This window comes from Pseudosporangium ferrugineum (assembly GCF_003002065.1).
Lineage (GTDB): Bacteria > Actinomycetota > Actinomycetes > Mycobacteriales > Micromonosporaceae > Actinoplanes > Actinoplanes ferrugineus_A.
In genome coordinates this window covers 339412-396559 of sequence record NZ_PVZG01000003.1, presented here as the reverse complement: position 1 = coordinate 396559, position 57148 = coordinate 339412, and the positions used below count along the sequence as shown (strand labels likewise).

Here is a 57148-nt window from a genome sequence, read left to right as displayed (position 1 = left end):
GGACCGGCCGGTCGGGCACCACCGGGTCGGCGGCGCGGGCCGACTCCCGGCGCAGCCAGCGGACCCAGCCCATGGCCCGGGCGTTGCGCTGGAGCTGCCCGGCGACGGCCACGGCCCCGGCCGCCTGGGCGTTGGTCTGCACGGCCAGGGTGATCACGAGGACCACGTCGCCGACCGTACGCTGACCCGCGATCGCCGACCGCACCACGACGACCACCGCCGCGACGTAGCCGACGGCGAAGATGAGCTGGCCGGCCAGCCGCAGGCCCAGCCCGATCAGCTCGGCCCGGCGCAGCGGCACCTCCTCGGCGCGGCGCGCGGCGGTCTGGCGCTCGCGCAGCACCCGACGCAGCCCGAAGAGCCGGATCTCCTTGGCGGCGGCGGGGCTGACGGCGAGCTCCAGCAGATGCCAGCTCAACCGGCGGGCTTCCGCCGTGGCCAGCTCAGCGCGTTCGTGGCGGGCCTCCGCGAGCCGGCCCGCGATCAACGGGGGTACGGCGAAGAGCGGCAGCACCAGCAGCCACGGCTCGAGCCGGGCCAGCAGCACGCCGGTGAGCGCGATCTGCACCGACAGGGTGATGGCGGTGAGCACGGTCTGCACTCCCGCGCCCAGCTCCCACGTCTCCTTGCGGAGCAGCTCCATCCGGTCGGCGTAGTCCTGCCGCTCGTGCTGTTCGAGGCCGGCGGTGCCCTGGGCGAGGTCGCCCAGTTCCCGCTCGGCGCGCAGGTGGTGCAGGTCGGCCAGCTCGAAGAAGAAGATGTGCGCGAAGTGCTCCATGGTCAGGCTGAGCAGCGCGACCACGGCCACGGCGACGGCGGCCTGGACGGCGGTGGCGGTGTCCCGGCGCAGCGCGGCGTCGGTGGTGACGGCCAGGAAGACGGCGATCAGCGGGGTGCTCACGTTGCCGAGCAGCATGAGCAGGGCGGAGACCAGCAGTCGGCCGCGGCCGACCCGCCAGGAGGACGCCAGCACGCCGCTGATGCCATGCCACAGATCACGCATCGGCGACCGCCTCCTCGGGCAGCTCGTCCGACAGGCCGGCGGGACGATCGGACGGCCCGGCGGAGTGCTGGGCCGGGCCGGCGGACGCGGCGGGGATGCCGGGTGGGACGGCGGAGGCGGCAGGGACGCCGGGTGGGGCGGCGGAAGTGGCGGGGGCACTGGGTGCGGTGAGGGCCCCGGGTGGGGCGGCCGAGGTGGCGGGGGCACGGGGTGCGGTGGGGGCGCCGGGTGGAGCGGCGGAGGCGGTGGGGGCGTCAGGTGGGTCGGTGGGCACGGTGAGGGCGCCGGGTGGGTCGGTGGGCCCAGTGGGGGCGGGCTGGTCGAGGGGGTCGGGGGAGGGGTGGGAGCCGGTGAAGCGGGCTGCCTGGAGGGTGAAGAGTTCGGCGTAGCGGCCGCCGAGGGTGAGGAGGTCGGCGTGGGTGCCGGACTCGACGACGCGGCCGGATTCGAGGACGGCGATGCGGTCGGCGCGGCGGACCGTGGAGAAGCGGTGGGAGATGACCAGGCTGGTCACGCCCCGGGTGAGGTCGAGGAAGCGGTCGAAGAAGGCGACCTCGGCGCGGGCGTCCAGGGCCGCGGTCGGCTCGTCCAGCACCAGGACGCGGGCGCCGCCGTGGACGGCCATCAGGGCGCGGGCGATGGCGATGCGTTGCCACTGGCCGCCGGAGAGGTCCGCGCCGTCCTCGTACTGTCGGGAGAGCGGGGTGTCGAGGCCCGCCGGCAGGGCGGTGACGAAGTCGAGCGCCCCGGCGCGGCGCAGGGCGTCCTCGACGGCGGCGTCGTCGTGGTCGCCGGCCGCGCCGAAGCCGACGTTGTCGCGGACCGGCAGTTCGAAGTGCACGAAGTCCTGGAAGATGGCGGCCACCCGGCGCTGCCAGGCGGCGCCGTCAAAGGTGCGGATGTCCACCCCGTCGGCGGTGATCCGGCCCGACTCGGGTTCGTAGAGCCGGGCGAGCAGCTTGACGAGGGTGGTCTTGCCCGCGCCGTTGAGCCCGACGATCGCGAGCGAGGCCCCGGCCGGGATGGTGAGGTCGAGCCCGTCGAGGACCGGCGGGGAGTCCGGCGTGTAGCGGAAGGTGACCTGCTCGAAGCGGATCTCCCGCACCGGCGCGTCCGGCGGCACCGGCTCGCCGCCCCGCTCGCCGTCGGCGGCCGCGGTCGTCAGCTCGCCGAAGCGACGGAGGGCGGTCTCGGCGTTCATGCCGTACTCGGTCTGCACATCGGACTCGGCGATGAACGCGCCGATCCGGATCGAGGTGAGCGCGGCCTGCATGACGATCATGAAGGCTCCGATGGTCAGCACGCCGGTGGCGGTCGCTCGGGCGGCGCCGGCCAGGGCGGCGCTGAGCAGCACGAACGCCGTCAGGGTGTAGAGCACGTACGGTCCGTAGAAGATCCGCCGGCGTTGCCGCCACACCGGCAGGGCGCCCTGCATGAACGCCTCGGCGTAGCGCGACCCGACCCAGTCGAGCAGGCCGAAGATGCGGATCTCCTTGGCGGGCCCGGAGGTCAGGAGCAGGTCGCGGAAGTAGAACCGCCGGCGGCGCACCCGCTGATGCCGCCTGTAGATGCGGCCGAAAACGGACAGCCCGACGCGGTAGCCGAAGCGGATGGTCAGGCCGGCGACGAGGACCGCGAGGCCGGCCTGCCACGCGTACGCGAAAGAGATGACAGCCGCGGCGGCGACGGTCTGCAGATAGCGGGAGAGCAGCGCGATGAAGCCGGCGCAGGCCGCCCCGGGTGACCAGTGGCCCATGCGCAGCATGGTGAGGCCGTCGGCGGCCTGGTCGAGCAGCTCGGGATCCTCGAGGACGGCGATGCCGGTGCCCCGGAAGGAGTCGGCCATCAGCCGGTCCCGGATCCCGCCGTCGATCCGGCGCCTGAGCAGCTCGCCGAGGAAGGCCTGGACCGGCAGCAGGAGCTGGATGGCGAAGAACAGCGCCGCGGCGGTGATCAGGTGGTCGCGCAGCTCGCGCCATGCCTCGGAGTCGACCCCGCCGGCGACCGCGGCGGGGACGCCGGCGATCACCTCGGCGGTGGCCAGCACGAAGCCGATCGGCAGCAGGCCCGCGACGACCTGGAGGGCCACCGCGGTGCCGACCACCGCCGGGCCGCCGCGGGGCAGCAGCCGCAGCATGGCGCGCCGCTGCTGCCACCGCCCGCGCATGCCGACGGTGAACTCCGCCCAGACGGACCTGTCCGTGGCTTCCCGCTCGTCCATCGCCGCCCCCGTAGACATCGATCAGCGTGCTGAACCTAGCGGGGGCGTACGACAAATTCAGCGCATATAACTGCCCGGGTCGCCCAGGAAGCGCCGCCAGTGCCCGACGACCTCGAGCTCGTCCCAGGCCGTACGCCGGATGCCGTGCTCGCCGAGCTCCAGGATGGTCGCGCCGGGCAGGGCGGTGAGCAGGGGCGAATGGGTGGCGACCACGATCTGGGCGCCGTCGGCCCGGAGCGCGTCGAGGCGGGCCAGCAGCCCGAGCGTCGACGTGAACGACAGCGGCGCCTCGGGCTCGTCCATGAGGTAGAAGCCGTACCCCCGGAACTTGCGGGCGAGCAGTTCGAGGAAGCCCTCGCCGTGGCTCCGGTCGTGCAGGTCGTGGTCCGGGGACCCCGGCAGGCTCTCCAGGTACGTGTAGAGCCCGTGCATCGTCTCGGCGCGCAGGAAATACGCGTTCGCCCGGCGCCCCGGGGTGCGGATCACCTTCAGCGCCTCACCCAGCGGCGATTCGGTGACCCGGCTGCTGTGCCGGGCATCGCGCGAGCCGCCCTCGGGGTTCAGCCCGTGGGCGGCGGCGAGCGCCTCGATCAGTGTGGACTTGCCGGACCCGTTCTCGCCGACGAGGAACGTGACGCCGGCCGGGATGTTCAGCCCGTGGTCGAGCAGCGCCGCCACCGCCGGGATCGCCGCCCACCACGCCGTACGGTCGACCTCGGCCAGCGGGTCCCGCTCGATCCGGCGGATCGGCCGGCCCTCGCCGCTACTCCTCATCGTCCTCGTCGTCACGGGCCAGCCACGTCGCGAAGCGCTCGATCGGCGTCTCGAACTCCGGGTTGACGTCCACGAACGTCCGCAGCTGCTCGGCCACCCACTCCAGCGTCACGGTCTCCCCGCCGCGCCGCTCGACCAGCTCTTCGATGCCTCGATCGGTGAAGTACATGCCTCGGATCCTATGCAGCAGCGCCCCGCCGCGGACGACGGGGCGCTGCGGGAACGGGTCGCGTCAGGGGCGGGGCAGGGCCGCCTCGATCAGCGCGGACTGCTCCGCCTCGTGCATCTTCGCCGAGCCGACCGCGGGGGCGGCCGCCGCCGGGCGGGAGATGCGCCGCAGGCGGACGCCCTCGAGGTGCTCGAGGAGGTTCAGCGCCACGAACGACCAGGCGCCCTGGTTGGCCGGCTCCTCCTGGACCCACGCGAAGTCCTCCGCGTCGGGGAACTGGTGGAGGACGGCCTTGAGCTCCTCGACCGGCAGCGGGTAGATCTGCTCCATCCGGATGATCGCCGTGTCGGTGATGCCGCGCTCGGCGCGGGCCTGGAACAGGTCGTAGTAGACCTTGCCCGAGCAGAGCAGCACCCGCTTGACCGCCGAGGCGTCCAGCGGCTTGCCGTTGATGCCCGCGTCGCCGAGCACCGGCTGGAACGAGCCGGTGGTGAAGTCGGCGACCGACGACACCGCGAGCTTGTGGCGCAGCAGGGACTTGGGCGAGAAGACGATCAGCGGCTTGCGCTTGGTCGACAGCGCCTGGCGGCGCAGCAGGTGGAAGTAGTTGGCCGGGGTGGTCGGGTTGGCCACCCGCATGTTGTCCTGCGCGCAGAGCTGCAGGAACCGCTCCGGCCGGCCGGACGAGTGGTCCGGGCCCTGGCCCTCCTGGCCGTGCGGGAGGAGCAGCACCAGCGACGACTGCTGGCCCCACTTCACCTCGCCGGAGGAGATGAACTCGTCGACGATGGACTGGGCGCCGTTGACGAAGTCGCCGAACTGGGCCTCCCACAGCACCAGCGCGTCCGGGTTCTCGACCGAGTAGCCGTACTCGAAGCCCATCGCCGCGTACTCGCTGAGCAGGGAGTCGTGGACGAAGAAGCGGGCGTTGCCGGTGGCGAGCGTGGACAGCGGCAGGAAGTCGTCGCCGGTCTTGGCGTCGACGATGGAGGCGTGCCGCGAGGTGAACGTGCCGCGGCGGGAGTCCTGGCCGGCGAGGCGTACGGTCACGCCCTGGGCGAGCAGGGATCCGAACGCGACGAGCTCGCCGAAGCCCCAGTCGATGCCGCCCTCGACCGACATCCGGGCGCGCCGCTCGAGCAGCTGCTGGACCCGCTTGTGCGGGGTGAAGCCCTCGGGCAGGTCGACGTGCGCCTGGCCGACGGACTTGACCACGGCCGCGTCGACCGCGCTCTCCACCGTGGGCTCGGGCTCGTCGCCCGGGGTGGGCCGCACCCGCGGCGGCGAGCCGGCGGAGTCGCGGGTCGCCTTGAACACCTTCTCGAGCTGCGACTGGTAGTCGCGGAGCTGCTCCTGCGCGCCGTCGATGGTGATGTCGCCGCGGCCGATGAGCTCCTCGGTGTACAGCTTGCGGACCGAGCGCTTGGTGTCGATGATCTGGTACATCCGCGGGTTGGTCATCGACGGGTCGTCGCCCTCGTTGTGACCGCGGCGGCGGTAGCAGACCATGTCGATCACGACGTCCTTGTTGAACGCCTGGCGGTATTCGAAGGCGAGCTTCGCGACCCGTACGACGGCCTCGGGGTCGTCGCCGTTCACGTGGAAGATCGGCGCCTGGATCATGCGCGCGACGTCGGTCGAGTAGAGCGACGAGCGGCTGTACTCCGGGGCGGTGGTGAAGCCGACCTGGTTGTTGACCACGACGTGCACCGTGCCGCCGGTGCGGTAGCCGCGCAGCTGGGAGAGGTTGAGCGTCTCGGCCACCACGCCCTGCCCGGCGAACGCGGCGTCGCCGTGCACCAGCACCGGCAGCACCGTGTAGCCGTGCAGGCCCAGGTCGAGGCGGTCCTGCTTGGCGCGGACGATGCCCTCGAGGACCGGGTCGACGGCCTCCAGGTGGGACGGGTTGGCGACCACGCTGACGGTGGTGGAATTCTCGCCGTCGGGCGTCGTGTACTTGCCCGTCTGCCCGAGGTGGTACTTCACGTCGCCGGAGCCGTGGGCCGACTTCGGGTCCATCTGGCCCTCGAACTCGTTGAAGATCTTTTCGTACGGCTTGCCGACGATGTTCGCGAGCACGTTGAGCCGGCCGCGGTGGGCCATGCCGATGACCATCTCGTCGAGCCCGGCCTCGGCCGAGGACTCCAGGACGGCGTCGAGCAGCGGGATCAGGGACTCGCCGCCCTCCAGCGAGAACCGCTTCTGACCGACGAACTTGGTCTGCAGGAAGGTCTCGAACGCCTCGGCCGCGTTGAGCCGGTTGAGGATGTGCTTCTGCTCCTCCTGGTCCGGCTTCGTGTACTTGATCTCGATCCGGTCCTGGATCCAGCGCCGCTCCTCGGGGCCCTGGATGTGCATGTACTCGATGCCGACCCGGCGGCAGTAGGTGTCGCGCAGCACGCCGAGCACGTCGCGCAGCTTCATCTTCTGCTTGCCGGCGAAACCGCCGACCGGGAACGTCCGGTCGAGGTCCCACAGGGTCAGCCCGTGCTGGAGCACGTCCAGGTCGGGGTGCCGGCGGATCTCGAACTCGAGCGGGTCGGTGTCGGCCATGAGGTGACCGCGCACCCGGTACGCGTGGATCAGCTCGACCACCCGGGCGGCCTTGTCGATCTGCCCCTCGGAGGTCCGGGCGACGTCGCGCACCCAGCGGACCGGCTCGTACGGGATCCGCAGCGAGGTGAAGATGTCGTCGTAGAACGAGTGCTCGCCGAGCAGGAACTCGTGCATCGCCTTGAGGAACTCGCCGGACTGCGCACCCTGGATGACGCGGTGGTCGTAGGTGCTGGTCAGCGTGGTGACCTTGCTGACGCCGTGCTCGGTGAGGGTCTCGTCGGACATGCCGGAGTAGGGCGCGGGGTACTCCATCGCCCCGACGCCGATGATCGCGCTCTGGCCGCTCATCAGGCGCGGGATGGAGTGCACCGTGCCGATGCCGCCGGGGTTGGTCAGCGAGATGGTGGTGCCGGCGTAGTCGTCCATGGTCAGCTCGTTGCGGCGGGCGCGCCGGACCACGTCCTCGTACGCCTGCCAGAACTGCCGGAAGTCCATCTGCTCGCAGTTCTTGATGGAGGGCACGACGAGGGTCCGCGTGCCGTCCTTCTTGGCGAGGTCGATGGCGATGCCGAGGTTGATGTGCTCGGGCTGCACGACGGCCGGCTTGCCGTCCACCTCGGCGAAGGAGTTGTTCATCTCCGGGTGCGCCTTGACCGAGCGGACCAGCGCCCAGCCGATGAGGTGGGTGAAGCTGACCTTGCCGCCGCGCCCGCGGGCGAGGTGATTGTTGATCACGATGCGGTTGTCGACCAGCAGCTTGGCCGGGATGGCCCGCACCGACGTGGCGGTCGGCACCTCGAGCGAGGCATCCATGTTCTGCACGATGCGGGCGGCGACGCCGCGCAGCGTGGTCACCTTGGCGCCGGCCGGGGCACTGCCGTTGGCGGAGGCCTTGGCCGGTGCCGGGGACGCCTTCGGCGTGGCGGCCGGGGCGGGGGCCGCGGCGGCGGGCTTGGCGGCCGGCGCGGGTGCGGCCGGAACGGTCGGCTTGACCGGCGCCACGGTGGAGGCGGCGGGCGCGTCCGTGCCGGCCTTCTCGGCGGTGGCCTTCGCGTTGGCGGCCTTGGCCTCGTCGGGCGTCGCGATCGAGCCCGCGGCCGTGGCCGGCTTGTAATCGGCGAAGAAGTCGTGCCAGGCGGGGTCGACGCTGGTGGGGTCGGCCAGATAGCGCTGGTACATCTCGTCGACGATCCACTCGTTGGGACCGAAGTCCGCGAGTGGATTCTCATGCGAAGTCTGCTGGGTCGACACTTCCGTGTTCGCCTCTTTCACCATGTTGTCAGCACGCGACCTTTGTCACAGGGGACGAAGGATTTCGGCGTCAAGGCTACGCCGTGAGATTGGCGTAGCCATGCGCACGTCCGGACTGTGACCAACGGATGAGGCTCAAGAGAGATGTGTCACCTGGTGGATACGTCAGGTGATGTCCCGTTTCTTCGTGATCCAGGTGCCGAGTCCGCCCGCGAGCAGGGCGTACCCGATCAGCACGACCGCGCCCACCCAGCGGGGCGGGTTACCGGGGAGTTCGGTGCCGGCGATCATGAGCTGCGAGGCGAGCGGCGGCACGAGCACCTGAAGGTTGCCGAACCAGTCGCCGATCCGCGGGGTCAGCAGGGCGAAGACCGTCGCGGCGCCGAGGAAGCCGATCACGTACACCGTGCTGAGGGTGATCGTGGCGCCGATCTGGCTGCGGATCAGCACGCCGGCGCCGACGCCGAGGACCGCCCACAGCGCGTACGCCAGCGCGTTGAGCCCGATGGCCCGCCACACCGCCGGCTCTCCCAGCTGCACCCCGACGTCGAGCGCGTTCAGGATCAGCGGCACGAGCGCCAGGTTGAGCAGCGTGGTGACCAGCCAGAAGATCAGGCCGAGCACCACCGAGGCGGCGAGCTTGGCCAGCACGACCGCCTCGCGGCGCGGGGTGACCAGGAACGTCGTGGTCGCGGTCTGGTGGAAGAACTCGTTGGTCACCACGATCGCGGCGAGCAGCAGCACCACGAGCACGCCGAAGAACTGGCCGCTGGTGTAGAGGTTGGTGGCGACGTTCACGGCCTCGGCGGCCACCCGGGTCTGCTCGGCCTGGTCGGCGTCCAGCCCGGGCTCGTTCGGGTCCATGCCCAGCAGGGCGCTGCTGCTGGCCCAGTTGACCAGCAGGGTGAGCGCCCACAGCGGCAGGGCGATGAGCCCGAAGATCCACCAGGTGTTGGTGGTACGGATCTTGAGCAGCTCGGCTCGCACCAGGTTCATCGGATGCCCGCCTTTCCGGCCGTCAGCTGCAGGAAGACCTGTTCGAGGTCGGCGCGTTCGCCGGTGAGCTCGTGCAGCTCGACCCCGGCCTTGAAGGCGGCGTGGCCCACCTGGGCCGCGTCCAGGCCGGTGACCGTCAGCGCCCCGTCGGGCAGCGCGGCGACCGTGGCCTGCTGCTCCGAGAGGGCGGCGGCCAGCTCGGCGGGCTGGGGGGTGCGGACCCGGACCTGGCTCAGGCCGGTCATCGAGCCGAGCACCTCGTCCACCGGGCCCTGCCGGATCAGCTGCCCGGCCGCGATGATCACGACGTCGTCCGCCAGCTGCTGCATCTCGCCGAGCAGGTGGCTGGAGACGAGCACCGTGCGCCCCTCGGCCGCCAGGGCCTTGAGCAGGTCGCGCATCCACCGGATGCCCTCGGGGTCGAGGCCGTTGGCGGGCTCGTCGAGGATCAGCACGCGCGGGTCGCCCAGCAGCGCGGCGGCGATGCCCAGCCGCTGCTTCATGCCGAGCGAGTAGCCCTTGAACTTGCGCTTCGCCGCCGGGGTCAGCCCCACCCGGGCCAGCGCCTCGTCGGCGGCCTGCCGCGGCAGCCCGGCCGCCGAGCAGATCACCCGCAGGTGGTTGATGCCGCTGCGGCCCTTGTGCGCGCTGGACGCCTCGAGCACCGCGCCGACGTGCCGGATCGGCCTGTCGAGGTCGGCGTAGCGGACGCCGCCGAAGGTGGCGGTGCCCGCGGTCGGCTGAACCAGGCCCAGCATCATCCGCAGCGTGGTGGTCTTGCCGGCGCCGTTGGGGCCGAGGAAGCCGGTGACCCGGCCGGAGTGCACGGTGAACGAGAGGTTGTCGACCGCGCGTAGTTTCTTGTAATGCTTGGTGAGGTGGGAGACCACGATCTCCTCGGACCCGGCCGTCAACGCTCGCTCCTGTCCGTCGGCTGATGGATCAACCTACCGGTTCAGCGCCACCCACGTTGCCCTTGCCCGGGCGAGCGGCGTGCCGTTCGCGCCGTAGACCGCCGTGTCGACCAGCGCCTTGCGTCCCTCGGCGGCGACCGGCGCGGCCACCACCACGCAGCGCTCACCGGGGGCGGGCAGCGCGTCGACGGCCGCCGCGATCCGGCCGAGCAGGAACACCCGGCGGCTCTGGAGGGCAGACCATCCGCCGGGGCAGTCCAGCGCGGCCCACACCGTCTCGACCGAGACGTCCGCCGGGACGGTCCAGGCCGCGGCCAGCCGGCCGTCGGGCAGCGGGCCCGGGAAGATCCGCAGGCCGTCGGGATGCCCGGGGCCGCACACGTAGCAGGTCGGGAACGGGTGCTCGGCGAGCCCCGGATACGGCTGCGCGTCCGCCGGGTCCGCGATCGGCACCCCGGGGCCGGCGTCGGCGTCCGGCTCGACCTCCGCGACCAGCGTGCCGGCCGGGTCGAGCACCCTGCCCGCCGCCACGATGAGCGGTGTGTCGAGGGGCGGCGGCACGCGCAGGGTGACCTGGAAGGCCCGGCCGTCGGCGCCGGCCCCGCACGCGACGGCGAAAGCCCCGGCGGACCAGCCGCCGTTGCCCGAGGCGGGCGGACCGTGGAAACGCGCCGGGATCATCATGCGCCTGACCCTCTCATGCCCGTACGACGTTCACTCAGCTGTCATCCAGCGCCACCCGGTGCGCCACGCCAGCGGCAATCGGGAGCCTTACACAGTTCTCATGACGGTACTGATGACCGCCGCCGCATCCACCGGGACCAGCGGCTACACGCTCCTCATCGCCGACGACGCCGGTCAGGTCGCGGCCGCGCAACGGCTGCGTCACGACGTCTTCGGCACCGAACTGGGCGCCACCCTGCGCGGCGCCACCCCCGACGGGCGGGACGTGGACGAGTTCGACGAGTTCTGCGACCACCTGATCGTCCGCGACGACGCCACCGGCGCCGTCGTCGGCACCTACCGGATGATGACGCCGCGGGGCGCCGAGCGCGCCGGCCGCCGCTACGGCGACGGCGAGTTCAACCTGAGCGGCCTGCGCCCGCTGCGCGACCAGCTCGTCGAGACCGGGCGCTCCTGCGTGCACCCCGACCACCGCTCCGGCGCCGTGGTCAACCTCATGTGGGCCGGGATCGCCCGCTATCTGCACCTCAACAACCTGCGCTGGCTGGGCGGGTGCGCCTCGGTGCCGCTCGGCGACGGCGGGCACACGGCCGCGGGAGTGTGGGCCCGGGTGCAGAGCCGGCACATGTCGCCGCCGGCGCTGCGGGTCCAGCCGCGCCGGAACTGGCTCGCCGGGACCACGCTCGTGGGCGATCCGCGGGTGCAGCCGCCGCCGCTGCTCAAGGGCTATCTGCGGCTGGGCAGCTGGGTGTGCGGGGAGCCCGCGTACGACCCGGACTTCGACTGCGCGGACTTCTACGTGCTGTTCTCCATGGACCGGATGGACCCCCGCTACCGGCGGCACTTCCTCGGGGCCACGCGATGACGTGGCAGCCCGTGTCGGCGTGCGGCCCGCAGTGCCGGCCCGGCGGTGACGAAGCCGTGCACGGGGCCGTCACGGTGTTGCGGTTGGTGACCGCTGCCGCCGTACTGATGAGCGGTCTTCTGCTCGTGCCGCTGCTGCGCGGTGCCGCCCTCCGGACCGTCGCCCGCGCGCTGCTCGCGGCCCTGGGGGTGAAGCTGGTGTGGTGCGGCCCGGCGCCGCGGCCCGGCAGCCTGCTCGTCGCCAACCATGTCTCCTGGCTGGACGTGCTCGGCCTGCTCGCGGTCGCCCCGATGACGCTGGTCGCCAAGCGTGAGGTGGGCGCCTGGCCGGCGGTCGGCGCGCTGGCCCGGGCGGCCGGCGTGATCTTCGTCGACCGGTCGCGCCCGAAGCGCCTGCCGGCGACCGTGGCCGAGGCCGCCGCGGCGTTGCGGGCCGGTCGCTCGGTCGCGGTCTTCCCGGAGGGCACCACCTCCTGCGGCGCGGAGCGGGGCCGCTTCCGGCCCGCGCTGTTCCAGGCCGCGGTCGACGCCCGAGTCCCGGTCGTGCCGATCACCATCCGGTACGCCTCCCCGTCCGCCTCCTTCATCGGCGACGACACCCTGTGGTCCTCGGTACGCCGCGTGGCAGCGTTGCGGGGGCTCACCGTGACGCTCGTCGGGTCCGCGCCGCTGCGTCCGGAGCCGGGCGCGGACCGCCGGTCGCTGGCGCGGGCGGCGCAGGCCTCCGCGGGACTCCGGTCCGCCACCTTCGATCTTGCCGCCTAGCGGGCTCACAGAAAACTTTCAGCATGCGTGCAGCGCAGCCGCAGGGGTCTGCGTGAAGATGGAGCCCATGGCCGCTACACAGACCCAGGGCAAGCAGAGCGAGGCGAAGCTCCTCGTGGTCGAGGACGACGCGAACATCCTCGAGCTGCTCTCCGCCAGCCTGCGCTTCGCCGGGTTCGACGTCAGCACCGCGACCAGCGGCAGCGCGGCGGTCAGCGCGGCCAAGAGCGCCACCCCCGACCTCGTCGTCCTTGACGTGATGCTGCCCGACCTCGACGGCTTCGAGGTCATCCGGCTCATGCGCGAGGGCGGCGCCCGCACGCCGGTGGTCTTCCTGACCGCCCGCGACGGCACCGACGACAAGATCCGCGGGCTCACCCTCGGCGGCGACGACTACGTCACCAAGCCGTTCAGCCTGGAGGAGCTCACCGCCCGCATCCGGGCCGTGCTGCGCCGCACCACCGCCGGCGACGAGGAGCCGTCGCGGCTGGTCTTCGCCGACCTGGAGCTCGACGAGGAGACGCACGAGGTCTACCGCGCCGGCCAGCGGGTGCAGCTGTCGCCGACCGAGTTCAAGCTTCTGCGTTACCTGATGCTCAACGCCAACCGCGTGCTCTCCAAGGCGCAGATACTCGACCACGTGTGGAAGTACGACTTCCGGGGCGACGACAACATCGTGGAGTCGTACATCTCCTATCTGCGGCGCAAGGTGGACAACGTGCAGCCACGGCTGATCCACACGCTCCGCGGCGTCGGGTACGTCCTGCGCAAACCCGCGGCCTGAGCCACCGGTGACCCTCACCGACCGGGTCCGCGGTCACGTCCCGCTGCAGACCGGGCTGCGCCGGGTGCCGCTGCGCACCAAGCTCGTCGCGTCCGTGCTCGCCCTGGTCTTCGCCGCCCTCACCCTGATCAGCGCGGCGAGCACGTACGCGCTGCACCGCTACATGATCGACCGGCTCGACGTGCAGCTGTCGCAGTTCACCGAGACGCTCGACGACCTGCGGCCCAACGAGCGGATCGTGCTGCCCGCCGACTACTACGTCAACGCCACGACGATGGACGGCATCGGCGACCCGGAGGACGAGAAGTACGACCGCGCGCTGTCGCCGGCCCAGCTCCCGCCGCTGCTCAAGGGCGTCGACCAGGTCAGCAAGCACATCGGCAAGGCGTACACGGTCAACTCCACCGACGGCACGGTGCACTGGCGGATGCTGGTCACCTATCTCAGCAACGGGTCGGTGCTGCACGTCGGCCAGCGGCTGGTCGGCATCGACGACGCGATCAGCCGGCTCGTCTGGGTCGACACCCTGGTCGGCGCCGGTGTGCTGTTCGCCCTCGCGGCGATCGGGGCGGCGATCGTGCGGCAGAGCCTCATCCCGCTGGTCCAGATCGAGCGCACCGCGGCGGCCATCGCGGCCGGGGACCTGACCCAGCGCGTACCCGATCCGGAGCCCGATGAGGGCGAGCCGCAGACCGAGCTGGGCAAGCTGTCCCGCGCGCTCAACGCGATGCTCGCGCAGATCGAGGCGGCCTTCACCGCCCGCGCGCTCTCCGAGACGGCGGCCCGGGCGGCGGAGTCCCAGGCCCGCGACGCCGCCGAGGCGGCCCGCGCGTCCGAGGCCCGGGCGGTGCGCTCCGAGGGGAAGATGCGGCAGTTCGTCGCGGACGCCTCGCACGAGTTGCGTACGCCGCTGACGTCCATCCGAGGCTTCGCGGAGCTCTACCGCCAGGGCGCGGTGGCCGACCCCGAGGACACCGCGAAGATCCTGCGCCGGATCGAGGACGAGGCCTCCAGGATGGGGCTGCTCGTCGAGGATCTGCTGCTGCTCGCCCGGCTGGACCGGGAGCGGCCGCTCGAGCTCGCGCCGGTGGAGCTTCCTGTGCTCGCGCTGGATGCCGTGCAGGCGGCACAGGCGACCGCGCCGGAACGCACGATCGAGCTGGAGATCCGCGACGAGCCGGAGAGACTGATCGCGTACGGGGACGACGCCCGGCTGCGGCAGGTGATCGGCAACCTCATGACCAACGCCCTCGTGCACACCCCGCCGGAGGCCTCGGTGACCCTGTCGCTGTCCACGGCGGAGGGCAACCGGGCGGTCGTGGAGATCGCGGACACCGGCCCGGGGCTGACTCCTGAGCAGCGTGAACACATCTTCGAGCGGTTCTACCGGGCGGACGAGGCGCGGACCCGGCGCACCGACCGGGAGGCCACCGGCACGGGCCTCGGGCTGGCCATCGTGGCGGCGATCGTACGGGCCCACCACGGCGCCGTGGAGGTCATCAGCGAACCCGGTCAAGGAGCCACGTTCCGGGTCTCTCTGCCCGCGCTCGTACCCGACGAAACGTGACGTTCCGGGTGCTTCGCCATTCACAGAAAACCTTCAGGGTGAGCACAGGCCAGTCGGAGCGGTCGGGGGCAATGTTGTCCCCATGAACGAGCACGAGACCAACCCGCAGCGGCACGAGAACTCCTCGCCCGAGGACCAGTCGCACCGGCCCGCGGACGCCTCCCCGGCAGCAGGCAGCAGCCCGGAGCGGGGGCAGTCCGAGGTCACGGCGCAGCAGCCGGTGCTGAGCCAGCCGGCGCTCAACCAGCCGGCGCCGGACCAGCCGGCGCCCTGGCAGGCCCCGGCGCCGGGCCAGCCGCAATCCGCACCGCCCGCTCCCGGTCAGCCGCAGTCGGCGCCGCCCGTGCCGGGTCAGCCGCACTCGGCGCCGCCCGTGCCGGGTCAGCCGCACTCGGCGCCGCCGGCGGCCGGTCAGTGGGTGGGGTCGCCCTGGCAGCCCGCTCAGGCCGGGGCGTACGGTCCGGCCGGGCAGCAGCCTTACGCCGCGCCCGGCTACCCGGGGCAGCAGTATCCGCCGCAGTCCGGGTACGCGGCCGGGTATGAGCAGCCCGGTGGCGGCGCTCCGCAGACCGAGGCGCCGATCTGGGCGGCGCCGGTCGGCACCGAGCCGCGGCGGGACCCGGAGCGTGCCGCGCGCACCCGCCGGATCCTGGTCACCGGCGCGGCCGCCGTCGTGCTGGCGCTCGGCGCCGGCGGGGTCGGCGCGGCCGCCGCCCTCGCGTTCGACGACGACAACGCCACCACCACCCTGCAGACCAGCAACTCCTCGGTCACCCGGGTGGTCGACCGGTCGTCGCTCGCGAAGATCGTCTCCCTGGTCAAGGACAGCGTCGTCTCGGTCAAGACGGAGAACGGCGAGGGTTCCGGCGTCGTGCTCAGCGCCGACGGCTACGTCGTCACCAACAACCACGTCGTCGCGACGGCTCAGGGCGGCACGGTCTCGGTCATCTTCGCCGACGGCAAGAAGGAGAAGGCGACGGTCAAGGGCACCGACCCGCGTACGGACCTCGCCGTGATCAAGGTCGACGGGGTGTCCGACCTCAAGGCGGCCCAGTTCGGCTCGAGCGCGAACATGCAGGTCGGCGACACCGTGCTGGCGCTCGGCAGCCCGCTGGGCCTCGAGGGTTCGGTGACCGAGGGCATCATCAGCGCCAAGGACCGCACGATCCGGGCCGGCGGCGAGGGCCAGCCGGAGACCCCGCAGAACCCGTTCGGCGGCGGCCAGCAGCAACAGCAGCAGTCGCAGGGCGGCGCGACCTCGATGTCCGGGCTCCTCCAGACGGACGCGCCGATCAACCCGGGCAACTCCGGCGGCGCCCTGGTCAACACCAACGGCGAGGTCATCGGCATCAACTCGGCCATCGCCACCTCCGGCGGCGGCTCCGGCAACATCGGCCTCGGTTTCGCGATCCCCAGCGACAAGATGCTGACCGTGGTCAAGGCCCTGATGAACGGCCAGAAGGTCAGCCACCCCGCGCTTGGCGTCGGGGTCAGCGAGGCGGAGGGCGGCGGCGCCCAGGTCACCCAGGTGACCGCCAACGGCGCGGCGGCGAAGGCCGGCGTCGAGCAGGGCGACGTGATCAAGTCCGTCAACGGCAAGCCGATCAACGACTCCGACGACCTGATCGCGATCATCCAGGCCGGCAAGGTCGGCGACAGCGTCTCCATCACCTTCACCCGCAACGGGCAGGAGCAGACGGTCAGCGCCACGCTGGCCGAGGCCTCCTGACGCGGACCGCACCCGGTGCCGCCCGGGCCATCGAGCGGCACCACCTCCCCAGCGGTGGGTGGTCGTGACCAAGGGGGTTGGTCACGACCACCCACCGCACCTTTATGTCCACTCCGCGCCCTATAACCGGGCAAGGGGCAAAACGGGGGCTCGCCTTCGGCTGGGGGACCGCCTAGTCTCCATTCGCCGTCGAGGAGTGGAAGGCCGACCCGAGTGACCTACGTCGAGACCCGGACGAACGTCTGGGAAGCCCTGGCCGGGCGCGCGCCGGGGGAGCCGCTCGGCCCCGCCGACCCCGGGCTCTGGGGCGCCGTCGTCGACCGGCTCAACCCGGCCCGTGCCAGGCCCGTCCTGCGCGCCGGGATCGAGGCCGTCGAGCTCACCAGCGTCCGCGGCGCCGCGTACGTGATGCTCCGCTCTCCCGACGACGGCGGCCGCGCCTGCTATCTGCGGCTGACGCCGGAGGAATGGCAGCTCGCGCTGATGATGGACGGGACGCACACGGTGGCCCGCCTGGTCGCCGAGTTCGCCCGGCTGGCCGGCCGGCTGGCGCCCGACCAGGTCCGCCGGGTGGTCGCCGACCTCGCCGGCAACCGCATGCTCGACGAGCTCCCGGTGGACGCGTTCCGCCCGCTGCAGGAGCTGGACCGCAAGCCGCTGCCCCGGCGGCTCGGCAACGGCGTGCTCGCCGCCGCGCGCGGGCGCCGCATGCTCGTCTTCGACGTCGACCGGGTCATCACCGCGCTCTACCGCGCCGGCGGCCGGCTGCTGTTCACCAGGGCCGCCGCGATCGTCCTGTCCGTTTTCGCGCTGGCCGGGACAGGGATCTTCGTCGCCACCTGGTGGCGCGGGAGCCAGGCGGTGTTCCTCACCGACGGCTCCTATCTGCTGGGCGCGATCGTCCTGCTCCTGCTGAACCTGCTCGCCCTCGGCAGCCACGAGCTCGGCCACGCCCTGGCCACCAAGCACGCCGGGCGTGAGGTGCCGGCCGCCGGCGTCCTGGTCTACTTCGGGATCCCGTCGGTCTTCGTCGACACCACCGACGTGTGGATGGCCGGGCGGCGGGCGCGGATGCTCGTCACCGCGGCCGGTCCCGCCACCGGGCTCGTCCTCGCCGGGTCGATGCAGCTGATCGCGCTGGCCGTGCCCGCGCTCGGCCCGCTCGCGTTCAAGCTGGCCTTCGCCTGGTACCTCAACGCGCTGTTCAACCTCAACCCGCTGCTCGCGCTCGACGGCTACTACCTGCTGATGGACTGGCTGGAGATCCCCAACCTGCGCGGCCGCGGCCTCGCCTGGGTGACCGGGCGGCTGCGGGGACGGCCGCCGGCGTGGGGCGGGCTCGACCGCGAGGGCCGCATCGTCGCCCTGTACGGCATCCTCGCCGTGCTCTGGCTGGCGATCGCGGCGAACCTCGCGTACCGGATCTGGGCCGATCGGGTGGCGGGCCTGGTGACCGGGCTGTGGCACAGCGGTGCCGGCGGGAAAGTGCTGCTCCTGCTCGTGGTGGGCGGGCTCTGCGCGCCCCTGATCTACCTGGCCGCCGGCTGGGTGGCGCGCTCGTGGCGGCGCGCCCGGGTCCGCGCGACCGAGAAGCGGCGGGAGGCCGACGCGCCCCGCCGGCTGGCCGCCCTGCGCAACTCCGACCTCGGCGGGCTGCCCGAGCCCGCCCTCGCCGGCCTGGCCGCGCGGGCCCGCTGGGTGCGCCCCCGGTCCGGCACCCAGATGGTCCTGGCCGGCAGCACCCAGCAGGCCGTCTACGTGGTCGTCGACGGCGCGATGCAGGCCCGCAAGCCGGGCGACCCCGGCGGCACCATCCGGCACCGCGTCGGCGCCGGCGGGGTCGTCGGCCTCGCCAACGCGCTCACCGGCCGCGCCACCTCGCTGGACTGGCACACCGCCGGGACGACGCTGCTGGCCGTGCCGACCGCGACCGTGGCGACCGTGGTCGGGCCGCTGCCCGGGCCGCCGCCGGTCGACCGCGCCGAGGCGGAGGCGCTCTTCGCCGACACTCCGGCCCTCGCCGGACTGGCCGGGGACGAGCGGCTCGCGCTGATCGCGTCGGCGCACCCCGTCGACCTCGAACCCGGCGCGCCGGTCGTGCTGTCCGGACCGACCCACGCGGTGGTCGTCGAGTCCGGCGTCATCGCCATGCCGGACGGGCTGGAGCTGCGCCGCGGCACGCTCATCGGGCCGGTCGGGGACGGCGACCCGGGTGCGGTGGCGCAGACGCGTACGCCCACCCGGCTCTGGGTCATCCCGGACGCCGCCGACCTTCCGCCGCTGGTCGGCGCCCCCGACCGGCTCACCGGCCCGGCTGCCGGGCCCGATGCCGTCGCCGCGGGGCTGCACTCCGCCGGCGGCTACCCGCCGCTCGCGGTGCCGCCCGGACCGCCGGACGGCACCGAGAACCCGGACGTGGACCGTCGCTTCGAGCGGCGCATGTGGTGGCTCGTCCTGCTGCTGCTCCTGCTCTCGCTGCTGCTCACCGCCATGAACTTCGCGCCCGGCCCGGCCTGGGCTGAGATGCCGACCGACCGCGCGCTGCTGACCTCCGACCGCGGCACGCTGACCGCCACCGTCGACGGCCGCACCGTACGCCTCGCCGAGGGCGACCGCCGCTACGTGGACCGCGGCGCCGTCATCCAGGTGCCGGCGAAGGCCTCCGGCCGGCTGACGTTCCAGGGCGGCTCGGCGACGCTGCTCTGCGCCGGCACCGAGACCGAGGTCGGCGCGCTCTTCACCGAGGCCGGGCGCCACCGGGTGCCGCACGGCGCGCTCGGTGTCCGCCGGGGCCGGGTGCTGGCCGACACCGCGAGCACGAGCGGCGCGTACCAGGCGCTGCAACTGACCGTCTTCCGTACGACCGGCGGGGATGTCGTCAACGACGGCGCGGCGTGGTTCGCGGCGGACCCCGGCGCGGTCATCGTCGCCACCGGGCGCGTGTCCGTGGCCGGCACCCCCGCGTCACCCGGCGCGAAGTCGCTCAGCTGCGGTGACGGCGTACCCGTGGAACCGCCCGCGGGCTCGCCCAGCCAGTCGCCCAGCGCCGAGCCCACCGACCCGCCGACCGAGGCGCCGCCGTCGGAGACGCCCAGCTCGGTGCCGCCGAGCGAGCCCACGACCGCGCCCGAGCCGGTCGACCCGGTGACGCCCGATCAGCCGCGGCCGACCACGGCACGGCCGACGACCCGGCCGACCGCCCCGCCCGTCACGATCCGGCCCACCACCCGGCCGACGACCCGGCCGACCACGCCGCCGCCCACCTCCGAGCGGCCGCCGGATCCGTCCCCGTCGGGGTCGCAGTCGCCCGACCCGGAGCCGTCGACGTCGACGTCGACGTCGACGTCGACGTCGACGTCCACTCCGCCCGTGATTGGATGAGCCGTGCTCTGTTTCTTCTGTGCCAAGGCGGCGCGTGGCAGCTGCCGGTTCTGCGGTCGCGGCGTGTGTGAGGACCATGCCCGCTTCGGGCCGTACCTGCTGCAGGTCAGCCGGTCGGTGAGCCGCGACCGGGCGGAGGCGCTGGTCGTCGAGGACGCGGTGCAGTGCGGCACCTGCCGGCCCCGGCCGCAGCCGGTCGCCATGCCCGAGCTGGACTGATCCCGCCGAGGGATACCGGGGCTGGACGCAGAGGCCTACCTTGAGTCGCATGAGCGATTTCGACGCCGTGCTGGAGCGTTTGCTCACCGACCCGGCCTTCGTGGCGAGCCTCGCCCGCGACCCGGGCGCGGCGCTGGCCGGATACACGCTGGACGAGGCCGAGGTCGGCCTGCTGCATCAGCAGGTCGGCGCCGACGCCGGTGCGACGCTGGCCGCGGTCGAGGACCGGGTGAGCAAGTCGAGCACGATGGGGCTGTTCGGCTCCTTCGGCGGGTTCGGCAGGCTCACCGAGGACGTCGCGGCGCAGACCGGTCCGCCGATGACCGCGGCGGTGCCCGCCGACGGCGCGGCCGGGATCGGACCGGACGCGACGGGGTCCTCCGGGCTCGGCGAGTGGTCGGAATTCGGTACGGCGGCGGGCATCGTCGCCAACGCCGCCGTCGAGCACCCGGCCGGTGCGGGCGCGGGCGACGCACCGGAGGCGTGGGGTGCCGGGGGTGGCGGCGTACGCGCGCACTCCGGCCTGGGATCCGCACCCGGTGAGGAAGGCCCGGACCTGGACGGCCTGTCCGCGGTCTCGGGGTTCGGCGACGCTCCGCGCAGCGGGCTCGGCGACGCCGGCGAGGCGCACAGCGGCCAGGGGCAGGCGGAGCAGCTGCCGGCGCCGAAGGGTTACCACAACCGGGTCGACGCGGACGGCGACGGCAGGCTCGACGCCTCGACCTACCGCGGCCATCAGGGCGGCGGCGCGGAGATCCTGGTGGACCTGAACGACGACGGGCGGACGGACTTCGTCGGCGTCGACAAGGACCTGGACAACCGCGTCGACTACGCCGACTACGACAAGGACCACGACGGCACGTTCGAGAAGCGGATGTACGACGACGACGGCGACGGATTCCTGGACCGCGCTGTCTGGCATTAGCACTTCCGCCGTCGGCCCGCGGCCCGCACCATGGAGGACATGGTCGCTATCGCGGCCCGGGCACTGACGAAGGTCTTCGACGACGACGGCGCGGTGGCCGTGGCCGGCGTGGACCTGGACGTGACCCCGGGCGAGTTCCTGGTGCTGCTCGGGCCGACCGGCTGCGGCAAGTCGACCCTGCTCCGGCTGCTGGCCGGGGTCGAGACACCGACCAGCGGCGAGGTGCGGTACGACGGCGTGCCGGTGACCGAGATCGACCCCCGAGACCGGGACGTGGCGATGGTCCTGCAGTCGTACGCGATCTACCCGCACCTGACCGTCGCGCAGAACATCGGCTTCCCGTTGCGGGTGCTGCCGCTGCCGTCCGCGGACATCGCGGCCCGGGTCGCCGAGGTGGCCCGGCACGTCGGCGTGGACGACCTGCTCAGCCGCTATCCCGAGCACCTGTCCGGCGGGCAGCGCCAGCGGGTCGCGATGGCGCGGGCGCTGGTCCGGCGGCCCTCGGTGTTCCTGCTCGACGAGCCACTGTCCAACGTGGACGCCGGGGCGCGGGCGGCACTGCGCGGGGAGATCGTGGCGCTCGCCCGCCGGCTCGGGGTCACCACGATCTACGTGACGCACGACCAGATCGAGGCCATGAGCATGGCGGACCGGGTCGCGGTGCTGCGCCGCGGCGTGCTCCAGCAGGTCGGCCCGCCGGCCCAGGTGTACGCCGACCCGGACACCGTCTTCGTCGCGGCGTTCCTGGGCTCACCGCGTACCAGCCTGCTGGAGGCGGCCGTGTACGCCCCGGCCGGCCGGGTCCTGCTCGACTTCGGTTCGCAGGTGCTCGAGTTCCCGCCGGATGACCCGCGGACCGAGGCGCTGGCCCGGCACGACACCGCCCGGGTTACCGTGGCGATCCGCGCGTTGCCGGCGGACGGCCCGGCCCCGATGAGCCTGAGCGGTACGGTCCGGCGCGTCGAGAACCTGGGGCACGAGCTGCTGGCCCACCTCGATGTGGGAGGCGTGCCCACCCCGATGGCGACCTCGCAGCTGGAGCTGCCGGTGGTGCCCCGGCAGCGGAACGGGCCGCCCGCCGACCGGTCCCCGTACGGGCTGCTCCCGGCTCCCGACCTGGCGGAGCCGCCGCCGCTGGGCGAGGTGATGGTCCGGATGGCGGCGCCCGGGCGGGTCGAGACCGGCTCGGCGCTGACGGTCGGCGTACGCGTGGAAGATCTTCTGCTCTTCGACCGTTCGGGCCGCCGGATCAGATTTACCGAACCCGCTCTGGACAGAATCAGTTAACAGTCCTAATAATTGGCCAACTGTCGATATAACGACGTGGAGGCCATCCCCCCATGCGCCGATCCCTGCTCCTCACCGTGGCCGCCGCCCTCGCGGCGTCCGGCTCCGCCGTCTACATCGCATCGTCCGCCGCCGCCGCCGCCGAGGCCTGTGCCGCCGCGTGGAGCTCGTCGGCCGTCTACACCAAGGACATGACCGCGTCGCAGTCCGGCCACAACTACACCGCCAAGTGGTGGACGCAGAACGAGAGCCCGGCCACGCACAGCGGCCAGTGGGACGTGTGGGCCGACAACGGCGCGTGCGGTGGCACGACACCTTCTCCTTCTCCCTCCACGCCGCCGTCCACACCGCCTTCCACGCCGCCGTCGACGCCGCCCATTCCTGTTACGGGGCTGCCCAAGCACGCGTTGATCGGCTACCTGCACGCCAGCTTCGCCAACGGCTCCGGTTACGTGCGGATGGCCGACGTGCCGGCGGACTGGGACATCATCAACCTGGCGTTCGGCGAGCCGACGTCGGCCACGTCCGGCGACATTCGCTTCACGCTGTGCCCGCCGTCCGAATGCGCCGGGGTGGAGTCCGAGGCCGACTTCATCGCCGCGATCCGGGCCAAGCGCGCGGCCGGCAAGAAGGTGCTCCTCTCCATCGGCGGCGCGAACGGCCAGGTGCAGCTGACCACCACGGGCGCCCGGGACAAGTTCGTGAGCTCGGTCAGCGCGATCATCGACAAGTACGGCCTGGACGGCGTGGACATCGACTTCGAGGGCCACTCGCTGTCGCTGAACACCGGCGACACCGACTTCAAGAACCCGACCACCCCGGTGATCGTCAACCTGATCGCGGCGCTCAGGTCGCTCAAGGCCCGGTACGGCGCCGGCTTCGTCCTGACCATGGCGCCGGAGACGTTCTTCGTCCAGCTCGGCTACCAGTACTACGGCTCGGGTCCGTGGGGCGGCCAGGACCCGCGCGCCGGCTCCTACCTGCCGGTCATCTACGCGATGCGCAACGACCTGACCGTGCTGCACGTCCAGGACTACAACAGCGGCTCGATCATGGGCCTGGACAACCAGTGGCACAGCATGGGCGGCGCGGACTTCCACATCGCGATGACCGACATGCTGCTCGCCGGCTTCCCGGTGGCGGGCAACATGGCCAACATGTTCCCGGCCCTCCGCGAGGACCAGGTCGCCTTCGGAGCCCCGTCCTCGGTCAGCGCGGGCAACGGCTACGTGGCGCCGGCGGGAGTCCAGCAGGCGGTCACGTGCCTGGTGAAGGGCACGAACTGCGGCGGGTACGCGGTCCGCAGCGGCACCAACCCGAACTTCCGGGGCCTGATGACCTGGTCGATCAACTGGGACAAGTTCTACGGCTGGGAATTCCGGAACAGCCACGAGCCGTTCCTCAACGCTCTCGGCTGAGCGTTTCCGCAGCCCGTTCCTGAGAGGCTTTCCTGAGGGGCACGGCGACGGTCCGTCTCGTTACGGGCCGTCGCCGTTCTGGGTGGGCTCGGGTGGTGCGGGGCGGTCGGGGTCCGCGCCGGGGGTGGCTTCGCGGGGTTTCGCGCTGGTGGGTGGTGCGGGGCGGTCGGTGGCTGTGCCCGGGGTGCTTTCCCGGGTTTCGTGCTGGGTGGTGCGGGGCGGTCGGTGGCTGTGCCCCGGGGCGCGTTCGCGGGTCTCGCGCTGCGTCGTTCGGGGCTGTCGGGGTGAGTGGTGGGGTGGCTTCGCCGGAGCACGCGCTGCGTGGGCGGGGCTCGCAGTCAGGCGATGGCGTTGTGGACGGCGACCCGGTGGGTGTCCGGGTTGGACCAGCTCCAGTTGGGGTGGGCCCGGTTGGTCAGAAGGACCACCACCATCCGGCGGGCCGGGACCACCAGCAGGCTTGTGCCCGTGAAACCGGTGTGGCCGAAGCTCGTGGGGGAGGACAGCCGGCCCATGAACCAGGGCTGGTTGAGCTCGACGCCCAGGCCGTGGTCCGCCGTGCGCTGCGGGCGCTCGGCGTCGATCGCCCGTTTGCCCCTGTTGGCGTTGGTCAGGGCCCGCTCCAGGATCTGCGGGGAGAGGATTCGCTTGCCGTTGTAGGTGCCGCCGTCGAGCATCAGCTGCCCGATCACCGCGACGTCGCGGGCGGTGGCGAACAGGCCCGCGTGGCCGGCCACGCCGCCGAGGTGGTTGGCGACGTCGTCGTGCACCGTGCCGCGGAGCAGGCCCCGGGAACTGCGGGCGTCCGTCGCCACGAGGCGCTGCTTGTCGGTCACCCAGGTCAGCGGCCGGAAGCCGGTGTCCTTCAGGCCCAGCGGGGCGGTGAGGTTGTCGCGTACCGCCCGGTCGAGGGTCTTGCCGGTGAGCTTCTCGACGAGCCGGCCGAGCACCATCAGGCCCACGCTCGAATAGCGGAACGTGTCGCCCGGCGTCGCGCCCCGGATCAGCGGGGTGGTCATCACCGCCTTCCAGCGGGCGGCGTTGTCGGGCAGCCCCGTGACCTTCGCGCCGACGGGCAGGGCGCCGGTGTGGGCCAGGAGCTGGGCGATGGTGACCTTGTCCTTGCCCGTACCCGTGAAGTCGGGCAGGTAGGTCCGCACCGGTGCGTCGAGGTCGACCAGGCCGCGGTCGGCGAGCTGGAGCACGAGCAGGGCGGTGTAGACCTTGGTCAGCGAGGCGAGGTCGAAGATCGAGGTGAGGCGCACCGGGACCCGCTTGCTCGCGGCGAGCTCGACCGGACCGGCCCGGTAGCGCAGGGCGTGGCCGGCGGCGGTGTGCAGCGTCGTCCTGCCGTCGACGGTCACGAGCGCCACGGCACCGGCGTACCCGGGATGCTGGGGGTTGTCCGGGGTTGGTTTGAGGTATTTCGTCAGGACGTTGTGGACGCGGGCCGCGTAGGGCGGGGGCGCGGCGGCGCGGGTCTGGAGGACACTTCCCGGGGACGCGGAGGGCGCGGCCCGGCCGGCGAGCGGAACCGTCTCGGGCGCGGGGCCGGCCCAGAGCGGGCGCCGGCCGTCGCCGCACCCGGCAAGGGCCGCGGCCGTGGCAGCGAGACCGGCACCGAGCAGCCCTCGCCGCCCGAGCACCGCGGTCGCGCCGTGGGTCGCCGCCGCGCCGCGAGTCGCCGGGGCCCTGGGAGTCGCGGCCGCGTCGCGGGACGTCGCGGCCCTGGGAGTCGGGGTCGCGCCTTGAGTCGCCGCCGCGCTGTGAGTCGCCGCGCCTTGAGTCGCCGTCGCGCTGTGAGGCGTCGCGGCGCCGGGAGACGTCGTCGCGCCGTGCGAGGTTGCCGGGCCGGGAGCGAGGGGCCGCGGGGCGGGGACGGTGTCGGGCATGGCAAGGATGATGGCACGGGAGACCGAGATCATTCCGGGCCTGTGGACAACGGTTCGCCGGGCCCGGGAAGTGGAACGATGGGGGCATGGTGGAAAAGCCGGTCGCGTTCGTGCTGGGTGGCGGGGGTGTCCTCGGTGCCGTCCAGGTCGGCATGCTGCGGGCGCTCTTCCGGGCCGGCTATCGGCCCGATGTCGTCGTGGGTACCTCGATCGGGGCGGTCAACGGCGCGCTGGTGGCCGCGGATCCGAGTGAGGCCGTGACCGATCGGCTGGTGCGGTTGTGGTCGTCGCCCGAGGCGGCCGAGGTCTACGGGGATTCGCTGGCCCGGCAGTTGCGACGGTTCGCCGCGCGCACCCACCTGCACTCGCCGTTGCCGCTGCGCCGGCTGCTCGGGGCCGAGCTCGGTGACCAGGCCACGTTCGCCGACCTCAAGGTTCCCTTCCGCTGCTGCGCGGCCAGCATCGAACGGGCCGCCGAGCACTGGTTCGACAGTGGGCCGCTGGTCGACGCGGTGCTCGCCTCGTCATCCGTGCCCGGCCTCCTGCCGCCGATGGAGATCGCCGGGGAGCACTTCGTCGACGGTGGCATCGTCAACTCGATCCCGATCGGGGAGGCCGTACGGATCGGAGCGAAATTGATCTTCGTTCTTCAGGTGGGCCGGATCGAGCGGCCGTTGACCGTGCCGCGGCGTCCCTGGGAGGTGGCGCAGGTCGCGTTCGAGATCGCCCGGCGGCATCGGTTCGCGCGCGAGCTTGCGTCGCTGCCCGACGATGTACGGGTGCACGTGCTACCGACCGGCGGCGGTGAGAGCCGCGACGACACCCCCTGGGCGTACCGGGACATGGCCGCCGCGGGGCGCCGGATCAGCCGGGCCTACACCGCCTCCCGCCGCTACCTGGCCGCGAACGTCTCGCCCGCGCCGAGCGACGGCGCCTGATGCTGCCGCCGCCGTGGATCCGCCGCCTGGTCATCGCCCCGGCGGTGGTCGTCCTGGCGCTTTTCCTGCTGACGACGCTGCCCGTGTGGCTGCTGCTCGCGCTCGTGGCCTCGCCGTTCGCCCCGGGCCATCTGCGGGTGCCGCGGCTCGCCTTCCTCGGCATCGTCTATCTCGTCTGGGATGCGGCGGCCCTGGTCAGCCTCACCGTGATGTGGGTGGCGTCCGGCTTCGGCTGGAAGATCCGGACGCCGGCCTTCCAGCGTGCGCACTACGTTCTGACGGGCGTGTTCCTGCGTACGCTGTTCTGGGTCGCCCGATGGTCGTTGCACCTGAGCATCGACGTGGTCGGCACCGACCCGGACACCGGCATGCCGGGACGCCCGGAGATCGTGGTCAGCCGGCACGCGGGGCCCGGCGACTCGTTCGTGCTGATCCACGCGCTGGTCAACTGGTTCGAGCGGGAGCCGCGCATCGTGCTCAAGGCCACCCTGCAGTGGGATCCGGCGGTCGACATCCTGCTCAACCGGCTGCCGAACAGGTTCATCACTCCGGGCCGCCCGGGCGTCGGCGACCTGGAGAAGGAGGTCGGGGGCCTGGCGACCGGCCTGGACGACAACGACGCGTTCGTGATCTTCCCCGAGGGCGGCAATTTCACCCCCCACCGCCGGGTCCGGGCCATCGCCCGGCTGCGGGACCGGGGCCTCGAGGACATGGCCGTACGCGCGGAGAACCTGCGCAACGTCCTCCCGCCGAAGCCGGGCGGGCTCCTGGCGGCCATCGACGCCGCGCCGGACGCGGGCGTGATCTTCGTGGCCCACACCGGCCTGGACAAGATGATGACGGTGGCGGACGTGTGGCGCGAGCTCCCGATGGACAAGCAGCTCATCATGCGCTTCTGGAGCGTGCCGCCGGAGGAGATCCCGGCCGGCGAGGCCGAACGCGTCGCCTGGCTGTACGACTGGTGGGCCCGCATCGACACCTGGATCGAGGAACACCGTCCCAACCCGCAGCCGCTGAGCACGGACTGGTCGGCCCGCCGCTCCCGCGTGCCCTCCGCCTGAGCGCGCCGCGAACTGCGGTTCCTCTGCGTGGGGGCGCCGCGGCCCGGGCGCGTTCCGCGTGCAGGTGCCGCGGGCCGGGCGCGCTCCGCGTGGAGTGCCGCGCGCCGGGCGCTCCGCGTCCGGGTGCCACGGGCCGGGCGCTCCGCTTGGGGCGCCGCGGCCTGGGCGCGCTCCGCTTAGGGGTGCCGCGGGCCGGGGGCCCTTTTCCCGGTTTCGGTGGGCGGGGTTATCCGCCTTTCGCCCTCAGGGGAATCGCTGGGCGTGGCGGTCGTTACCGGGGAAGGTTAGAGAGTCTGATGCCGGGTGGGTGCCACACCCGTCCGGCTGGTGCGAGAGGGTGGGTCCATGAGTGTTGACGACTTCGTGATGCGGGCGGGTGGCGCATCCTTTGACGACCAGGTCTTCGAGCGGCTGCTCCGGGAGCGCATCATCTTCCTCGGCAGCGAGGTCAACGACGAGGTGACCAACCGCATCTGCGCCCAGATGCTGCTGCTCGCCTCCGCCGACAGCGAGAAGGACATCGCCCTGTACATCAACTCGCCGGGCGGTTCGATCAGCGCCGGCATGGCCGTGTACGACACGATGCAGTACATCAAGAACGACGTGGCCACGATCGCCATGGGCATGGCCGCCTCCATGGGACAGTTCCTGCTCTGCGCCGGCACGGCCGGCAAGCGCTACGCCCTGCCCCACGCGCGGGTGATGATGCACCAGCTCTCCGGCGGCATCGGTGGCACCGCGGCCGACATCGCCATCCAGGCGGAGAGCATGCTGCACATCAAGAAGGTCATGAACGAGCGGATCGCCTTCCACACCGGGCACACCCCGCAGGAGATCGAGATCGACTCGGACCGCGACCGCTGGTTCACGGCCCAGGAGGCCAAGGACTACGGCATCGTCGACCACGTGATCTCCCGGGCGGCCGACGTCACGGCGACGTCCGCACTGGTCTGACCCACCCTCCGGACGGGCGCACGGCACGATCGTGCGCCCGCCCGGGCCGGGGGGATCCGCGGGCGTGGGCGCGGCTGATGCGGTGCGCCGGGTTCGCGGGTCCTGCGCGTCCCGGCCGGTGGGTTGAGCGCGTCCCGGCCGGTGGGTTGAGCGCATCTCGGCCGGCGGGTTGAGCGCATCTCGGCCGGCGGATGGTGGGGCGGGGAGCGCGTCTTCGGCGGTTGAGTGGGCGGTGCGGGGCGCGTTTGTGTGCTTATCGGGCCACCGGGGTATAGCGAGGGCATCCCCCGATGGTTCGAAGGAGGTGCTGACGTGAGGATCCCGACGTTCTCCCGCCACTCCGACACCACTGACAAGACCGAGGAACGAGCGCCTGTCTCCGCGCGTACCGATGCCCCCACGCAGGCCGGAACCGCCCGAGCCAGGGATCTGGCGGACGCCGACGCGGGGCGGGCCGGTGCCCAGCGTGCCGTGACACCGCAGCCCGTGATGCCGCAACCTGTGGCGCCGCAGCCCGTGATGCCGCAGCCTGTGGCGCCGCAGCCCGTGACGGGTGGCGTCGCCGGAGGTTCGGGTGCGCGCGCCGCGGAATACCGGGCTGAGCACGCCGCTGACCGGGCCGAGCACACTGCCGGCCGGGCCGCGACCCACGCCGGCGACCGAGATGCGACCGAGCGTGGCCGGGCCGCGACCGTCACGGGCGACCGCGATGCGACCGACCGTGACCGGGCCGGGACCCGCACCGGCGAGCGCGATGCGACCGAGCGTGACCTTCGCCGCCCGGGTGGTGTCGAGGATCGTGACCGTACGGTCGAGACGGACCGGGGGCCCAGCCGGCACGGGATCGTGGGCGCCGGTGCGCGGACCGATCAGACCCGTACCGATCAGACCCGTACCGATCAGACCCGTACCGATGCTGACCGTGCGCCGGTTGTCGCCGGGCCGAAGCCTCGGGCCAGCCTTCTCGCCACCCTGGGCCTGATCACCGGTGTGGCCGGCGCCCTGCTGGTGCTTTCCGGGCCGCTGCTCGGTTACGGCATCGGGGTCGCCGGGCTGGCGCTGGTCCTGTCCGTCGCCGGGATCCGTGCCACGGGGAAGCGGCACGTGGCCGGGAAGACCGACGCGTTGATCGGCATGGTGCTCGCGCTGGCCGCGATCGTCGTCGGTGTGCTGGCGCTGACCGGTTCGCTGTCCTGGCTCGGCACGGACATGCAGCCCGTCACCAGTGTTCGCGAGTGGCTCGACGCACAGTTTATCGACCGCTTCTAGGGGTATCCGATATTCACCGGAGGCGATGCGCCGCCGGTGCTCCTCGGAACCGGGGCGGCCATCAGCCGCCCCGCCCCGAAACATCCGGCGGTGCGCCGGACAGCGCGGAGCCCAGGCCGATCGGCGATCACCGTCGACCGACTCGGGGTGGGGCCGCAACGTTGGTGCGGGGGCGGCGGTTCGCCGCCCCCGACGCACGTCCGGGCAGCGCCACGAAGCCCCGGCAGCGCGGCCGGCAGGGGCCGGACCGGAACCCCGCGACGAACGCCCGGGGCACCGGCCCCGACGGTGCGCAACGAATCTTCGCGGGCCTCGCCGATCACGCAACGATTCGCCGCCGTGCGCAAGACTGTTCGGGGGCTTACGCAGGCACTTCGCGCATAGCGTTGCCGTCATGACGACCGCCGCCCCGCGCCGATACCTGATGTGCCGGCCCACCCATTTCGCCGTCACGTACCGGATCAATCCCTGGATGGACCCGACGGCGCCGTACGACAACGCCCTGGCCGTGAGCCAGTGGGAGAACCTGCGGCAGACGTTCCTCGGCCTCGGCCACACCGTCGACCTAATCGAGCCGCTGCCCGGCCTGCCCGACATGGTGTTCGCCGCGAACGGTGCCACCGTCGTCGACGGCAAGGTGCTCGCCGTGCAGTTCCGGGACGCCGAGCGGGCCGACGAGGCGCCGGCGTACAAGGCGTGGTTCGAGAACGCCGGGTTCGAGGTGGTCGACTCGAAGCACACCAACGAGGGCGAAGGTGACATTCTGCTCGCCGGGGACGTGATCCTCGCGGGCACCGGCTTCCGGACGGCGCACGCCGCGCACGCGCAGACGCAGGAGGTCTTCGGCCGGCCGGTGATCACGCTGCAGCTGGCCGACCCGGCGTACTACCACCTGGACACCGCGCTGTGCGTGCTCGACGAGCGCAACATCGCGTACCTGCCGTCCGCGTTCTCGCCGGGCTCGCAGGCCGTCCTGCGCCGGATGTTCCCGGACGCCGTGCTCGCCACGCCCGCCGATGCCGAGGTGCTGGGGCTCAACGCCGTCAGCGATGGCCGTACCGTTGTCCTTCCGGTCCAGGCCACGCACCTGGCCGGGGCCCTGCGGGCGGCCGGCTACGAGACCGTCGGGGTCGACGTGAGCGAGCTGCGCAAGGCCGGCGGCGGACCGAAGTGCTGCACGCTCGAGGTCCGGGAGAGCCGGAGAGCTGGAGGAGAGTCATGACGGACCTGGACATGCGTACGCCCGGAGCCCTCGCCGACGCCGAGCGGTGGACCGCGCACAACTACCACCCGCTGCCCGTGGTCATCGCCGACGCCGAGGGCGCCTGGGTAACCGACGTCGACGGCCGCCGCTACCTCGACTTCCTCGCCGGGTATTCGGCGCTGAACTTCGGGCACCGCCACCCCGGCCTGATCGCCGCCGCGCACGCGCAGCTCGACCGGCTCACGCTGACCAGCCGCGCGTTCGTGCACGACCGGTTCGCGGAGTTCTGCCACCGGCTCGCCGACCTGTGCGGCAAGGAGCTCGTGCTGCCGATGAACACCGGCGCCGAGGCGGTGGAGACCGGCATCAAGGTCGCCCGCAAGTGGGGTTACCAGGTCAAGGGCGTACCGGACGGGCAGGCGGAGATCATCGTCGCCGCGGACAACTTCCACGGGCGCACCACGACGATCATCAGCTTCTCGACGGACCCGGACGCGCGCAACGATTTCGGGCCGTACACCCCGGGCTTCAGGATCGTTCCGTACGGCGACAGCGACGCGCTCGCCGCGGCGATCACCCCGAACACCGTCGCCGTGCTGCTCGAACCCATTCAGGGCGAGGCCGGCGTGCTCGTCCCGCCGGCCGGTTACCTCGCCGGGGTGCGGCAGCTGTGCACCGACAACAACGTGCTCTTCATCGCCGACGAGATCCAGTCCGGGCTCGGGCGTACGGGCAAGACCTTCGCGATCGAGCACGAGGGTGTCGTCCCCGACCTGTACCTGCTCGGCAAGGCGCTGGGCGGCGGCATCGTGCCGGTGTCGGCGGTCGCGGCGGACCGGGACGTGCTCGGGGTGCTCAAGCCCGGCGAGCACGGTTCGACGTTCGGTGGCAACCCGCTCGCCTGCGCGGTCGGCACCGAGGTCGTCAAGCTGCTCGAGACCGGCGAGTTCCAGCAGCGGTCGGCCGAACTCGGCGCGCGGCTGCACGAGGGCCTGCACGCGCTGGTCGGAAACGGTGTGCTCGCCGTACGCGGAAGGGGTCTCTGGGCCGGCGTCGACATCGACCCGGCGCTGATGACCGGCCGGCAGGCGGTGGAGCGCCTCGCCGCGCACGGGGTGCTCGCCAAGGACACGCACGGCTCGACGATCCGGCTCGCGCCGCCGCTGGTGGTGACGCCCGCCGACCTGGACCACGCGCTGGCCCAGCTGGCCGCGATCCTCTGACCGGCGCGCCGGGCTCCTCGGCCGGGCCGGTGCCGAGGGCTGCCGGTGCTGTGGCGCTGAGTCGGTGGGGGAGCGGCGGCGGGCCGGCCGTCGCTCCTAGCGTTCGAACTTGCGGATGGCCATGGTCGGGGCCTCCGCCATCACCGAGTGCGGCTGGGAGACCCCGCCGGAGCTCCACAGCTTGGCGCGGCCCACGTGGACGTTCGCATACAGCTCCACGATGTCGTCGGCGGCCAGCGTGCGGGTCTCGTCGCGGTTCAGCGTGATCCGCTGGTCGTCGTCGAAGGAGCCGTTCGGCCGGATGCCCGTGCCGTTGGTGCTCACGTCCTGGGCGCTCAGCTCGCCGCTGCGCAGGGCCAGCCGGACGTGGCCGCGGCTGATCCACTTGCGGGCGTCGTCGGTCAGCCACTGGCCCAGCATGACGCCGCCGCCACCCTCGGGCGCCCGGCCCACCACGACCGGCTTCTCGGTGGAGACCACGAAACGCTGGCGGACGATGCCGTCGATGCGTACGGAAAGAACCTCGACGGCCGGGCGCGGGCCCGCGTCGCGCAAGCGGGCGCCGTGCCGGGGGCAGGTGGGCGCGCCGGACCGCAGCGAGGGCGGCGGCTGGGAGACCGGGCTGGTGGTCTTCCGCATGTCGGCGAAGGGGCTGTCCGGGTCGCCGCCCGAGCCGTACGCGCTGCAGTTGGGGTCGGGGCAGCCCCAGACCCGGGAGAGCAGCTTCTGACCCATCGGCGAGGGCTCCGCGACCGGCGGCACCTCGCCGCGCCCGACCCGCGCGACCAGGACCGGGCCGCCGGCGCCGGGGACGGCGGCGAGCAGCCGGCCCGGCTCCTCGACCCACGGGCGGCGGTCGCGGAACTGCTCGGCCCGCCCGCGCGTGAGCACCGGCAACCCCAGCAGCTCGGCAACCTCGAACACCCGGTCGTCCAGCTGCGGCACGACCTCGACCACGCCGTCGTCGGCCCAGCGGCGCACCACCATGCGCTCGTTGGAGGTGAGGTCCGCGTCGGAGAGCAGGCCGCGGGGGACGACGGCGTAGACCGGCACGTTCTCCTCGGCCACGTGCCGGCCGAGCGCGTCGATGACCAGGCCCAGCCGCAGCATGCTGGCGGGGCGTCCGCCGTCGAGGTCCGCGTACCGGACGATCTCGGAAAGATCGACCACCGCCCGGGCGAGGGCCGGATCGGTGGTGAGACGCGCCTCGATGGCGTCGAGGACCTTGCTGACCTCGAACCTCACGTGACCTCCCGATCCGTACGCGTGCGACTGGCCCTGGCCATCATGCCGTCTGGGTGCCGCGGCGGCGAATCTGGGTGGCGGGAATGTGAGCCGTTCGGTGACGGTGAGGCTTTTGTGCCGCCGGATCAGGAGGCGTCGGCGACGATGCGGTCGATCCGGTTGGCCAGGGCGATGTCCCGGGTCGTGACGCCGCCCGCGGAGTGGGTGCTGCAGCGGAACGTGAGGGTGCGCCAGCGGATGTCGATGTCCGGGTGGTGGTCCATCTCCTCGGCCACCTTCGCCACCCGGTCGACGACCTCGATGGCCGCGGGGAAGCTGCGCAGGCCCACCGTGCGGACGATGCTGTCGGTGCCCCCCTCCCAGCCGTCCAGGACGGCCACGGCATTGCGTACCGATTCGGCGTCGAGCAGGTCAGCCATGAGCCGAGCTTAGTCGCCGGGCGCCGCCGCCCGGGTTAAGGCCGCGACGGATGTCGCACCCCTTCGCTACGGTGGTCGCCGACACGGGGCAACACGGGAGGAAACCCAGATGAGGAATCGACGGCTGGCTGTCGCGGGTGTCGCGCTGGTCGCGGCGCTCGGCCTGACCGCTTGCGGCACGACCACGGCGACCGGAGGCAACGGCACGGGGGCCGCGGCGCAGCAGGCGGCCGGCAAGCTGGATCCCGCCGCCGACCTGTCCGCCGCGACGAAGAAGCTCGGCGAGCAGAGCATGAAGATCGATTCGGACATGGCGGGGGCGATCACCATGTCCGGGGTGGCCGACCCGAAGGCGGGCGTCGCCAAGATCACCATGAAGATGGATCTTCTCGGCAAGGGCACGTCCATCGAGACGCGCAAGGTCGGCAACGACCTCTACATGAAGTTCGACGGTTCGATGGGTGCGGCGCTCGGCCGCGGCGCCAACGGCAAGAAGTGGATGCACATCGACGCCGCCAAGGTCGCCGAGGGCAGCAACTTCAACCTCTCGCCGGACGACCCGGCCGGCACCAAGATGCTGCTGTCCGCGATCACCGGCGTCGAGCGCGTCGGTGACAAGGGCTTCAAGGGCACCCTCGACCTCACCAAGTCGCCGCGCTTCAACAAGAACAAGGGGCTGCAGGCCCTGGGCGACAAGGCGACCGCGGTGCCGTTCACGGCGGCCAAGGACGACGAGGGCCGGCTCGTCGAGCTCACCCTGGACATGAGCTCGCTCGGTGCGGGCGCGGGGAAGATCGCGACGACCTACTCCGACTTCGGTACGCCGGTCTCGGTGCAGGCGCCGCCGGCATCGGAGGTCCAGGAGATGCCGAGCCAGTTCTCGGGCCTGGTCAACGCCTGAGCGGAGGCATCGGCACGACGGCTGATCATGGCCGGGCGGGGGCTTCGGGTCCCTGTCCGGCCATCGGCGTTCTGTGGGGCTGTGTCCGGCCGTCCGATGTGGGCGCTGTTTCGTTTTGCGGGGGATCGGGCATGTGGTGGGCCTTCGTCAGGGCGGCGATGCAGGGAGGAATGAAATGCGGACAGCTCGTGCACGTGGGCTGAGCCTGGCCACTTTCACCGCGGTGGTGCTGGCCGTGGGCGGATGTTCCGGCGACGGCGGCACGACCCCGGGCGCCGGCACCCCGTCGGGCAGTGCCCCCAGCGCGTCGACCAGCGCCGGACCGGCCGACCCGGCCGCCACCTCCGCGCTCGCCGACGCGGCGGCCAAGCTCGGCACGACCAGCTTCAAAGTGACCATGACGGCCGGGCCGGGGCTCAACCTGACCGGGCTCATGGACGCCCCCAACGGGGTCGGCACCGGCACGCTGAAGGCCATCGGCCCGAACACCGAGATCGAGATCAAGACGCTGCTCGTGGAGAAGGACCTCTACGTGCAGGTGCCGGGGATCACCAAGGCCGGCACGTGGACCCACGTGGACGTGTCCCGGCTGCCCGAGGGCGCCAACGTCGGGCTCCGGCCCGGCCAGATCGACCCGGCGAACACCGCGCAGCTGCTCAGCTCGACCACCGACGTGCAGCAGGCCGGCTCCGGCAGCTACAAGGGCACCCTCGACCTGACCCGGGCGGCCGGCGTGGCGGGCGTCGACCAGAAGGCGGTCACCACCTGGGGAGCGCAGGCGAAGAACGTGCCGTTCACCGCGGGCGTCGACGACCAGGGCCGGCTCTCCGCGCTGACCGTGCAGCTCCCGGCCGCGAACGGCCAGCAGGCCCACCCGCTCGAGGTGCTCTACACCGACTACGGCACCAAGGTCGAGGCGCAGCGCCCGCCGGCGTCGGAGATCACCGAGGCGCCGGACAGCCTCTACAAGAGCTTCGGCGGCTGACCGGCCGCCGGCCGAACCCGAACCGAGCGCAGGAACACCCGGCCGCGCGACGGTAGTCGATCGACGTATCGGCTACCGTTGCGCACCGTGCCAGAGGGACACACCATTCACCGGCTCGCCGCCCGTCACCGGGAGCTCTTCGCCGGGCACGTCGTCGCCGTCGACAGTCCGCAGGGCCGGTTCGCCGCCGGTGCGGCGCTGATCAGCGGCCGGCGGCTCGCGGACACCGAGGCGTACGGCAAGCATCTGCTGCACCATTTCGACGGCGAGCGGACCGTGCACATCCACCTCGGCCTCTACGGCAAGTTCGCCGAGGGGGCGGTGCCCGTGCCGGAGCCGGTCGGCCAGGTGCGGATGCGGACGGTGGGCGCCGGGCACTGGCTCGAGCTGCGCGGGCCGACCGCGTGCGAGGTGCTCGATCCCGGCCAGGTGTCGGTGCTGCGCGCGCGGCTCGGCCAGGATCCGCTGCGGGACGACGCCGACCCGCTTTTCGCGTACGCGCGCATCGCGGCCAGCACCAAGCCGGTGTTCGCCCTCCTGCTGGACCAGAGCGTGGTTGCCGGGTGTGGCCTGATCTACGCGAACGAGGTGCTGTTCCGGGCCGGTCTCGCGCCCACCACGCCCGGCCGCGCCGTCTCGCCGGTGTGCTGGCAGGAGATGTGGGAGGACCTCCGGGCGCTGATGAAGGAGGGCGTGCTCCGCGGCCGCATCGACACCGTGCACACCGCCCACACACCGGAGGCGATGCAGCGGGCTCCCCGGGTCGACCGGCACGGCGGCGAGGTGTACGTCTACCGCCGCCCCGGCCAGCCCTGCCTGGTCTGCGGCACGGCGGTGCTGCGCGGGCCCCTGGCGGGGCGCAACCTCTACTGGTGCCCGACCTGTCAGCCCGGCGCCTGACTCAGGTCAACGGGGGCCGGCGGCGGGCGCCGAGGCGGGCGGCGGGGCGGCCGGCGGCTCGGGCTCGGTGGGCATGCCCAGCGTGAACCTGTCGCGCAGCCAGGGCAGCAGCGTCTCGTACGCCGTGATCGTGTCCGGCTGGTTGAAGTCGTGGGACAGCACGATGGCCCCCGGCCGCACGTGGTCGCGGACGCCCTTGACGACCTTCTCCACGTGCGTGGCGTCGTCCTCGTGCTCGGCGTGCTCCCAGTCGCGCGGGTCGACCTCCCAGTAGAGGGAGGTCATGCCGTCCGCGTACGCGGTCTCGACCAAGCGGTCGGTGAAGTTGCCGCCCGGCGCGCGGAAGAACGGGACGCGCGCGCCGGGGACCGCCGCCCGGATGGCGTCGTTGGTGCGGGCCAGGTCGCGCCGGATCCGCTCGGGCTTGTCCTTGCCGATGGTGAGGCTGTGGTCCCAGGTGTGGTTGCAGAGCGTGTGCCCGGCCTCGGCGATCTTCCGGACGATGTCGGGGTGCCGCTGCACCTGGACGCCGACCATGCAGAACGTGGCCTTGACCTGGTTCTCCTCGAGGAGGGCCAGGATCTTCGGCGTCTGCACCGGATCGGGGCCGTCGTCGAAGGTGAGGGCCACGGCGGACGTGCCGGTGGTGCGCAGCGACCGCGCCGGTCCGCTGCCCTCGGGAACCAGGACGGCCGGTTTCGCCGAGCCGGCCGGCGCGGCGGGCGCGCTCGCCGGTGGCTTCTGGCCCTCGGGGCGGCCGTCGGGCTGACCGGACGCCGGCGGGTTCTTGGGCGCCTTCTGGCCGGCCGGGGCGGCCGGGACGTCGTTCTTCTCGGGCTTCTCCGCCGGGGCCGGGGCGGTGGTGACGATGGCGCGGTCCGCCGCGTTGACGGCGTTGATGTCCTGGTTGCCGCCCTGGCGCATGGGCAGGACCACGAGCATCAGGCCGACCGCGACCAGCGCGGCGAGCAGCGCCTGCTGGCGGTGCCGGCCGATGAGCAGCCACGACTCGAGGGGCAGGGTGCCCGGGGCGCGGTGGGCGCCGGTGGCCGGCCGCTTGGCGCCGTCGGCCAGGGCCCACTCGCGGACCGCGCCGGCGGCCTCGCGCACGGCCGGCAGGGGGCGCACGGTGATGGCGAGCTGATCGGCGGGCTTGGCGTGCCGTCCCCGCGCCGGCCGGCCGGCGGCATTGTCACGAGAAGCGGACGAGCTGGGAGCGGAGGAGGAACGGGCGCGCGAGGCGCGCGCGGAATGCGACCGCGACCGGGGAGTGAGGTCCAGGGCGGTACGCCGGCCGCCGGCGACGCGTCCGGCCGGCGGCGGGCGGAGCACCGTGACGTCGGCCAGCGACTCGGGGCGCCGGTGCCGCCCCAGCGAGGTCTCGCCCTCCAGGACGCCGAGGTGCGGGAAGCCGCCGGTGCCGCCGGTCAGCGCGTCGGACCGGCCGGTCGTCGCGGGCCGGGCGGCATGGCGTGGCCCCGTCTCCGGCCCCGGACGTTTGGGTGGTTGCGGCGGCATTCGTCATGCCTACCGTGCCGCAAGATCAAAAACGATACCGCATTCGTGATCATCGAGTGGCCGAAAGTAATCAGTGCAGGTCGATGCGGTGCGCGGTCGACGGAATGATGAAGACAGTTCGGACGCGTGCTCCCGAACGGGTCAGCGCGAGGCGTGTACCTCGTCCGTCGCCTTGCGCGCGGCGATCAGCACCGGATCCCAGACCGGCGCGAACGGCGGCGCGTAACCGAGGTCGAGCGCGGTCATCTCCTCGACCGTCATCCGGTTCCAGACCGCGATCGCCAGGGAGTCGATCCGCTTGGCGGCTTCCTCCCGGCCGACGATCTGGGCGCCCAGGAGCACTCCCGTACGGCGCTCCGCGACGAGTTTGACCACCATCGTGCCGGCGCCGGGGTAGTAGCCGGCCCGGCTGGTCGACTCGACGGAGGCGGTCACGAACTCGAACCCCGACGCCGTCGCCTCCTTCGCGGTCAGGCCGGTACGCGCGACCTCCAGCTCGCAGACCTTCGTCACCGCCGTACCGATGACCCCCGGGAACGTCGCGTAGCCGCCGCCGAGGTTGATGCCCGCCACCCGGCCCTGCTTGTTGGCGTGCGTCCCCAGGGGCACGTGCACCGGCTGCCCGCTGATCCGGTGCACGGTCTGCACGCAGTCGCCGGCCGCCCAGAGCCCGTCGATCCGGCCCGCCGGCCCCACCACCCGCATCTGCAGGTCGGTACGCAGGCCGCCGGTCACCCCCACCGGGATGCCCGACTCCGTGGCGAGCGCCGTGTTCGGGCGTACGCCCAGACCCAGCACCACGATGTCGGCCGGCAGCGTGCCGTCCGGGGTGACCACCGCGGTGACCCGGCCACCCGCCGTCTCCAGGCCCTGCACCAGGGTGTTCGTGCGCACCTCGATGCCGAGCCCGCGGATGGCCCGGTGCACGCGCTCGCCCATGTCCGGATCCACCGTGGACATCGGCTGCGGCGACCGCTCCAGCAGCGTCACCTCGACCCCGCGCCGGACCATCGCCTCCGCCATCTCGACCCCGACGTAGCCGCCGCCGATCACCACCGCGCGGCGCGGCCGGGGCTCGCCGTCGAGCCAGGCGTGGATGGCCTCGCCGTCGTCGAGCGTCTGGACGCCGAAGACCCCGCCCGCGTCGACGCGGGCCCAGTCCGGCGTGACCGGCACGGCGCCGGCCGCGTACACGAGCTCGTCGAAGCCCTCCCGGCGCTCGCCGCCGCCGTCCAGGTCCCGCGCGGTCACCTCGCGCCGGTCCAGGTCGATCGCCACCACCTCGTGCCGCAGCCGTACGGCGATCCCGGCCTCGGCGAACTCGGCCGGCGTGCGCGCCACCAGGGCGTCCCGGCCGGTCACCGCCCCGCCGATCCAGTACGGGATCCCGCAGGCCGAGTACGACGTGAAATGCCCGCGCTCGAACGCGACGATCTCGAGGTCGTCCGGCCCGCGCCGCTTGCGGGCCTGGGACGCCGCGGACATGCCGGCGGCGTCCCCGCCGATGACGACGAGTTTCACGCCGCGCCCGCGGTGCTGCGGGCGAGCCAGTCGACGACGTCGGAGATCTCGCCGCGCTGCGACAACAGCGCGCGCTGCCGCGCCGCGCCGGTGCCGTGCGAGCGGAGCCGGTCCATGAGGACCGTGGCGAGTTCGAGGTCGCCGTGGCGGTCGAGCTCCGGGCGTACGTAATCGAACAGCTGGCGGAGCAGGCGCCAGGCCGGGCGCTGCTCCCGGGTGGCCATGTCGATGTTGGCGCCCTCGAGGCCGTCGTGGGCGGCCCGCCAGTGCGCGGCCCGCAGCAGCGAGTGCGGTACGTCCGGCGCCCGCTTGCCGTCGTGGAGGTCACCCATGATCGTCCCGACCAGGGCGCGGGTGAGGGCGGCCAGCAGCACCGTGTCGTCGAGGGACGGGCAGACGTCGCCCATCCGGATCTCGACCGTGGGGTAGTTCGCGGAGAGGCGGGCGTACCAGTAGAGCATTCCTTCGTCGAGCATCGCCCCGCTCGCCAGCAGGTCGGCGATCAGCGTCCCGTAGTGCTCGTACGACTCCAGGTACGGCGTCGGCCCGACCGTGGGCCAGCGTTCCCACAGCATCGACCGCCAGCTCGCGTACGTGGTGTCGCGCCCGCCGAAGAAGGGCGAGTTGGCGGTCGCGGCCTGCAGGATCGGCAGCCACGGGCGCAGGAAGTTGAGCACCTGCACGCCGGTCTCCGGGTCCGGGACGCTGACGTGCACGTGCGTGCCGTTGAGGCCGGCGCCGGGGGAGAGGTCGCCGAACCGTTCCCGCATCCGGTGGTATCGCGGCGTGTCGACGACGCGGGTCACCGGGCCGGCCGCGGGCGCGGCACCGACCGCCACCACCCGGCAGCCGGCCGCCTCCGCCGCCGCGGCGAGCCCGGTGCGCTGCCGCCGCAGGGCGTCGAAGAGGCCGCCGAGCTCCAGCTGCGGCGGGCTGGCCGTCTCGATCTGGCTCCGCATGAACTCGTGCTGCACGGCGTCGCGGACGTCCTCGCCGAGGTGGTCGAACATCTCCTCGACGGCCTCGACCGCGCGCGGTTCCACCGCGTCGACGAGCAGGTATTCCTCTTCCACGCCGAGGGTGAGCAGCCCCTCGGACGCTGCCCGCTCGGCCATGTCGCCGGGGATGGTGGTCGTCTCCGCCGCGGTGTCCGCTGTCGCCATGCGCCGCAAGTTACCCTCCGCGGTTCTCCGGAAAACGATCCTTGCCTCCCAGGCGTAGCGTGAATTCCGTGCTGTTGCTGGGGTTCTGGGTCCTTGTCGCCCAGCCGGGCCCCGCGACCCCGTCCGCGCAGCTGCTGCTCGGTCCGGCCCTGGTCGCGGCGGCCCTGCTCGCCACGGCGCTGATCGCGACGCTCGTCACGGCGGGCCTGCCGGCTCCGGCCGCGCGGGTCGCCGCCGGTGTGGCCGCCCGCGGTCATCGCTGGCGCGCCCGCGCCGTGCCCCGCCTTCTCGACCCCGCCGCCGCCGGCCGCCCGCGGCCCCGGGCCCCCGCGGCGTCCCCGGTGGTCGCTCGCGGATAGCGCGCGTCCACCTCCGCGTTCCCATCTCCTCCGGACCGCAGGGGTACGCCCATGTCCATCGAAATCGCGCACTCGGCCCTCGAGGGTCTCGCCACCCTCCTGACCCCGGCCACCGGCACGCTCGCCGCCGCCCTGGCCATCGTCCTGTTCACCGCCGCCGTCCGCCTCCTGATCAGCCCGCTCACCTGGCTCCAGATCCGCACCGCCCGCAAGGCCGCCGGGCCGGGCACGCTCGCCGCCGCCCGAGGCGGCCCCGACCCGGGCGCGCCGGGCGGGATCGGCGCCGGTCCGTTTGTGGCGTTGCTGCCGGCTCTCGCTCAGGCGCCGTTCTTCATCCTCATGTTCCATCTCGTACGGCCCGGACCGGGCGAGCCGACCGGCCTGCTGGCCGGGCAGCTGTTCGGCGTGCCGCTGACCGCGCACCTGGCCGCCGGCCTGCCCGTCTTCGCCGTCCTGCTGCTGGTCGCCGGGCTGCTGGCGTGGTGGACGTCGCGGCGGACGCGGCGGTCGATGCCGCCCGGCTCCCCGATCGCGCGGATCGCCGGGTGGGTGCCGTACCTGGGCGTCGCGGCGGTGGCGTGGCTGCCCCTCGCGGTCGGCCTCTACCTCGTGACCTCGACGGCGTGGTCCGCCCTGGAACAGCTGGTGCTGCGCCGCTGAGCAATCGGCAGTTCCGCAGGTAGCGACTTTCTTCAATACGTACGCGAAAGGGCCGGGGGCGCGACCGGCGCTCCCGGCCCTCGCACTTAACTGAAAGTTAAGTTCACTGATGCCTTTACTTCCTCTGTTAACACTCCTAATAATTGCCCCACCCCCAGTGCTCCCCGTGGAAGGCCCACCCCCATGCGCCGATCCCTGATACTCGCCGCGGCGGCCGTCCTGGCCGCCACCGGCTCCGCCGTCTACCTCGGCTCGACGGCCAGCGCCGCGGTCGCGTGCGCTCCGGCCTGGAGCTCCTCGGCGGTCTACACCAAGGACATGACCGCCTCACAGTCCGGCCACAACTACACCGCGAAATGGTGGACGCAGAACGAGAGCCCGGCCACGCACAGCGGCCAGTGGGACGTGTGGGCCGACAACGGGGCCTGCGGCGGCACGACGACGCCGACCACCCCGCCGACCACCCCGCCCTCGACGCCCCCCAGCACCCCGCCCTCGACGCCCCCGACCACCCCGCCGACCGGCTCGCTGCCGAAGCACTTCGTCACCGGCTACTGGCAGAACTTCGACAACCCGGCGAACGAGATCAAGCTCGCCGCCGTGCCCGGCACGTACGACCTGATCGCGGTGGCCTTCGCCGACGCGACCGGCACGCCGGGTGCGGTCACCTTCGCCGTCGACCCCGGGCTGTCGGCGAGCGTCGGCGGATACACCGACGCGCAGTTCAAGGCCGACGTCGCCACGCTGCACTCGCGCGGCAAGCGGGTCGTCCTCTCGGTCGGCGGTGAGCGCGGCTCGGTCGCGGTCAACGACTCGGCCGCGGCGACGAACTTCGCCAACTCGGTCTACTCGCTGATGCAGTCGTACGGCTTCGACGGCGTCGACATCGACCTCGAGAACGGCCTCAACCCGACCTACATGGCCCAGGCCCTGCGCAGCCTGCGCGCCAAGGTGGGCTCGAGCCTGCTGATCACCATGGCGCCGCAGACGATCGACATGCAGAACCCGGCGGGCTCGTACTTCAAGCTCGCGCTCGACATCAAGGACATCCTGACGGTCGTCCACACCCAGTTCTACAACTCCGGCGCGATGCTCGGCTGCGACAACAACGCCGCGTACGGGCAGGGCACGGTGAACTTCATCGTCGCCCTCACCTGCATCCAGCTCGAGGCCGGCCTGCGCCCCGACCAGGTCGCCATCGGCCTGCCGGCGACGACCAGCGCGGCGGGCGGCGGCTACGTGTCGCCGTCGGTGGTCAACCAGGCCCTGGACTGCCTGGCCCGCGGCACCAACTGCGGCTCCTTCCGGCCGCCGCGCACGTACCCCGGCCTCCGCGGCGCGATGACCTGGTCGATCAACTGGGACGTCACCGCCGGCAACGGATGGGCCAACGCCGTCTCCCCCCACGTCCACGCCCTTCCCTGACGGAGAAGATCCCCATGCAGAAGTTCAGGATGAGGTACCTCGCCGCGCTCGCCGTGGCGATGACCGGCACCGCCATCGCCGTCGTCCCGATGACCGCCTCCAACGCCGCCGTGGCCTGCGTCCCGGCGTGGAGCTCGAGCGCGGTCTACACCAAGGACATGACCGCGTCGCAGAACGGCCACAACTACACCGCCAAGTGGTGGACGCAGAACGAGAGCCCGGCCACGCACAGCGGCCAGTGGGACGTGTGGGCGGACAACGGCGCCTGCGGCGGCGTCGGCAACCCCGACCCGACGACCCCGGTGCCGACCGACCCGACGACGCCGGGCGGCAAGATGGCGTCCGCGCCGTACCTCTACCCGGGCTGGGGCAACCCGCCGGCGGTGTCGACCGTCATGAACGCCACCGGCATCAAGGCGTTCACCATCGCGTTCGTGCTGGCCAACGGCTGCAACCCGGTGTGGGACGGCGAGGGCGGCCTGACCGGCGGCGCGCACGAGAGCACGATCAACGCGATCAAGGCGAACGGCGGCAGCGTGGTCCCGTCGATCGGCGGCTGGAGCGGTAACAAGCTCGGCCCGAACTGCTCGACGCCGGAGGCGCTCGCGGGGGCGTACCAGAAGATCATCGACACCTTCGGGCTGAAGGCGATCGACATCGACATCGAGAACTCCGACGAGTTCGAGAACACGGTCGTCCAGGACCGGATCCTCAACGCGCTGAAGATCGTCAAGCAGAAGAACCCGAACGTGAAGACGATCCTCACCTTCGGCACGTCGACGACCGGGCCGAACTACTTCGGCACCCGGCTCGTGCAGCAGGCCAAGGCGCTCAACGCCAACATCGACATCTTCACCCAGATGCCGTTCGACTTCAGCGGCGGCGCCGACATGTACGCCAGCACGGTCGGCGCCTCCGAGGGCCTGAAGAACCTGCTCAAGAGCACCTTCGGGTACAGCGACGCGCAGGCGTACTCGCGCATGGGCATCTCCGGCATGAACGGCCTCTCCGACCAGTCGGAGCTGACCACGCCGCAGACCTGGAGCCGGATCCGCGAATACGCCAGCAGCAAGGGCTTCGCCCGGTTCACCTTCTGGTCGGTCAACCGCGACCGGGCCTGCCCCGGCGGCGGCGTGGTCTCCCACTGCTCCGGCATCTCGCAGGCCGACTGGGAGTTCACCAAGATCAGTGCGGCCTTCTGACCCTCCTCAGGGACGCCCGCGCGGCCGTGGATCTCACCGATCCGCGGCCGCGCGGCGGCGTTTACGGACCTTCTTGACGACCCAGTGGGCGACGGCCAGGACGATCAGCGCCCACACCCCGTAGTTGATCCAGTTGCTGTACCGCTCGACGTCCTGCCAGCGGGTGCCGAGGCCGTACCCGGCGCCGACGAAGATGCAGTTCCACACCCCGCTGCCGATCGTGGTGAAGAGGGTGAACTGGCCGAGCGGCATGTGGTTGGCGCCGGCCGGGATCGAGATGACGCTGCGCACCACGGGCGCCATGCGGCCGAACAGCACGGCTCCCCGGGCGTGCCGCTCGAACCACCGGTCCGCGGTGTTCAGGTCGTCGGAGTCCACCAGCGGGATGCGGTCGAGCCAGCGGCGCAGCCGGTCCTCGCCCAGGGCGTACCCGAGCCAGTAGAGCGCCAGCGCACCCACCACCGAGCCGATCGTGGCCGCGACGGTGACCAGGACGAGGTTGACCCGGCCCTGGTGGGCGAGGAAGCCCGCCATGGACAGCACGATCTCGCTCGGGATCGGCGGTATCAGGTTCTCCAGCGCGACGAGCAGGCCCACGCCCACCTCGCCGAGCGCATCGATCACGGACGCGACCCAGCCGGTCAGCCCGGTGAGCCCGCCGAGGTCGCTCTCGGCCGCCAGGACGTACGGGTCGCTCATCGGCACTCCTTCGTGAGGGGTCGGATCCAGGTACCCGGCATCAACAGTACGAACCGTCTGGCGTATATACCTGTCATCGGTATATGGTCCTCCGCGTGACCGACGTACCGATGCGGGAGCCGACCTTCCTCGTGCTCACCGCCCTCGCAGCCACTCCCCAGCACGGATACGCCGTCATCGAGGACGTGGCGAAGATGACCGAGGGGCGGGTCCGGCTGCGCGCCGGCACGCTCTACGCCGCGCTCGACCGGCTGCGCACCGAGGGTCTGATCGAAGTCGACCGGGAAGAGGTGGTGCAGTCCCGGCTGCGGCGCTACTACCGGCTCACCGGGCTGGGGGAGCGGCGGCTGGCCGACGAGTCGGCCCGGTTGCGCAGACAGGCCACGCTTGCCGACGGCCGGCTGCGCGCCCGCCACGACCTCGGAGGTTCCCTCGCATGAGCCAACGGCTGGAGACCTACTACCGGCGGCTGCTCGCGGTCTATCCGTACGAGCACCGGCTCGCGTACGAGGACGAGATGCTCGGCGTCCTCATGGCGGGCGCGGCCCCCGACCGCCGGCGACCCACCGTCGCCGAGGCCACCGACCTGCTGCGGTCCGGCCTCACCGCCCGGGTGCGGCGCGGGGTCGCGGGCCTGCGGGACGCCGGATGGCGCGAGGCCGCCGCCGTCGCCGGCCTGCTCAGCGCCCTCGTGCTCGCGGTGGTCGCGGGCCGCCGGGCCGCCGGCGGCCTGATGAACGTGTGGTTCCAGAACGACACCGCGGTCACGTACGCGCTGCTGGCCGACGTGCTCGCGCGCGCCGCCGCCTGGGCCCTGGTGGTGGCCGTTCTGCTCGCCGGGCTGCGGCGCACGGGCGCTGCCCTGGCGGCGGTCGCCGTGGTGGTGGAGCTCGGTGCGCTGGCGTCGTGGGGCGACGAGTGGCGCTGGGTCGGGATGGGCTGGCTGCTGGTCCTCGCCGCGCTGACCGCGACCCTGATCTTTCTCGCGCGCCGGGCCCGCCCGCCGTCCGAGATCCTCGGCGGGCTCGGCGTCCTGGCCGTCGTCGGAGGGCTCGCCCTTGCCGTGCCGGTCGGCGCGCTGCCCTACCGGCTGCAGTCCGGCACGGGCGGCGACCTGTACCACGCGGTGCTGGCCCTCGTCGTGCTGATCGGGATCCGCCGGGTGCGGGCCGGCGTACGCCACAAGCTCGTCGCCCTGCTCGCGGCCGTCGTCGCGCTGCCGGTGGCTCAGCAGCTCTTTGCCGACGCCCTGGACGTGGGCCGGGTCGCCGAGGTCACCTGGCCGCTGATCCTCGCCCAGGTGCTCTTCCTGGCCGGGCTGCCGCTGGCGGCGGCACTGAGCGTGCTGGGCGTCGTCTTCCTGCGCGACAAGGTCCGGGTGTCGGTGGCGGTGACCCGGGTCGACGGAAAGTCGGATTAGTCCTGGTGGCGCGGCGGCGGTAGGTTCCCTGGACGATGGACACGTTGAGCTCCCGGGGGCGGGCGGTCCGGGTGGCGGTCACCGCCCTCGGCGCCGTGCTGCTGCTCCTCGGCACCTTCTGGGGTCAGGACGACGACTTCCCGTTCGGGCCGTTCCGGATGTATTCCACCGCGCCGGGCCCGGACGCCGATGCGCCGGACACCCGGGTGGAAGGCGTCGACACCGGCGGGCGGACGATCGTGCTGACCGAGGCGAACAGCGGGCTGCGCCGGGCCGAGATCGAGGGGCAGCAGCAGGCGTACGTCGACGATCCGGGCCGGTTGCGGCAGATCGCCGTCGCGTACGGCGAGAAGAGCCCCGGCGCCGCGCCGCTGACCACCGTCCGGATCGTGATCCGCTGGGCCGGGATCGAGGACTCCCGGCCGACCGGGAGCAGCCACGACGAGGTCGTCGCCACCTGGACGGCGGCGCCGTGAGCCGGATCGCCGCCTGGCTGACCGAGGCGGTGCCGCGCGGGCGGATCGCGGCCTTCCGGACCCTGATCTACCTCTTCGTCGCCGCCGACCTGGTCGTTTTCACGCCGTGGGTACGCCACCACGCCTCCACCCCCGGCGACCTCTACGAGCCGCTGCGGGTGGGCCGCCTGCTGCACCTGCCGACGCCCACCCCGCTGCTCGTGCACACCATCTTCTGGCTGCTCCTGGCGGTGGCGCTGGTGGCCGCCTCGGGGCGTGCGCCGCGGCTGCTCGGCTGGACCGTCTTCGCGCTCTACTTCGAGTGGATGGTCATCGCGATGAGCTACGGGAAGGTCGACCACGACCGGATCGGGCTGCTCGTGGCGCTCGCGGCCCTGCCCACCGCGGGGCGTGCGCGGCACGGCGATGCCACCCGGTCCGAGGCCGGCGGCTGGGCGCTGCGGGTCACCCAGATCGCGGTCGTGTGCACGTATTTCCTGGCGGCGTGGGCGAAGCTGCGCTTCGGCGGGCTCGACTGGGTGACCAGCTCGGTCCTGGCCCGGGCGATCGTGCGGCGCGGCACCGACCTGGCCGACCTGATCGCCGGCGTGCCGTACCTGCTCATCCTGGCCCAGTTCGGGATCATGGCGTTCGAGCTGGGCAGCCCGGTCATATTCGCGCTCAACGAGCGGTGGCGGAACCGGGCGGTGGCGTTCTTCTACTCGTTCCACCTGGTCACCTTCGCCACCATCACGATCTCGTTCGCGCCGCACCTCGCGGCGCTGGCGAGCTTCCTGGCGCTCGAGAAGGTCCGTCCCGTGAAGTGGGCGCGACGTTTCCTGCGACGCCGCCCCGGTCATGTAGAGGAGCATGAGCGACCGGTGGTATGAGAAAGCCGTCATCTACTGCCTCGACATCGACGTGTACGCCGACAGCGACGGCGACGGTGTCGGCGACATCCGCGGGCTGATCGGGCGGCTCGACTATCTGGCCCGGCTGGGCGTGACCTGCCTGTGGCTCAACCCCATCCACCCGTCCCCGGACCGCGACGACGGCTACGACGTCGAGGACTTCTACAACGTCGACCCGCGCTTCGGCACCCTCGGGGACTTCGCCGAGCTGCTGCACCAGGCGGGCAACCGGGGCATCAAGGTGATCATCGACCTGGTGGTCAACCACACGTCCGACAAGCACCCGTGGTTCCAATCGGCGCGGTCCTCGCCGGACTCGCCGTACCGGGACTGGTACGTCTGGTCCGAGACCGCGCCGGCGGACCGCCATCAGGGCATGGTCTTCCCCGGCGAGCAGGACGAGACGTGGACCTACGACCGGACCGCGAAGCAGTGGTACTACCACCGGTTCTACAAGTTCCAGCCGGACCTCAACATCAAGAACCCGCGCGTCCGCGAGGAGATCAAGAAGATCTGCGCGTTCTGGCTCCAGCTGGGCGTCGCCGGGTTCCGGATGGACGCCGTGCCGTTCATCATCGAGGAGACCGAGCCGGGCAACCCGAACTCGCCCAAGAACCTGGAGTTCCTCAGCGACCTGCGGCAGCACATCCAGTGGCGCAAGGGCGACGCCGTGCTGCTCGCCGAGGCGAACGTGGAACCGGCCGAGCTCAAGCACTTCTTCGGCGACGACGGCGGCTCGTCCAACCGCATCCACATGCTCTTCGACTTCATGCTCAACGGGCGGCTGATGCTGGCGCTGGCCCGGCGCAACCCCGAGCCGATCATCGAGGCGCTGCGCGAGACGCCGGCGCTGCCCGACGGCGGCCAGTGGGCCACCTTCCTGCGCAACCACGACGAGGTGGACCTCTCCCGGCTCACCGCCGAGCAGCGCAAGGACGTCTTCGCCGAGTTCGGCCCGGACGAGAACATGCAGCTGTACGGCCGGGGCATCCGGCGCCGGCTCGCCCCGATGCTCGGCGGCGACCGGCGGCGGGTCGAGCTGGCGTACGCGCTGCAGTTCAGCCTGCGCGGCACGCCGGTGCTGCGCTACGGCGAGGAGATCGGCATGGGCGACGACCTCGCGCAGGACGGGCGCAACGCCATCCGTACGCCGATGCAGTGGTCCGGCCTGCCCAACGGCGGCTTCTCCACGGCGGACCCGAAGGACCTGGTCCGCCCGGTGATCTCCGACCCGGAGTACGGCTACGAGCAGGTCAACGTGACCCTCCAGCGGCACGACCCGGCGTCGCTGCTGTCCTGGTTCGAGCGGATGATCCGTACCCTGCGGGAGGCTCCCGAGGTGGGCAGCGGCACCTGCACACACATCGACATCCCGGCGCCCCCGGGTGTGCTGGTGCACCGCGCGGACGACCGTACGGGAACCATGGTCTTCCTCCACAACCTCGGCCCGGACGACGGCGTGGTGGATCTGCACACGCTGGAGCCGGAGGCCGAGTTCCCGAACGACGTGCTCGCCGACAGCGACTACCCCGACCCGGGCAAGCTCGACGCCCTGCCGGTGAAGGGGTACGGCTACCGCTGGATCCGGCTGCGCCGCAAGGTGTGAACCCGCCGGTAACAACTGGGCTAGAGTCGGCCGATCACCACACCTGCGGGAGGCCATGAATGACCCAGCCGAGTCGGGTAGCGATCGTCACCGGAGCCGCACGCGGCATCGGCGAGGCGACCGCCCGCAAGCTCGCCGCCGACGGCCTGGCCGTGGCGGTCGTCGACCTCGACGAGGGCGCGTGCGCGAACACCGTCACGGAGATCCACGACGCGGGCGGCACCGCCCTCGCCGTCGGCGCCGACGTGTCGGACCCGGGGCAGGTCACGGCGGCCGTCGAGCGGGTCGCGGCCGAGCTCGGCCCGCCGACCGTGCTGGTCAACAACGCCGGCGTGCTGCGCGACAACCTGCTGTTCAAGATGACCGACGACGACTGGGAGACCGTCATGGCGGTCCACCTGCGCGGCGCGTTCCTGTTCAGCCGGGCGGTGCAGAAACACATGGTCGACGCCGGTTGGGGGCGTATCGTCAGCCTGTCCAGCACGTCCGCGCTGGGCAACCGGGGTCAGGCGAACTACGCGGCGGCCAAGGCCGGCATCCAGGGCTTCACCAAGACGCTGGCCATCGAGCTCGGCCGGTTCGGCATCACGGCGAACTCGGTCGCGCCGGGCTTCATCGTGACGGACATGACCGCCGCGACCGCCGCCCGGATGGGTGTCGACTTCGCCGACTTCGAGAAGGCGGCGACCGGCCAGATCCCGGTCGGCCGGGCGGGCCGTCCCGAAGACGTGGCGAACACCGTATCCTTCCTGGTCAGTGAGGGAGCGGGGTTCGTGTCCGGCCAGGTGATCTACGTGGCCGGCGGGCCACGCGCGTAGCGGCCTGTCTTGATCGGGGTCGCTACACATGATGGGGCGACCCCGAGGCGAGAAAGGGCGGAGAAGCCGACTGTGAACCGACGGATGAGCTCTCGTAGCGTTGCTCTGACCAGCACGTTCCTGCTGTTGGCCGCGGGTGGTACGGCGGCCTGCGACAACGGCAACGAATACCACGACGAGGGCTTCTACTGCGCCGACGAGAACGGCGTCATCGTCGACGAGGACTACTGCGACGACGACTACAACGGTGGCGGCGGCGGAGGCGGATTCTTCATCTGGCACTCGAGCGGCTACCGGTCCGGCTACCCGGTCGGGTCGCGGCTGCCGGCGGGCGGGTCGAAGTTCGCGTACAACGACAAGTCCTCGCGCTCGAAGTTCGGCCTGCCGTCGTCCGGCAAGATCGGCAACGGCACGGTGAAGACCAGCGTCGTCGGCAAGGGCGGCAGCGGTTCCTCGGGCAAGTCCAGCAGCCGGTCGGGTGGCTGAGGTTGCGCCGGATCCCGTACGGGCCGGTCCGCGACGGCTGGCGGCTCACGAACTACAGCCTCGGACTGACCTACAACGACACCGAGCTGCCCGACGGGACGATGATCTCGTACTGGCAGGAGGGGCCGTACTACGACTTCACCGAGGCGGAGATCGAGGAGCTGGAGACGGCCACCACGGTGCTCAACAGCATGTGCCTCGACGCCGGTGACTGGATGGTCGAGCAGTGCCCCCGGCACACCGCGCAGGGCCGCCGCGACGGCTACTTCGCCTCGGTGTGCACCCCGGAGAGCTGCTTCCTGGCGAAGATCGGCATCCCCGAGTACGCCCACGAGCAGATCATCCGTACGTGGTTCGACGGCGACGCCGAGACCTGGACCCACGGCGACAAGGACCCGGACGGCCGCCTGCCGCTGCAGACGCCCGACTATTCGCCGAGCGTCTACGGCCGCTTCGACCTCTGGTACAACGGCGCGGGCAGCGTGCCCCGCCTGCTCGAATACAACGCGCAGACGCCGACGTCGCTGGTCGAGGCCGCGGTCATCCAGTGGCACTGGGCGGACCAGACCAACCTTACCCAGCACCCGTGGCGGCAGTGGAACTCGCTGCACGACCGCCTGGTCGGCTGGGAGGCGGCCGAGGGCGAGCCCGCCAACCCGGGCGCGTGGAAGCGCAACCTCGGCAAGTTGCGCGAGGCCCGGCCCTGGCTGCCGGAGAAACCCAAGATCTATTTCGCGTACGAGACCAGCGAGACCACCGGCGAGGACCGGATGAACGTGGCGTACCTGATGGCCACGGCGGAGGAGGCCGGCTACCCGGTCGAGCTGATCGCGATGAGCCAGATCGGCTGGGACGTGGCCGGCGACCGGGTCCTGTTCGTGCCGGCTCCGGGCCAGGAGCACAAGGCCGAGCCGATCGACGTGATCTTCATGCTCTACCCGTGGGAGTGGTTCTGGAACGAGGAGGGCGGCAAGGCCTTCTTCCGGAACATGGCGGATCCGGCCAAGCGCGGCACGGTGTGGATCGAGCCCCCGTACAAGGCGGCCCTGCTCGGCAACAAGGCGCTGCTCCCGGTGCTGTGGAAGCTGTTCGGCGACGACCCGGAGCGCGGTAAGTACCTGCTCCCCGCGTACTTCGCGGAGTCGTCGTCGGCGGCCAAGCTGACGTCGTACGCGAAAAAGCCGGTCTGGGGTCGCGAGGGCGGCTCGGTCACCCTGGTCAAGGACGGCGTGACCCTCACCGAGAACCCCTCCGAGTACGGCGCGGACGGCCGTTTCGTGGTGCAGGAGCTGCTCGAGCTGCCCTCGTTCGAGGGCCTGGAGGGCGTGGTCCATCCGGTGATCGGCTCGTGGCTGATCGACGGCGAGCCGGCCGGCATGGGCATCCGCGAGGGGCTCGGCGAGGACGGCCTGGTCACCAAGGACCGCTGCAACTTCCTGCCGCACATCATCTCGTGACGGCCCGCGGTGGGCCGGCGCGGCCTACCGCGGCCGGTTGTGCCGCAGCCACCAGAGGCCGATGAACGGCAGCACCAGCGGGACGTAGCCGTAGCCGCTGCCGTAGTGCGACCACACCGTGTCGTCCGGGAAGGCGACCGCGTCCGCGATGCTCAGGGTGCCCACGATCAGCACGCCGAGCAGCTCGATCGTGCAGCTCGTCAGCGCGATCAGCCGGCCGCGGGCGCCGCCGAGGGCGAGGCCCGCCGTGGCCGCGAGGTACACCAGGCCGGCGAAGGCCGACAGGAGGTAGGCGAGCGGCGCCTCGGAGAAGTGGGTGGCGATCTGGACCAGGGCGCGGGCGCTCGCGGACAGGGCGAAGATGCCGTACACGAGGAGCAGCACGCGGCCGAGGCCGGAACCCAGGGCGGCGTCCCGGGGCCGGGCCGGGGCCGGGGTCGGCGGGTCAGCCACCGGTCACCTCCGCGAGCTGCTGCAGGCGCAGCACCAGGACCGGCAAGGTCAGCGCGGCGACGCCGAGGATGAGGCTGCCCCAGCGGGTCGGCTCGAGGCGGGCCAGGTAGACCGCGACCGGGGCGAAGCCGACCGTGGTGATCAGGTAGCCGACGAAGGTGGTCCACTCGGCCGGCCGGTCACCCACGAACAGGCCGACGACGGCGACCACCACCAGGACGGCCACCAGGGCTCCGAGGCCGAGCATGGCCCAGAGGTCGAGGTTGCCCGGTGGGCGGTCGAGGGCCGTACGGACCAGGTACCAGACCGCCAGCACCAGGGCCACCACGATCGTGGCGATCGAGAGGGGGCCGTTCATCACCGGCACAGCGTACTGACCAGTGCGGGCGTGTTAGCTTTCGGCCGGGTGATCTGCGGCGGGAAGGCGGCACGGCGATGCGGTTCGGACTTTTCGGTACGGGGCCCTGGGCCCACCAGGCGCACGCACCGGCGCTGGCGGCGCACGAGGGCGTGGAGTTCACCGGGGTGTGGGGACGCAACCCGGAGAAGGCGGCGGCGCTCGCCGAGGAGTTCGGCGCCAAGCCGTACGCGGAGATCGACGCCCTGATCGCCGACGTGGACGCCATCGCGGTGGCCCTGCCGCCCGACGTGCAGGCGGACATCGCGCTGCGGGCGGCCCGGGCCGGCAAGCACCTGCTGCTCGACAAGCCGGTCGCGTTCACCGCCGCCGCCGCCGAGGAGGTCGTCGCCGCGGCGGCCGAGCACAACGTCGCCAGCGTGGTCTTCTTCACCCGCCGGTTCATGCCGCAGATCCAGGAGTTCGTCGAGCGGGCCCGCGCCACCGGCGGCTGGCTGGAGGCGCGCATCGACCACCTGGGCTCGATCTTCGTGCCCGGCAACCCGTTCGGCGAGTCGGCCTGGCGCAAGGAGAGCGGCGGCCTCTGGGACGTCGGGCCGCACGCCGTGGCGCTGGTGCTCCCGGTGCTCGGCCCGGTCACCGAGGTGACCGCGCTGGCCGGGACCCGGGACATGACCCACATCCTGCTGCGGCACGCCGAGGGCGCGGTCAGCACGCTGACCCTCTCGCTGGACGCCCCGGCGAAGCTCGAACGCGAGGACGCCGCCCTGTTCGGCGAGTCCGGCGTCGCCACCGTCCCGCCGGTGCAGTGGCGGCCGGTGGAGGCGTTCGGCCGGGCCCTCGACGCGCTGATCGGCGCGGCGGACGGCGGCCCGGCCTCCCCCCTCGACGTGCGCTTCGGCGCCGACGTGGTGAAGATCCTCGCGGCCGCCGCCGAGTCGATCAGCGACGGCCGCACGGTGGCTCTCTGACTACCGGCACCGCCACAGCAGCGGCTGGTTCTGGATGTCGTCGCCGATCACGTAGCCGGCGGCGACCAGGCCGTCGTCGCTGTAGCTGTTGATCAGGTAGTCCGGGTGGGCCGCGGCCTTCGGGTACGCCGGCAGCTCCGTCGTCACCCCGCCCGCACTGGTGATCACCGGCAGGCGGGCGGTGCCGAGCACCCAGCCGTTGGCCGCGACGCGCTGGGGCAGGCCGGCGTCCGCGGGCAGGCGCTCGTACCGCCCGGTGGAGACGCGGTAGCGGAACGGGGCGAAACTCCGCTCCCGCTTGGTGTCGACGACGCTGCGGCCGACCACCCAGCCGTTACGGATCGCCTCCGGCCAGAACATGGTGGCCTTGGTGCCGTCGACGTCGGGCAGGGGCATCTTGCGGGCGGTGCCGTCGGCCAGCCACAGGTAGCCGCTGCCCTCCCTGTTCTTCCCCTCGACCGTGCCCACCACCGTGCCGTCCTCGTCGATGTCGACCGCGGTGCCGACGGTCATGCCCGCGGGCATCGGCAGGCTCTCCGGCTGGGCCGTGCGGGACGACCAGCGTGCCGGCCTGCCCTCGTACGCGGGCCCGAGGCTGCCGACGATGACGCCCTTGTCGTTGAGGGCGACGGCGGCACCCTCCCCGCCCGCGAGGGCGGTCAGCTTGCCCTCGGCGTACGACCAGGGCTTGATCTCCGGGTCGAAGCTGAACCCGACCGCGTCGCCGTGGGAATTGAGGTCCTCGAGGCTCTGATCGCTGCCGCTCATGTCCACGCTGGCGGCGAGCTTGCCGTCGCGCCACAGCACCAGCGGGTACGACATGGACCCGCGCTTCGGGTACGTCCGCCCGGCCAGCCACGTACCGGTCGGGTCGCCGCCGGTGACCAGGGCCTTCCGCACGCCGTCGGTGGGCAGCCGGGTGACCCGGCAGTCCCGCGGCCCGGCCGGCGCGGCCGTGACCGGCGGCTCCGTCGTGGCGACCGGGGCCCGCTCCGGTGCCGGCCGTCCCGCCGCCGAGAAGGCGAGCGTGCCGCCGGCCGCGGCGGTCGCGGTCAGGGCCACCACCGCCGTGCCACTCGCCCACCAGCGCGAGAGCCGCCGCCGGCGACCGTCGCGCATCGCCCGCGCCACGTCGATCCGGGCCGGGCCGTCGGGCTCGCCGGCCAATGGACGCAGGAGCGCGACGCCGTACTCTTCGTCATCCGCTTGCTTGGTCACCGTGCCATACCAATCTCGAGGGGGTTGCCGAGAATGCGGCGCAGGGCCGCGAGTCCATGTGCCGTCTGGCTCTTCACGGTGCCTTCGCTGCACCCCAGGGCGCGGGCGACGTCGGCCACCGGCTGATCGCAGAGGAAACGCAGAACGAGGACCGCCTGCTGGCGCGGCGGCACCCGGGTCAGGGCCGCGCGCAGCATCGCGCGTTCCTCGACCCCGGGGTGCGGCGGCGCCGGCCGTTCGGGCGGGACGCCGAGCCGGACCTTCCACCAGCCGCGGCGTTTCTCGTCGAGGAACGCGCGGACCAGGATCGAGTGCACGTACGCGTCGAGGTTGTCCACCCGCCCGATCCGCGGCCAGCGCGCGTACAGCTTGGTGATGGTCTCCTGCACCAGGTCGTCGGCCTGATGGGTGTCGCCGCAGAGCAGGTACGCCGTACGCCTCAGCGCCGCCGCCCGCCCGTGGACGTATGCCACGTATTCCGGGTCTGATCCGTCAGCCATGCCACGCTCCTGTTCGCGTCCCCCTAGTAGACGGGAGTTCGGCAGGATCGGTTGTAGACCCATCCGCGATGGCCGTCGGCGCCGAATGAGCGTTGAATGCCCCTGAACGATCGAGAGGCGGAAGCGATGACCGAGTACGGCGCTGCCCGGCGGCCGGATCACCTGTCCGCGGTGCCGGCCCCGCCCGCCGACGTCGGTGAGCTGTTACGCGCGACCGCCCGGGGTGACGAGGCGGCCTTCGCGCGGCTGTACGACCTGGTCGCCCCGCGCGTGTACGGCCTCATCCGGCGGGTCCTGCGGGATCCGGCCCAGGCCGAGGAGGTCGCGCAGGAGGTGCTGGTCGAGGTGTGGCGTACGGCCGCCCGCTACGACCCGGCCCGCGGCTCGGCGACGGCGTGGGTGTTCACCATCGCGCACCGCCGCGCGGTGGACCGGGTCCGCGCCGAGCAGGCCTCCGCCGACCGGACCATGAAGGTCGGCGTCGCGTCCGTGGAGACCCCGTACGACGAGGTCGTGGACGAGGTGTCCGGCCGGCTCGAACGCCAGCAGGTGCGGCACTGCATGGACGATCTCACCGAGTTGCAGCGGCAGGCGGTGACGCTCGCGTACTACCAGGGCCACTCGTACCGCGAGGTGGCCGATCTGCTCGGGACCCCGCTGCCCACGGTCAAGACCCGGATGCGCGACGGCCTGATCCGCCTGCGCGACTGCCTGGGTGTGGAGGTGACGGCATGACGTCGGCGGAGGTGCATTCGCTGGTCGGCGCGTACGCGCTCGACGCGGTCGACGATCTGGAACGGGCCGCCTTCGAGCGGCACATGGCCGGCTGCGCGGCGTGCCGCAACGAGCTGGACGAGCTGCGCGAGACCGCGGCGCGGATGGCGGACAGCACGTGGTCGGTGCCGCCGCCCGGCCTGCGGACCGAGGTGATGGCGGCGATCGGGCGTACCCGTCAGCTTCCGCCGGCCGACCTCGGCGGGCAGGGCGCCGGCGACCGGCCGTCCCGCTGGCGCCGCTACACGGTCGCCGCCGCGGCGGCGGTGGTCCTGGCCGCGGGCACGGGCGCGACCGTCTATGCGATCCAGGACCAGCGGGTACGCGACCAGAGCGCGATCGCGACGGCCGCCCGGCAGTACGAGGCCCGCACCCGCGACATCCTGTCGGCGCCGGACGTGGTCTTCCGCACGTCGCCGATGCGCGGCGGCGGCAAGGTCACCGTGGCGTCCTCGGCCTCCCGCGACGCCGGGGTCGTGCTGCTCGGCGCGGACGTCGCACCGGCCGGCGACCGGGCGTTCCAGCTGTGGGCGATCCGGGGCAATACGCCGACGACGGCCGGGGTGCTGGCGGCGGGGGAGGCGTCCGCGGTGCGGATCGTCGACGGCCTGCCGGGCAGCGACGGCCTCGGGGTGACGCTGGAGCCGGCCGGTGGCTCGGCGACGCCGACGCAGCC

53 protein-coding genes (2 of these 53 running past the window's edge) are annotated in these 57148 nt (G+C 72.5%); 34 read left to right on the top strand and 19 right to left on the bottom strand.

Features of this window, described 5'->3' with window-relative positions; genetic code table 11:
* The 8 genes from CLV70_RS09145 to CLV70_RS09110 form a co-directional block, all read right to left on the bottom strand.
* A protein-coding gene (locus tag CLV70_RS09145; RefSeq protein ID WP_106125950.1) for an ABC transporter ATP-binding protein crosses the window boundary here: on the bottom strand, positions 1-1003 show its 5' portion. It extends 785 nt beyond the left edge of the window; the window shows 1003 of its 1788 coding nt (coding positions 1-1003); it begins with the start codon at positions 1001-1003; the stop codon falls past the left edge of the window.
* Complete coding sequence (locus tag CLV70_RS09140) at positions 996-3224, bottom strand: ABC transporter ATP-binding protein (RefSeq protein WP_106125949.1); 2229 nt, start codon at positions 3222-3224, stop codon at positions 996-998. The genes CLV70_RS09145 and CLV70_RS09140 overlap by 8 nt, the downstream gene beginning before the upstream one ends.
* A gap of 57 nt (positions 3225-3281) precedes the next feature.
* Positions 3282-3998 (bottom strand): AAA family ATPase, encoded by a 717-nt coding sequence (locus CLV70_RS09135; RefSeq protein ID WP_106125948.1) that lies wholly within the window; start codon positions 3996-3998, stop codon positions 3282-3284.
* On the bottom strand, positions 3988-4167 hold the full coding sequence (locus CLV70_RS09130; RefSeq protein ID WP_106125947.1) for a DUF6104 family protein: 180 nt from the start codon (positions 4165-4167) through the stop codon (positions 3988-3990). Before CLV70_RS09130 ends, CLV70_RS09135 begins: the two co-directional genes overlap by 11 nt.
* A gap of 63 nt (positions 4168-4230) precedes the next feature.
* Positions 4231-7974, bottom strand: coding sequence for a multifunctional oxoglutarate decarboxylase/oxoglutarate dehydrogenase thiamine pyrophosphate-binding subunit/dihydrolipoyllysine-residue succinyltransferase subunit (locus CLV70_RS09125; protein ID WP_106125946.1), 3744 nt, complete (start codon positions 7972-7974; stop codon positions 4231-4233).
* A 165-nt stretch (positions 7975-8139) separates the two neighbouring features.
* A complete protein-coding gene (locus tag CLV70_RS09120) occupies positions 8140-8970 on the bottom strand; it encodes an ABC transporter permease (RefSeq protein WP_106125945.1) in 831 nt (276 codons plus the stop codon).
* Positions 8967-9884, bottom strand: coding sequence for an ABC transporter ATP-binding protein (locus CLV70_RS09115; protein ID WP_106125944.1), 918 nt, complete (start codon positions 9882-9884; stop codon positions 8967-8969). Before CLV70_RS09115 ends, CLV70_RS09120 begins: the two co-directional genes overlap by 4 nt.
* A gap of 33 nt (positions 9885-9917) precedes the next feature.
* The gene (locus CLV70_RS09110; protein ID WP_106125943.1) at positions 9918-10568 is read right to left on the bottom strand and encodes a hypothetical protein; all 651 of its coding nucleotides are present in this window, start codon (positions 10566-10568) and stop codon (positions 9918-9920) included.
* A 100-nt stretch (positions 10569-10668) separates the two neighbouring features.
* Between CLV70_RS09110 and CLV70_RS09105 the strand changes: the two genes are divergently transcribed.
* The 10 genes from CLV70_RS09105 to CLV70_RS09060 all read left to right on the top strand — a co-directional run bounded on the left by CLV70_RS09105 (position 10669) and on the right by CLV70_RS09060 (position 23507).
* Entirely contained in the window at positions 10669-11433 is a 765-nt protein-coding gene (locus tag CLV70_RS09105; RefSeq protein ID WP_106125942.1) for a GNAT family N-acetyltransferase, read from the top strand.
* Between the two features lie 86 nt (positions 11434-11519).
* Positions 11520-12197: a lysophospholipid acyltransferase family protein gene (locus CLV70_RS09100; protein WP_245908116.1), complete on the top strand. Its 678-nt coding sequence runs from the start codon at positions 11520-11522 to the stop codon at positions 12195-12197.
* A gap of 67 nt (positions 12198-12264) precedes the next feature.
* Positions 12265-12981: a response regulator transcription factor gene (locus CLV70_RS09095; RefSeq protein WP_106125940.1), complete on the top strand. Its 717-nt coding sequence runs from the start codon at positions 12265-12267 to the stop codon at positions 12979-12981.
* A gap of 7 nt (positions 12982-12988) precedes the next feature.
* Positions 12989-14548, top strand: a complete 1560-nt coding sequence (locus CLV70_RS09090) for a sensor histidine kinase (protein WP_106125939.1) — start codon at positions 12989-12991, stop codon at positions 14546-14548.
* An 82-nt stretch (positions 14549-14630) separates the two neighbouring features.
* Complete coding sequence (locus CLV70_RS09085; RefSeq protein ID WP_106125938.1) at positions 14631-16277, top strand: S1C family serine protease; 1647 nt, start codon at positions 14631-14633, stop codon at positions 16275-16277.
* 213 nt (positions 16278-16490) lie between these two features.
* Entirely contained in the window at positions 16491-19658 is a 3168-nt protein-coding gene (locus tag CLV70_RS09080; protein ID WP_106125937.1) for a cyclic nucleotide-binding protein, read from the top strand.
* Positions 19659-19721: 63 nt separating this feature from the next.
* On the top strand, positions 19722-19877 hold the full coding sequence (locus tag CLV70_RS09075) for a hypothetical protein (protein ID WP_245908115.1): 156 nt from the start codon (positions 19722-19724) through the stop codon (positions 19875-19877).
* 49 nt (positions 19878-19926) lie between these two features.
* The gene (locus CLV70_RS09070) at positions 19927-20802 is read left to right on the top strand and encodes a hypothetical protein (protein ID WP_106125935.1); all 876 of its coding nucleotides are present in this window, start codon (positions 19927-19929) and stop codon (positions 20800-20802) included.
* A 39-nt stretch (positions 20803-20841) separates the two neighbouring features.
* Complete coding sequence (locus CLV70_RS09065; RefSeq protein ID WP_106126086.1) at positions 20842-22089, top strand: ABC transporter ATP-binding protein; 1248 nt, start codon at positions 20842-20844, stop codon at positions 22087-22089.
* A 53-nt stretch (positions 22090-22142) separates the two neighbouring features.
* Positions 22143-23507, top strand: a complete 1365-nt coding sequence (locus CLV70_RS09060; protein ID WP_106125934.1) for a glycosyl hydrolase family 18 protein — start codon at positions 22143-22145, stop codon at positions 23505-23507.
* A 338-nt stretch (positions 23508-23845) separates the two neighbouring features.
* Here CLV70_RS09060 and CLV70_RS09055 read toward each other — a convergent pair whose 3' ends face one another.
* Positions 23846-25153 carry a serine hydrolase domain-containing protein gene (locus tag CLV70_RS09055; protein WP_245908114.1) on the bottom strand — a complete coding sequence of 436 codons (1308 nt, stop codon included), beginning with the start codon at positions 25151-25153 and terminating at the stop codon, positions 23846-23848.
* Positions 25154-25485: 332 nt separating this feature from the next.
* Between CLV70_RS09055 and CLV70_RS09050 the strand changes: the two genes are divergently transcribed.
* The 6 genes from CLV70_RS09050 to rocD all read left to right on the top strand — a co-directional run bounded on the left by CLV70_RS09050 (position 25486) and on the right by rocD (position 32048).
* Positions 25486-26337, top strand: a complete 852-nt coding sequence (locus tag CLV70_RS09050; RefSeq protein WP_106125933.1) for a patatin-like phospholipase family protein — start codon at positions 25486-25488, stop codon at positions 26335-26337.
* Positions 26334-27398, top strand: a complete 1065-nt coding sequence (locus CLV70_RS09045) for a 1-acyl-sn-glycerol-3-phosphate acyltransferase (protein WP_211303702.1) — start codon at positions 26334-26336, stop codon at positions 27396-27398. The genes CLV70_RS09050 and CLV70_RS09045 overlap by 4 nt, the downstream gene beginning before the upstream one ends.
* Positions 27399-27743: 345 nt before the next feature.
* Complete coding sequence (locus CLV70_RS09040; RefSeq protein WP_106125931.1) at positions 27744-28352, top strand: ATP-dependent Clp protease proteolytic subunit; 609 nt, start codon at positions 27744-27746, stop codon at positions 28350-28352.
* 225 nt (positions 28353-28577) lie between these two features.
* The gene (locus CLV70_RS09035) at positions 28578-29621 is read left to right on the top strand and encodes a hypothetical protein (RefSeq protein WP_146163999.1); all 1044 of its coding nucleotides are present in this window, start codon (positions 28578-28580) and stop codon (positions 29619-29621) included.
* Positions 29622-30015: 394 nt separating this feature from the next.
* A complete protein-coding gene (ddaH, locus tag CLV70_RS09030) occupies positions 30016-30843 on the top strand; it encodes a dimethylargininase (protein WP_106125929.1) in 828 nt (275 codons plus the stop codon).
* Positions 30840-32048: an ornithine--oxo-acid transaminase gene (gene rocD, locus CLV70_RS09025; RefSeq protein WP_106125928.1), complete on the top strand. Its 1209-nt coding sequence runs from the start codon at positions 30840-30842 to the stop codon at positions 32046-32048. The genes ddaH and rocD overlap by 4 nt, the downstream gene beginning before the upstream one ends.
* A gap of 96 nt (positions 32049-32144) precedes the next feature.
* Here the strand turns inward: rocD and CLV70_RS09020 are convergent, their stop codons facing one another.
* Both CLV70_RS09020 and CLV70_RS09015 read right to left on the bottom strand, forming a co-directional pair.
* Positions 32145-33293 carry an FHA domain-containing protein gene (locus CLV70_RS09020; RefSeq protein ID WP_106125927.1) on the bottom strand — a complete coding sequence of 383 codons (1149 nt, stop codon included), beginning with the start codon at positions 33291-33293 and terminating at the stop codon, positions 32145-32147.
* Between the two features lie 125 nt (positions 33294-33418).
* Entirely contained in the window at positions 33419-33712 is a 294-nt protein-coding gene (locus tag CLV70_RS09015; protein ID WP_106125926.1) for a 4a-hydroxytetrahydrobiopterin dehydratase, read from the bottom strand.
* A 109-nt stretch (positions 33713-33821) separates the two neighbouring features.
* On the opposite strand from CLV70_RS09015, the gene CLV70_RS09010 reads away from it, so the two are divergent.
* From CLV70_RS09010 to CLV70_RS09000, 3 genes are all read left to right on the top strand, one after another.
* On the top strand, positions 33822-34613 hold the full coding sequence (locus CLV70_RS09010; RefSeq protein ID WP_106125925.1) for an SCO4651 family lipoprotein: 792 nt from the start codon (positions 33822-33824) through the stop codon (positions 34611-34613).
* A 175-nt stretch (positions 34614-34788) separates the two neighbouring features.
* On the top strand, positions 34789-35598 hold the full coding sequence (locus CLV70_RS09005; protein ID WP_106125924.1) for a LolA-like protein: 810 nt from the start codon (positions 34789-34791) through the stop codon (positions 35596-35598).
* Positions 35599-35685: 87 nt separating this feature from the next.
* A complete protein-coding gene (locus tag CLV70_RS09000; RefSeq protein WP_106126084.1) occupies positions 35686-36498 on the top strand; it encodes an Fpg/Nei family DNA glycosylase in 813 nt (270 codons plus the stop codon).
* 6 nt (positions 36499-36504) lie between these two features.
* Here the strand turns inward: CLV70_RS09000 and CLV70_RS40925 are convergent, their stop codons facing one another.
* The 3 genes from CLV70_RS40925 to CLV70_RS08985 form a co-directional block, all read right to left on the bottom strand.
* Positions 36505-38016: a polysaccharide deacetylase family protein gene (locus tag CLV70_RS40925; RefSeq protein ID WP_245908113.1), complete on the bottom strand. Its 1512-nt coding sequence runs from the start codon at positions 38014-38016 to the stop codon at positions 36505-36507.
* 141 nt (positions 38017-38157) lie between these two features.
* Entirely contained in the window at positions 38158-39537 is a 1380-nt protein-coding gene (locus CLV70_RS08990; RefSeq protein ID WP_106125923.1) for an FAD-dependent oxidoreductase, read from the bottom strand.
* A complete protein-coding gene (locus tag CLV70_RS08985) occupies positions 39534-40652 on the bottom strand; it encodes a carboxylate-amine ligase (protein WP_106126082.1) in 1119 nt (372 codons plus the stop codon). Before CLV70_RS08985 ends, CLV70_RS08990 begins: the two co-directional genes overlap by 4 nt.
* Positions 40653-40768: 116 nt before the next feature.
* On the opposite strand from CLV70_RS08985, the gene CLV70_RS08980 reads away from it, so the two are divergent.
* The 4 genes from CLV70_RS08980 (at position 40769) to CLV70_RS08965 (ending at position 44346) form a co-directional block, all read left to right on the top strand.
* Positions 40769-41059, top strand: a complete 291-nt coding sequence (locus tag CLV70_RS08980; RefSeq protein WP_106125922.1) for a DUF6412 domain-containing protein — start codon at positions 40769-40771, stop codon at positions 41057-41059.
* 51 nt (positions 41060-41110) lie between these two features.
* Positions 41111-41719, top strand: a complete 609-nt coding sequence (locus CLV70_RS08975; RefSeq protein ID WP_106125921.1) for a protein translocase component YidC — start codon at positions 41111-41113, stop codon at positions 41717-41719.
* A 183-nt stretch (positions 41720-41902) separates the two neighbouring features.
* Positions 41903-43144 (top strand): chitinase, encoded by a 1242-nt coding sequence (locus tag CLV70_RS08970; protein ID WP_106125920.1) that lies wholly within the window; start codon positions 41903-41905, stop codon positions 43142-43144.
* Between the two features lie 14 nt (positions 43145-43158).
* Positions 43159-44346 (top strand): glycosyl hydrolase family 18 protein, encoded by a 1188-nt coding sequence (locus CLV70_RS08965; RefSeq protein ID WP_106125919.1) that lies wholly within the window; start codon positions 43159-43161, stop codon positions 44344-44346.
* A gap of 33 nt (positions 44347-44379) precedes the next feature.
* Here CLV70_RS08965 and CLV70_RS08960 read toward each other — a convergent pair whose 3' ends face one another.
* Positions 44380-45045, bottom strand: coding sequence for a DedA family protein (locus CLV70_RS08960; protein ID WP_106125918.1), 666 nt, complete (start codon positions 45043-45045; stop codon positions 44380-44382).
* Between the two features lie 95 nt (positions 45046-45140).
* Here CLV70_RS08960 and CLV70_RS08955 point away from each other — a divergent pair, with 95 nt between their 5' ends.
* From CLV70_RS08955 to CLV70_RS08920, 8 genes are all read left to right on the top strand, one after another.
* Positions 45141-45485: a PadR family transcriptional regulator gene (locus CLV70_RS08955; protein ID WP_106126081.1), complete on the top strand. Its 345-nt coding sequence runs from the start codon at positions 45141-45143 to the stop codon at positions 45483-45485.
* Positions 45482-46465, top strand: a complete 984-nt coding sequence (locus CLV70_RS08950) for a hypothetical protein (RefSeq protein ID WP_106125917.1) — start codon at positions 45482-45484, stop codon at positions 46463-46465. The genes CLV70_RS08955 and CLV70_RS08950 overlap by 4 nt, the downstream gene beginning before the upstream one ends.
* A gap of 35 nt (positions 46466-46500) precedes the next feature.
* Positions 46501-46941 carry a hypothetical protein gene (locus tag CLV70_RS08945; RefSeq protein WP_106125916.1) on the top strand — a complete coding sequence of 147 codons (441 nt, stop codon included), beginning with the start codon at positions 46501-46503 and terminating at the stop codon, positions 46939-46941.
* A gap of 5 nt (positions 46942-46946) precedes the next feature.
* On the top strand, positions 46947-47810 hold the full coding sequence (locus CLV70_RS08940) for an HTTM domain-containing protein (protein ID WP_106126080.1): 864 nt from the start codon (positions 46947-46949) through the stop codon (positions 47808-47810).
* Positions 47791-49437 (top strand): alpha-amylase family protein, encoded by a 1647-nt coding sequence (locus CLV70_RS08935; RefSeq protein WP_106125915.1) that lies wholly within the window; start codon positions 47791-47793, stop codon positions 49435-49437. The genes CLV70_RS08940 and CLV70_RS08935 overlap by 20 nt, the downstream gene beginning before the upstream one ends.
* Positions 49438-49496: 59 nt before the next feature.
* A complete protein-coding gene (fabG, locus tag CLV70_RS08930) occupies positions 49497-50255 on the top strand; it encodes a 3-oxoacyl-ACP reductase FabG (protein WP_106125914.1) in 759 nt (252 codons plus the stop codon).
* Between the two features lie 84 nt (positions 50256-50339).
* On the top strand, positions 50340-50741 hold the full coding sequence (locus CLV70_RS08925; RefSeq protein WP_106125913.1) for a hypothetical protein: 402 nt from the start codon (positions 50340-50342) through the stop codon (positions 50739-50741).
* Between the two features lie 2 nt (positions 50742-50743).
* Positions 50744-52198 carry a glutathionylspermidine synthase family protein gene (locus CLV70_RS08920; protein WP_106125912.1) on the top strand — a complete coding sequence of 485 codons (1455 nt, stop codon included), beginning with the start codon at positions 50744-50746 and terminating at the stop codon, positions 52196-52198.
* Between the two features lie 24 nt (positions 52199-52222).
* Here the strand turns inward: CLV70_RS08920 and CLV70_RS08915 are convergent, their stop codons facing one another.
* Both CLV70_RS08915 and CLV70_RS08910 read right to left on the bottom strand, forming a co-directional pair.
* Positions 52223-52651, bottom strand: coding sequence for a hypothetical protein (locus CLV70_RS08915; RefSeq protein WP_106125911.1), 429 nt, complete (start codon positions 52649-52651; stop codon positions 52223-52225).
* On the bottom strand, positions 52644-53009 hold the full coding sequence (locus CLV70_RS08910; RefSeq protein WP_106126079.1) for a hypothetical protein: 366 nt from the start codon (positions 53007-53009) through the stop codon (positions 52644-52646). Before CLV70_RS08910 ends, CLV70_RS08915 begins: the two co-directional genes overlap by 8 nt.
* Positions 53010-53086: 77 nt before the next feature.
* Between CLV70_RS08910 and CLV70_RS08905 the strand changes: the two genes are divergently transcribed.
* The gene (locus CLV70_RS08905) at positions 53087-53980 is read left to right on the top strand and encodes a Gfo/Idh/MocA family protein (RefSeq protein WP_106125910.1); all 894 of its coding nucleotides are present in this window, start codon (positions 53087-53089) and stop codon (positions 53978-53980) included.
* Here CLV70_RS08905 and CLV70_RS08900 read toward each other — a convergent pair whose 3' ends face one another.
* On the bottom strand, positions 53981-55198 hold the full coding sequence (locus CLV70_RS08900) for a hypothetical protein (RefSeq protein ID WP_146163998.1): 1218 nt from the start codon (positions 55196-55198) through the stop codon (positions 53981-53983).
* Positions 55195-55698: a SigE family RNA polymerase sigma factor gene (locus CLV70_RS08895; RefSeq protein WP_106125908.1), complete on the bottom strand. Its 504-nt coding sequence runs from the start codon at positions 55696-55698 to the stop codon at positions 55195-55197. The genes CLV70_RS08900 and CLV70_RS08895 overlap by 4 nt, the downstream gene beginning before the upstream one ends.
* Positions 55699-55824: 126 nt before the next feature.
* On the opposite strand from CLV70_RS08895, the gene CLV70_RS08890 reads away from it, so the two are divergent.
* The gene (locus tag CLV70_RS08890; protein ID WP_106125907.1) at positions 55825-56433 is read left to right on the top strand and encodes a sigma-70 family RNA polymerase sigma factor; all 609 of its coding nucleotides are present in this window, start codon (positions 55825-55827) and stop codon (positions 56431-56433) included.
* Positions 56430-57148 carry the 5' portion of an anti-sigma factor gene (locus tag CLV70_RS08885; protein ID WP_106125906.1) on the top strand. It continues 28 nt past the right edge of the window, so 719 of the gene's 747 nt are visible here — the first part of the coding sequence; it begins with the start codon at positions 56430-56432; its stop codon lies beyond the right edge, outside the window. The genes CLV70_RS08890 and CLV70_RS08885 overlap by 4 nt, the downstream gene beginning before the upstream one ends.

Coding starts and splice junctions, on each gene's coding strand:
- CLV70_RS09140 (WP_106125949.1), bottom strand. CDS start 3,224: ATGGACGAGCGGGAAGCCACGGACAGGTCCGTCTGGGCGGAGTTCACC.
- CLV70_RS09135 (WP_106125948.1), bottom strand. CDS start 3,998: ATGAGGAGTAGCGGCGAGGGCCGGCCGATCCGCCGGATCGAGCGGGAC.
- CLV70_RS09130 (WP_106125947.1), bottom strand. CDS start 4,167: ATGTACTTCACCGATCGAGGCATCGAAGAGCTGGTCGAGCGGCGCGGC.
- CLV70_RS09120 (WP_106125945.1), bottom strand. CDS start 8,970: ATGAACCTGGTGCGAGCCGAGCTGCTCAAGATCCGTACCACCAACACC.
- CLV70_RS09110 (WP_106125943.1), bottom strand. CDS start 10,568: ATGATGATCCCGGCGCGTTTCCACGGTCCGCCCGCCTCGGGCAACGGC.
- CLV70_RS09105 (WP_106125942.1), top strand. CDS start 10,669: ATGACGGTACTGATGACCGCCGCCGCATCCACCGGGACCAGCGGCTAC.
- CLV70_RS09095 (WP_106125940.1), top strand. CDS start 12,265: ATGGCCGCTACACAGACCCAGGGCAAGCAGAGCGAGGCGAAGCTCCTC.
- CLV70_RS09085 (WP_106125938.1), top strand. CDS start 14,631: ATGAACGAGCACGAGACCAACCCGCAGCGGCACGAGAACTCCTCGCCC.
- CLV70_RS09070 (WP_106125935.1), top strand. CDS start 19,927: ATGAGCGATTTCGACGCCGTGCTGGAGCGTTTGCTCACCGACCCGGCC.
- CLV70_RS09065 (WP_106126086.1), top strand. CDS start 20,842: ATGGTCGCTATCGCGGCCCGGGCACTGACGAAGGTCTTCGACGACGAC.
- CLV70_RS09060 (WP_106125934.1), top strand. CDS start 22,143: ATGCGCCGATCCCTGCTCCTCACCGTGGCCGCCGCCCTCGCGGCGTCC.
- CLV70_RS09050 (WP_106125933.1), top strand. CDS start 25,486: ATGGTGGAAAAGCCGGTCGCGTTCGTGCTGGGTGGCGGGGGTGTCCTC.
- CLV70_RS09040 (WP_106125931.1), top strand. CDS start 27,744: ATGAGTGTTGACGACTTCGTGATGCGGGCGGGTGGCGCATCCTTTGAC.
- ddaH (WP_106125929.1), top strand. CDS start 30,016: ATGACGACCGCCGCCCCGCGCCGATACCTGATGTGCCGGCCCACCCAT.
- rocD (WP_106125928.1), top strand. CDS start 30,840: ATGACGGACCTGGACATGCGTACGCCCGGAGCCCTCGCCGACGCCGAG.
- CLV70_RS09015 (WP_106125926.1), bottom strand. CDS start 33,712: ATGGCTGACCTGCTCGACGCCGAATCGGTACGCAATGCCGTGGCCGTC.
- CLV70_RS09010 (WP_106125925.1), top strand. CDS start 33,822: ATGAGGAATCGACGGCTGGCTGTCGCGGGTGTCGCGCTGGTCGCGGCG.
- CLV70_RS09005 (WP_106125924.1), top strand. CDS start 34,789: ATGCGGACAGCTCGTGCACGTGGGCTGAGCCTGGCCACTTTCACCGCG.
- CLV70_RS40925 (WP_245908113.1), bottom strand. CDS start 38,016: ATGCCGCCGCAACCACCCAAACGTCCGGGGCCGGAGACGGGGCCACGC.
- CLV70_RS08985 (WP_106126082.1), bottom strand. CDS start 40,652: ATGGCCGAGCGGGCAGCGTCCGAGGGGCTGCTCACCCTCGGCGTGGAA.
- CLV70_RS08975 (WP_106125921.1), top strand. CDS start 41,111: ATGTCCATCGAAATCGCGCACTCGGCCCTCGAGGGTCTCGCCACCCTC.
- CLV70_RS08970 (WP_106125920.1), top strand. CDS start 41,903: ATGCGCCGATCCCTGATACTCGCCGCGGCGGCCGTCCTGGCCGCCACC.
- CLV70_RS08965 (WP_106125919.1), top strand. CDS start 43,159: ATGCAGAAGTTCAGGATGAGGTACCTCGCCGCGCTCGCCGTGGCGATG.
- CLV70_RS08960 (WP_106125918.1), bottom strand. CDS start 45,045: ATGAGCGACCCGTACGTCCTGGCGGCCGAGAGCGACCTCGGCGGGCTC.
- CLV70_RS08950 (WP_106125917.1), top strand. CDS start 45,482: ATGAGCCAACGGCTGGAGACCTACTACCGGCGGCTGCTCGCGGTCTAT.
- CLV70_RS08945 (WP_106125916.1), top strand. CDS start 46,501: ATGGACACGTTGAGCTCCCGGGGGCGGGCGGTCCGGGTGGCGGTCACC.
- CLV70_RS08935 (WP_106125915.1), top strand. CDS start 47,791: ATGAGCGACCGGTGGTATGAGAAAGCCGTCATCTACTGCCTCGACATC.
- fabG (WP_106125914.1), top strand. CDS start 49,497: ATGACCCAGCCGAGTCGGGTAGCGATCGTCACCGGAGCCGCACGCGGC.
- CLV70_RS08925 (WP_106125913.1), top strand. CDS start 50,340: ATGAGCTCTCGTAGCGTTGCTCTGACCAGCACGTTCCTGCTGTTGGCC.
- CLV70_RS08910 (WP_106126079.1), bottom strand. CDS start 53,009: ATGAACGGCCCCCTCTCGATCGCCACGATCGTGGTGGCCCTGGTGCTG.
- CLV70_RS08905 (WP_106125910.1), top strand. CDS start 53,087: ATGCGGTTCGGACTTTTCGGTACGGGGCCCTGGGCCCACCAGGCGCAC.
- CLV70_RS08895 (WP_106125908.1), bottom strand. CDS start 55,698: ATGGCTGACGGATCAGACCCGGAATACGTGGCATACGTCCACGGGCGG.
- CLV70_RS08890 (WP_106125907.1), top strand. CDS start 55,825: ATGACCGAGTACGGCGCTGCCCGGCGGCCGGATCACCTGTCCGCGGTG.